This window comes from Pseudomonas sp. GW456-L13, from assembly GCF_017350115.1.
Taxonomy (GTDB): Bacteria; Pseudomonadota; Gammaproteobacteria; order Pseudomonadales; family Pseudomonadaceae; genus Aquipseudomonas; species Aquipseudomonas jessenii.
Genome location: NZ_JACNAS010000002.1, coordinates 288,358 through 346,028, shown reverse-complemented (window position 1 = coordinate 346,028; position 57,671 = coordinate 288,358). Strand labels below are relative to the sequence as shown.

At 60.1% G+C, this 57,671-nt stretch carries 45 protein-coding genes and 1 pseudogene (2 of these 46 only partly in view); 17 read left to right on the top strand and 29 right to left on the bottom strand.

Features of this window, described 5'->3' with window-relative positions; translation table 11 throughout:
• From J4D25_RS15730 to J4D25_RS15715, 4 genes are all read right to left on the bottom strand, one after another.
• Positions 1-1,792: the 5' portion of an acetyl/propionyl/methylcrotonyl-CoA carboxylase subunit alpha gene (locus tag J4D25_RS15730; protein ID WP_057714124.1), read on the bottom strand. 164 nt of this gene lie to the left of the window's left edge; only the first 1,792 of its 1,956 coding nucleotides appear in the window; it begins with the start codon at positions 1,790-1,792; its stop codon lies off the left edge, out of view.
• Positions 1,792-2,604, bottom strand: coding sequence for a gamma-carboxygeranoyl-CoA hydratase (locus tag J4D25_RS15725; RefSeq protein ID WP_057714125.1), 813 nt, complete (start codon positions 2,602-2,604; stop codon positions 1,792-1,794). Before J4D25_RS15725 ends, J4D25_RS15730 begins: the two co-directional genes overlap by 1 nt.
• Positions 2,605-2,734: 130 nt before the next feature.
• Entirely contained in the window at positions 2,735-4,342 is a 1,608-nt protein-coding gene (locus J4D25_RS15720) for a carboxyl transferase domain-containing protein (protein ID WP_057714126.1), read from the bottom strand.
• Between the two features lie 12 nt (positions 4,343-4,354).
• Positions 4,355-5,518, bottom strand: a complete 1,164-nt coding sequence (locus tag J4D25_RS15715) for an isovaleryl-CoA dehydrogenase (RefSeq protein WP_007946948.1) — start codon at positions 5,516-5,518, stop codon at positions 4,355-4,357.
• A gap of 248 nt (positions 5,519-5,766) precedes the next feature.
• Between J4D25_RS15715 and J4D25_RS15710 the strand changes: the two genes are divergently transcribed.
• A complete protein-coding gene (locus tag J4D25_RS15710) occupies positions 5,767-7,464 on the top strand; it encodes an AMP-binding protein (protein ID WP_057714127.1) in 1,698 nt (565 codons plus the stop codon).
• A 682-nt stretch (positions 7,465-8,146) separates the two neighbouring features.
• Here J4D25_RS15710 and J4D25_RS15705 read toward each other — a convergent pair.
• The 3 genes from J4D25_RS15705 to J4D25_RS15695 form a co-directional block, all read right to left on the bottom strand.
• A complete protein-coding gene (locus J4D25_RS15705) occupies positions 8,147-9,046 on the bottom strand; it encodes a hydroxymethylglutaryl-CoA lyase (RefSeq protein ID WP_057714128.1) in 900 nt (299 codons plus the stop codon).
• Positions 9,047-9,192: 146 nt separating this feature from the next.
• Positions 9,193-9,594: a MerR family DNA-binding transcriptional regulator gene (locus J4D25_RS15700; protein ID WP_057714129.1), complete on the bottom strand. Its 402-nt coding sequence runs from the start codon at positions 9,592-9,594 to the stop codon at positions 9,193-9,195.
• A gap of 205 nt (positions 9,595-9,799) precedes the next feature.
• Positions 9,800-10,729 (bottom strand): LysR family transcriptional regulator, encoded by a 930-nt coding sequence (locus J4D25_RS15695; RefSeq protein ID WP_057714130.1) that lies wholly within the window; start codon positions 10,727-10,729, stop codon positions 9,800-9,802.
• Positions 10,730-10,894: 165 nt separating this feature from the next.
• Here J4D25_RS15695 and J4D25_RS15690 point away from each other — a divergent pair, with 165 nt between their 5' ends.
• On the top strand, positions 10,895-12,124 hold the full coding sequence (locus tag J4D25_RS15690) for an acyl-CoA dehydrogenase (protein ID WP_057714131.1): 1,230 nt from the start codon (positions 10,895-10,897) through the stop codon (positions 12,122-12,124).
• Positions 12,125-12,319: 195 nt separating this feature from the next.
• Here the strand turns inward: J4D25_RS15690 and J4D25_RS15685 are convergent, their stop codons facing one another.
• Both J4D25_RS15685 and xthA read right to left on the bottom strand, forming a co-directional pair.
• A complete protein-coding gene (locus tag J4D25_RS15685) occupies positions 12,320-13,660 on the bottom strand; it encodes a phosphate ABC transporter substrate-binding/OmpA family protein (protein ID WP_057714132.1) in 1,341 nt (446 codons plus the stop codon).
• 198 nt (positions 13,661-13,858) lie between these two features.
• Positions 13,859-14,671: an exodeoxyribonuclease III gene (gene xthA / locus J4D25_RS15680; RefSeq protein ID WP_057714133.1), complete on the bottom strand. Its 813-nt coding sequence runs from the start codon at positions 14,669-14,671 to the stop codon at positions 13,859-13,861.
• A 257-nt stretch (positions 14,672-14,928) separates the two neighbouring features.
• On the opposite strand from xthA, the gene J4D25_RS15675 reads away from it, so the two are divergent.
• The 7 genes from J4D25_RS15675 (at position 14,929) to J4D25_RS15645 (ending at position 26,183) form a co-directional block, all read left to right on the top strand.
• Positions 14,929-15,579, top strand: coding sequence for an N-acetyltransferase (locus J4D25_RS15675; protein ID WP_057714135.1), 651 nt, complete (start codon positions 14,929-14,931; stop codon positions 15,577-15,579).
• A gap of 78 nt (positions 15,580-15,657) precedes the next feature.
• Entirely contained in the window at positions 15,658-17,385 is a 1,728-nt protein-coding gene (locus J4D25_RS15670; protein ID WP_057714136.1) for an autotransporter assembly complex family protein, read from the top strand.
• On the top strand, positions 17,382-21,053 hold the full coding sequence (locus J4D25_RS15665) for a translocation/assembly module TamB domain-containing protein (RefSeq protein WP_057714137.1): 3,672 nt from the start codon (positions 17,382-17,384) through the stop codon (positions 21,051-21,053). The genes J4D25_RS15670 and J4D25_RS15665 overlap by 4 nt, the downstream gene beginning before the upstream one ends.
• Before the next feature lie 237 nt (positions 21,054-21,290).
• A complete protein-coding gene (locus J4D25_RS15660; RefSeq protein ID WP_057714138.1) occupies positions 21,291-21,764 on the top strand; it encodes a MarR family winged helix-turn-helix transcriptional regulator in 474 nt (157 codons plus the stop codon).
• Positions 21,761-23,230 (top strand): efflux transporter outer membrane subunit, encoded by a 1,470-nt coding sequence (locus J4D25_RS15655; RefSeq protein WP_057714139.1) that lies wholly within the window; start codon positions 21,761-21,763, stop codon positions 23,228-23,230. The genes J4D25_RS15660 and J4D25_RS15655 overlap by 4 nt, the downstream gene beginning before the upstream one ends.
• Before the next feature lie 15 nt (positions 23,231-23,245).
• On the top strand, positions 23,246-24,448 hold the full coding sequence (locus J4D25_RS15650; RefSeq protein ID WP_057714140.1) for an efflux RND transporter periplasmic adaptor subunit: 1,203 nt from the start codon (positions 23,246-23,248) through the stop codon (positions 24,446-24,448).
• Between the two features lie 202 nt (positions 24,449-24,650).
• Positions 24,651-26,183, top strand: coding sequence for a DHA2 family efflux MFS transporter permease subunit (locus tag J4D25_RS15645; RefSeq protein WP_057714141.1), 1,533 nt, complete (start codon positions 24,651-24,653; stop codon positions 26,181-26,183).
• A 125-nt stretch (positions 26,184-26,308) separates the two neighbouring features.
• Here J4D25_RS15645 and lpxH read toward each other — a convergent pair whose 3' ends face one another.
• Together lpxH and J4D25_RS15635 are read right to left on the bottom strand one after the other, a co-directional pair.
• Positions 26,309-27,061: a UDP-2,3-diacylglucosamine diphosphatase gene (gene lpxH / locus J4D25_RS15640; RefSeq protein ID WP_057714142.1), complete on the bottom strand. Its 753-nt coding sequence runs from the start codon at positions 27,059-27,061 to the stop codon at positions 26,309-26,311.
• Positions 27,058-27,561: a peptidylprolyl isomerase gene (locus J4D25_RS15635; RefSeq protein ID WP_008053603.1), complete on the bottom strand. Its 504-nt coding sequence runs from the start codon at positions 27,559-27,561 to the stop codon at positions 27,058-27,060. Before J4D25_RS15635 ends, lpxH begins: the two co-directional genes overlap by 4 nt.
• Positions 27,562-27,811: 250 nt before the next feature.
• Here J4D25_RS15635 and J4D25_RS15630 point away from each other — a divergent pair, with 250 nt between their 5' ends.
• The gene (locus tag J4D25_RS15630; protein ID WP_057714143.1) at positions 27,812-29,509 is read left to right on the top strand and encodes a glutamine--tRNA ligase/YqeY domain fusion protein; all 1,698 of its coding nucleotides are present in this window, start codon (positions 27,812-27,814) and stop codon (positions 29,507-29,509) included.
• A gap of 20 nt (positions 29,510-29,529) precedes the next feature.
• Positions 29,530-30,912, top strand: a complete 1,383-nt coding sequence (gene cysS / locus J4D25_RS15625; protein WP_007970481.1) for a cysteine--tRNA ligase — start codon at positions 29,530-29,532, stop codon at positions 30,910-30,912.
• Positions 30,913-31,126: 214 nt separating this feature from the next.
• Here the strand turns inward: cysS and J4D25_RS15620 are convergent, their stop codons facing one another.
• Entirely contained in the window at positions 31,127-32,965 is a 1,839-nt protein-coding gene (locus tag J4D25_RS15620) for a sigma-54-dependent Fis family transcriptional regulator (RefSeq protein ID WP_057714144.1), read from the bottom strand.
• 376 nt (positions 32,966-33,341) lie between these two features.
• Between J4D25_RS15620 and J4D25_RS15615 the strand changes: the two genes are divergently transcribed.
• Genes J4D25_RS15615 through J4D25_RS15590 form a run of 6 tightly spaced genes read left to right on the top strand, consistent with a single transcriptional unit; the run spans position 33,342 to position 39,295 of the window.
• Entirely contained in the window at positions 33,342-34,436 is a 1,095-nt protein-coding gene (locus J4D25_RS15615) for an ABC transporter ATP-binding protein (protein ID WP_057714145.1), read from the top strand.
• A complete protein-coding gene (locus tag J4D25_RS15610) occupies positions 34,436-35,551 on the top strand; it encodes an ABC transporter ATP-binding protein (protein WP_057714146.1) in 1,116 nt (371 codons plus the stop codon). Before J4D25_RS15615 ends, J4D25_RS15610 begins: the two co-directional genes overlap by 1 nt.
• Complete coding sequence (locus tag J4D25_RS15605; protein WP_008046507.1) at positions 35,548-36,414, top strand: carbohydrate ABC transporter permease; 867 nt, start codon at positions 35,548-35,550, stop codon at positions 36,412-36,414. Before J4D25_RS15610 ends, J4D25_RS15605 begins: the two co-directional genes overlap by 4 nt.
• Before the next feature lie 7 nt (positions 36,415-36,421).
• On the top strand, positions 36,422-37,222 hold the full coding sequence (locus tag J4D25_RS15600; protein WP_008046506.1) for a carbohydrate ABC transporter permease: 801 nt from the start codon (positions 36,422-36,424) through the stop codon (positions 37,220-37,222).
• Positions 37,223-37,232: 10 nt separating this feature from the next.
• On the top strand, positions 37,233-37,505 hold the full coding sequence (locus J4D25_RS15595; protein WP_057716585.1) for a DUF2160 domain-containing protein: 273 nt from the start codon (positions 37,233-37,235) through the stop codon (positions 37,503-37,505).
• A 47-nt stretch (positions 37,506-37,552) separates the two neighbouring features.
• Positions 37,553-39,295 (top strand): ABC transporter substrate-binding protein, encoded by a 1,743-nt coding sequence (locus J4D25_RS15590; RefSeq protein ID WP_057714147.1) that lies wholly within the window; start codon positions 37,553-37,555, stop codon positions 39,293-39,295.
• Between the two features lie 80 nt (positions 39,296-39,375).
• Here J4D25_RS15590 and J4D25_RS15585 read toward each other — a convergent pair whose 3' ends face one another.
• The 17 genes and pseudogenes from J4D25_RS15585 to J4D25_RS15510 all read right to left on the bottom strand — a co-directional run.
• Positions 39,376-40,410 (bottom strand): 2Fe-2S iron-sulfur cluster-binding protein, encoded by a 1,035-nt coding sequence (locus J4D25_RS15585; RefSeq protein ID WP_198530236.1) that lies wholly within the window; start codon positions 40,408-40,410, stop codon positions 39,376-39,378.
• Positions 40,411-40,478: 68 nt separating this feature from the next.
• Complete coding sequence (locus J4D25_RS15580) at positions 40,479-41,390, bottom strand: diiron oxygenase (RefSeq protein ID WP_057714149.1); 912 nt, start codon at positions 41,388-41,390, stop codon at positions 40,479-40,481.
• A gap of 43 nt (positions 41,391-41,433) precedes the next feature.
• Positions 41,434-42,132, bottom strand: coding sequence for a glutamine amidotransferase (locus J4D25_RS15575; protein ID WP_057714150.1), 699 nt, complete (start codon positions 42,130-42,132; stop codon positions 41,434-41,436).
• A gap of 446 nt (positions 42,133-42,578) precedes the next feature.
• Positions 42,579-42,695: pseudogene (locus tag J4D25_RS27045) on the bottom strand (PIN domain nuclease); the annotation flags it as partial.
• A 378-nt stretch (positions 42,696-43,073) separates the two neighbouring features.
• Positions 43,074-44,537, bottom strand: coding sequence for an NADH-quinone oxidoreductase subunit NuoN (gene nuoN, locus J4D25_RS15570; RefSeq protein ID WP_057714152.1), 1,464 nt, complete (start codon positions 44,535-44,537; stop codon positions 43,074-43,076).
• Positions 44,538-44,544: 7 nt separating this feature from the next.
• On the bottom strand, positions 44,545-46,077 hold the full coding sequence (nuoM, locus tag J4D25_RS15565; protein WP_057714153.1) for an NADH-quinone oxidoreductase subunit M: 1,533 nt from the start codon (positions 46,075-46,077) through the stop codon (positions 44,545-44,547).
• 39 nt (positions 46,078-46,116) lie between these two features.
• Entirely contained in the window at positions 46,117-47,970 is a 1,854-nt protein-coding gene (nuoL, locus tag J4D25_RS15560) for an NADH-quinone oxidoreductase subunit L (RefSeq protein WP_057714154.1), read from the bottom strand.
• On the bottom strand, positions 47,967-48,275 hold the full coding sequence (gene nuoK, locus J4D25_RS15555; RefSeq protein ID WP_007946416.1) for an NADH-quinone oxidoreductase subunit NuoK: 309 nt from the start codon (positions 48,273-48,275) through the stop codon (positions 47,967-47,969). The genes nuoL and nuoK overlap by 4 nt, the downstream gene beginning before the upstream one ends.
• Positions 48,276-48,277: 2 nt before the next feature.
• A complete protein-coding gene (gene nuoJ, locus J4D25_RS15550; protein ID WP_053161453.1) occupies positions 48,278-48,781 on the bottom strand; it encodes an NADH-quinone oxidoreductase subunit J in 504 nt (167 codons plus the stop codon).
• Between the two features lie 9 nt (positions 48,782-48,790).
• On the bottom strand, positions 48,791-49,336 hold the full coding sequence (gene nuoI, locus J4D25_RS15545) for an NADH-quinone oxidoreductase subunit NuoI (protein ID WP_191622226.1): 546 nt from the start codon (positions 49,334-49,336) through the stop codon (positions 48,791-48,793).
• A gap of 12 nt (positions 49,337-49,348) precedes the next feature.
• Positions 49,349-50,356, bottom strand: coding sequence for an NADH-quinone oxidoreductase subunit NuoH (gene nuoH, locus J4D25_RS15540; RefSeq protein WP_057714156.1), 1,008 nt, complete (start codon positions 50,354-50,356; stop codon positions 49,349-49,351).
• Complete coding sequence (nuoG, locus tag J4D25_RS15535; protein ID WP_057714157.1) at positions 50,353-53,067, bottom strand: NADH-quinone oxidoreductase subunit NuoG; 2,715 nt, start codon at positions 53,065-53,067, stop codon at positions 50,353-50,355. Before nuoG ends, nuoH begins: the two co-directional genes overlap by 4 nt.
• 135 nt (positions 53,068-53,202) lie before the next feature.
• Positions 53,203-54,558, bottom strand: coding sequence for an NADH-quinone oxidoreductase subunit NuoF (gene nuoF, locus J4D25_RS15530; RefSeq protein ID WP_057714158.1), 1,356 nt, complete (start codon positions 54,556-54,558; stop codon positions 53,203-53,205).
• Entirely contained in the window at positions 54,555-55,052 is a 498-nt protein-coding gene (nuoE, locus tag J4D25_RS15525; protein ID WP_008020715.1) for an NADH-quinone oxidoreductase subunit NuoE, read from the bottom strand. The genes nuoF and nuoE overlap by 4 nt, the downstream gene beginning before the upstream one ends.
• Before the next feature lie 2 nt (positions 55,053-55,054).
• Positions 55,055-56,839, bottom strand: a complete 1,785-nt coding sequence (gene nuoC, locus J4D25_RS15520) for an NADH-quinone oxidoreductase subunit C/D (protein ID WP_057714159.1) — start codon at positions 56,837-56,839, stop codon at positions 55,055-55,057.
• 72 nt (positions 56,840-56,911) lie between these two features.
• The gene (locus J4D25_RS15515) at positions 56,912-57,586 is read right to left on the bottom strand and encodes an NADH-quinone oxidoreductase subunit B family protein (protein WP_046037844.1); all 675 of its coding nucleotides are present in this window, start codon (positions 57,584-57,586) and stop codon (positions 56,912-56,914) included.
• 10 nt (positions 57,587-57,596) lie between these two features.
• Positions 57,597-57,671: the 3' end of an NADH-quinone oxidoreductase subunit A gene (locus tag J4D25_RS15510; RefSeq protein ID WP_003223812.1), read on the bottom strand. 339 nt of this gene lie beyond the right edge of the window; only the last 75 of its 414 coding nucleotides appear in the window; its start codon lies beyond the right edge, outside the window; the stop codon is at positions 57,597-57,599.

The following is a 57,671-nucleotide window of genomic DNA, read 5'->3' as shown; positions in this document are numbered from 1 at the left end:
CCTCTACCAGTACCCGGACGATGCTGCCGTTCATGGGAGCGGTCAGCCCGCCCTGATGGCTGTGGCTGGCCTCGACGGCGCTGATCGGGTCGTACGACTCGATGCGGCGCAACTCGCCATCCCACTGCAAATACACATAATCGCCACGGCGTATTGCGCGGTGCTGACGGCGCACGCCTTCGTGTTCGGTCAGCAGTTGCTCGCCCTTGAGCCGAGCGCTGTGGGCATTGATGTCGCCCAGCGTCAGCGCACGGTCCTGACCTTCACAACTCAAGTGAAGAGTGATTTCTCTCGGCAAGCCGGCACGCAGCCCGTTAGGTGCAGCCCACGGCGAACTCGGGTCATCGGCGCGGGTTGCATGGGGCTGGCTCTGGGCGAACGCCTGGGCGGCGGCTTGCCAGAAATCATCGCTGAGTTCCGCTGGGGTCGGCAGCAACTGTTCCTGATAACGCGGAATGAAACCGGTATCCAGTTCGGCAGTGGCAAATGCCGGGTGGCCTATGATGCGCCGCAGGAAATTGATATTGGTCTTCAGCCCGCCGATGGCGAATTCGTCGAGCATGCTCAGCAGGCGCAAGCGCGCCTGTTCACGGTCTTCACCCCAGGCAATCAACTTGCCGAGCATCGGGTCGTAGAAAGGCGAAATTTCATCGCCTTCTTCAACGCCGCTGTCCACTCGACGCCCCGGCCCTTGGGCGGATTCGCGATACAGCTCCAGGCGACCGGTCGCCGGCAGGAAATCATTGCCCGGGTCTTCGGCATACAGCCGCACTTCGATCGCGTGCCCCACCAGCGGCACCTGGTCCTGAGTCATCGGCAACGCTTCGCCGCGTGCCACGCGAATCTGCCAAGCCACCAGGTCGAGGCCCGTGATGGCTTCGGTGACCGGGTGTTCGACCTGCAGGCGGGTGTTCATCTCCATGAAGAAGAACTCGCCGCGCGCATCCAGCAAAAACTCCACGGTGCCGGCACCGACGTAGCCGATGGCCTGCGCCGAGCGTACGGCGGCTTCACCCATGGCGCGCCGCAGCTCCGGACTCAGGCCTGGCGCCGGGGCTTCTTCGACGACTTTCTGATGACGACGTTGAATCGAGCAGTCGCGTTCGTTGAGGTACAGGCAGTTGCCGTGCTGGTCGGCGAAGACCTGGATTTCCACGTGACGTGGCTTGAGCAGGTATTTCTCCACCAGCATCCGCGAGTCGCCGAACGACGATTGCGCCTCACGCTGGGCCGAGGCCAGGGCTTCGGCCAATTGGCTGACGTCCTCGACCACTTTCATGCCTTTGCCGCCGCCCCCGGCCGTGGCCTTGAGCAACACCGGGTAGCCGATACGTTCGCAGGCGGCGCGGAAGGTTTCCAGGTCCTGGGCTTCGCCGTGATAACCGGGCACCAGTGGCACGCCAGCGGTTTCCATCAGGGCTTTGGCGGCGGACTTGCTGCCCATGGCATCGATGGCCGAGGCGGGCGGGCCAAGGAAAATCAGGCCGGCCGCTTCGATGGCGCGGGCGAACCCGGCGTTCTCCGACAGAAAGCCATAGCCGGGGTGAATCGCCTGGGCGCCGCTGGCCTTGGCGGCGGCGATCAGTTTGTCGATCTGCAGATAGCTGTCGACGGCCTTGCTGCCGCCGAGGTCAACCCGAATGTCAGCTTCGCGGCTGTGCCGGGCGTCACGGTCGGTGGCGCTGTGCACGGCCACGGTGGTCAGGCCCAGGGCCTTGGCGGTACGCATTACCCGGCAAGCGATTTCGCCACGGTTGGCCACCAGCAGGGTGGTGAGGACAGGTGCGCTCATCAACGGGGCTCCTTGGTGGTTTCGGCTTGCCAGCTCGGCGGACGTTTTTGCAGGAAGGCGCGCAGGCCTTCCTGGCCTTCGGGGCTGACGCGGATGCGGGCGATGGCGTTTTCGGTGTAGCGGCGCAATGCCGGTGTCAGTGAGCCGTCGCCGACTTCGCGCAACAGGTCCTTGCTGGCGCGCATCGCGGCCGGACTGTTGAGCAGCAGGTTGTCGATCCATTGATCGACTTTCTGTTCCAGCTCGGCACCTGCATAGCTCTCCGACAACAATCCGATTTCCCGTGCCCGTTGCCCGCCGAAGCGCTCAGCGGTCAAGGCGTAGCGACGTGTAGCGCGCTCGCCAATGGCTTGCACCACGAACGGGCTGATTACCGCGGGTGCCAGGCCGATGCGCACTTCCGACAGGCAGAATTGCGCGTCATCGGCACCGATGGCCATGTCGCAGCAACTGATCAAGCCCAACGCGCCGCCAAAGGCTGCGCCTTGCACGACGGCCAGGCTCGGAATCTTCAGTTTGGCCAGGTTGTACATCAATTCCGCCAGTTCCCGGGCGTCATCGAGGTTGGTGGCGTAATCGAGCTCGGCCGATTGCTGCATCCAGGCCAGGTCGGCGCCGGCGCTGAAATGCTTGCCACGACCGCGCACGATCAGAAACCGCAGGCTGGCATCGCTGGCGACTTTGTCGAGGGCGAGTATCAGTTCGCGGATCATTTCGGCATTGAAGGCGTTGTTCTTTTCTTCACGGCTGAGCCACAGCGTGGCAAATCCACGGGGGTCGGTCAGCAGTTCGAGGGTGTTGAAGTCGCTCATATTGTCCGTCTCCACAACTCTATTCTGTAGGAGCGAGCTTGCTCGCGATGGTCTTGAGGGCGCCGCTGGGTGTCAGGCTTTCAGCGTTATCGTTGACGATCATCGCGAGCAAGCTCGCTCCTACAAAAAATCACATCCGGAACACGCCGAAGCGGCTCGGTTCGATTGGCGCGTTCAACGACGCGGACAAGGCCAGGGCCAGTACGTCGCGGGTCTGGGCCGGGTCGATGACACCGTCGTCCCACAGACGCGCGCTGGAATAGTAGGGGTGACCCTGTTCTTCGTACTGGTCGAGGATCGGTTGCTTGATCTCGGCCTCCTGTTCGGCGCTGAAACCATGGCCACCGCGCTCGGCCTGTTCGCGCTTGACCTGCACCAGCACGCCGGCCGCCTGTTCGGCGCCCATCACGCCGATGCGTGCATTCGGCCACATCCACAAGAAGCGCGGATCGTAGGCGCGACCGCACATGCCGTAGTTACCAGCACCGAAACTGCCGCCGATGATCACGGTGAACTTCGGCACCTTGGCGCAGGCCACGGCGGTCACCAGTTTCGCGCCGTGCTTGGCGATGCCGCCAGCTTCGTACTTCTGCCCGACCATGAAACCGGTGATGTTCTGCAGGAACAGCAGCGGGATGCCGCGCTGGCACGCCAGTTCGATGAAGTGCGCGCCTTTCTGCGCCGCTTCAGCGAAGAGGATGCCGTTGTTGGCGAGGATCGCGATCGGGTAACCGTGCAGGTAAGCAAAACCGCAGACCAGCGTCGTCCCGAACAGCGCCTTGAACTCGTCGAACACCGATCCGTCCACCAGCCGCGCAATCACTTCGCGCACGTCAAACGGTTGCTTGGCGTCGGCCGGGACCACGCCGTACAACTCGTCACTGCTGTAGAGCGGGGCGATCGGCGTGCGTTGCTGAACCTCGCCTTGCTTGCGCCAGTTGAGGTTGGCGATGCTGCGGCGTGCCAGTGCCAGGGCGTGTTCATCGCTCTCGGCATAATGGTCGGCCACACCGGAAATCTTGCAGTGCACATCGGCCCCGCCGAGGTCCTCGGCACTGACCACTTCACCCGTCGCGGCTTTCACCAGCGGCGGGCCGGCGAGGAAGATGGTCGCTTGTTCGCGGACCATGATCGCTTCATCGGCCATGGCCGGCACATACGCGCCGCCAGCGGTGCAGGAACCCATGACCACGGCAATCTGCGGGATGCCCATGGCGCTCATGTTGGCCTGGTTGAAGAAGATTCGTCCGAAGTGCTCGCGGTCCGGGAACACTTCATCCTGACGCGGCAGGTTGGCGCCGCCCGAGTCCACCAGATAGATGCAAGGCAGGCGGTTCTGCTGGGCGATGGTCTGGGCGCGCAGGTGCTTTTTCACCGTCAGCGGGTAATACGAACCACCTTTGACCGTGGCGTCGTTGGCGACAATCATGCACTCGACGCCTTCCACACGGCCGATTCCGGCAATCACGCCAGCGGCGGGGACGTCTTCGCCATACACCTCGTAAGCCGCCAGTTGGCTGATTTCCAGAAACGGCGAACCCGGATCCAGCAAGCGGTTGATGCGCTCGCGAGGCAGCAATTTGCCCCGCGAGGTATGGCGTTCCTGAGCCTTCGGGCCGCCACCTTGCGCCACTTGGGCGAGCAGGGTGTGCAACGCGTCGACCTGCTTGAGCATCGCTGCGCTGTTGGCGGCGAACTCCGCTGAACGGGGGTTGAGCTGGGTATGCAGGGTAGCCATGTGCAGCTCCGTTTAGCGGGTTTCGTTGAACAGTTCGCGACCGATCAGCATGCGACGGATCTCACTGGTGCCCGCGCCGATTTCGTACAGCTTGGCGTCACGCAACAGACGGCCGGCCGGGAATTCATTGATGTAGCCGTTGCCACCGAGAATCTGGATCGCGTCGAGGGCCATTTGCGTGGCGCGTTCGGCGCTGTAGAGGATCACGCCGGCGGCGTCCTTGCGCGTGGTCTCGCCGCGCTCGCAAGCCTGGGCCACGGCATACAGGTAGGCGCGGCTGGCGTTGAGTTGGGTGTACATGTCGGCGACCTTGCCCTGGATCAGCTGGAATTCGCCGATGCTTTGGCCGAACTGCTTGCGGTCGTGGATGTACGGCACGATCAGGTCCATGCACGCCTGCATGATCCCGGTCGGGCCGCCGGAGAGCACGACGCGCTCGTAGTCGAGGCCGCTCATCAGCACTTTCACGCCGCCATTGAGCACGCCGAGGATATTTTCTTCCGGCACCTCGACGTCATCGAAAAACAGCTCGCAGGTGTTTGAACCGCGCATGCCGAGCTTGTCGAACTTGTTGCTGCGGCTGAAGCCTTTCCAGTCGCGCTCGACGATGAAGGCGGTGATGCCGTGAGGGCCTTTTTCCAGGTCGGTCTTGGCGTAGATCACGTAGGTGTTGGCGTCCGGACCGTTGGTGATCCAGGTCTTGCTGCCGTTGAGCACGTACTTGTCGCCGCGTTTATCGGCACGCAGTTTCATCGACACCACGTCGGAACCGGCATTCGGTTCGCTCATGGCCAAAGCGCCGATGTGCTCGCCGCTGATCAGCTTCGGCAGGTATTTGGATTTCTGCTCGTGGTTGCCGTTACGGTTGATCTGGTTGACGCACAGGTTGGAGTGCGCGCCGTAGGACAACGCCACCGAAGCCGAGCCACGGCTGATTTCTTCCATGGCCACCACGTGGGCCAGGTAACCCAGGCCGGCGCCGCCGTACTCTTCCGGCACGGTAATGCCCAGCAGGCCCATGTCACCGAACTTGCGCCACAGGTCGGCGGGGAACAGGTTGTCGATGTCGATCTGAGCGGCGCGCGGGGCGATCTCCTTGGCGACGAAGGACTGAACCTGATCGCGCAGCATGTCGATGGTTTCACCGAGGGCAAAGTTCAGGGATGGATAGCTCATGGGTCACCTTTAGGCTTTTTTGTAGGGTGGGGAGGCCGTGATTGGGTTCTCACCTTTACGTTAACGTAAGCCTGTGACGAATGGCTGTCAATCACCCTTTACGTAAACGTCAACTTGGGTGATTCTGTAGGAACGAGCTTGCTCGCGAAGGACGTCAACGATACCCCGTGTTGTCTGGATAAACGCGGTGCCTTGACGTTCTTCGCGAGCGAGCTCGCTCCTACAAAATAAAGACAATAGGGGTCGTCATGGATCAACCCAGTGCAAGCCCGCAACGCAGTTACACCCGTGGTTCCCAGGACAAAGCCTTGCTGGCGATGACCATCGGCCAGGCGTTCGACAACACGGTTGCGCAGTACCCGGACGGGGAGGCGCTGGTGGTGCGCCATCAACAGCTGCGTTACACCTGGCAGCAATTGGCCGAGGCCGCGGACCTGCACGCCAGGGCACTGCTGGCGCTGGGGCTGCAAGCCGGGGACCGCCTCGGTATCTGGGCGCCGAACTGTGCGCAGTGGTGCATCAGTCAAATTGCCACCGCGAAAATCGGCGTGATCCTGGTCAACATCAATCCGGCGTATCGCAGTTCCGAACTCGAATACGTGTTGAAGCAATCCGGCTGCCAATGGCTGGTGTGTGCCGGGGCCTTCAAGACCTCGAACTATCACGCCATGGTGCAGGGCCTGGTGCCGGAACTGGCGGAGCAGTCCATCGGCAAATTGCTCAGCGAGCGGTTGCCGGAGTTGCGCGGCGTGATCAGCCTGGATGTGCAGCCGCCCAGCGGTTTCCTGCCATGGTCGCAACTGACGGATCTGGCTGGCGGCGTGTCTACTGAACAATTGCGCGAGCGTCAGGAAAGCCTGCATTTCGACCAGGCGGTGAATATCCAGTACACCTCTGGCACCACCGGTTTTCCCAAGGGCGCGACCCTCAGTCACTACAACATTCTCAACAACGGTTACATGGTTGGCGAAAGCCTGGGCTTGACGGCGGCCGATCGCCTGGTGATCCCGGTGCCGCTGTATCACTGCTTCGGCATGGTCATGGGCAATCTTGGGTGCATCACCCATGGCAGTACGATGATTTACCCGAACGACGCGTTCGATCCGTTGCTGACCCTGGGCACTGTGGCTGAAGAAAAGGCCACCGCGCTGTACGGCGTACCGACCATGTTCATCGCCATGCTCGATCAACCTCAGCGTGCCGGGTTCGACCTGTCGAGCCTGCGCACCGGGATCATGGCGGGCGCAACCTGCCCTATCGAGGTGATGCGCCGGGTCATCAGCGAAATGCACATGAGCGAAGTGCAGATTGCCTACGGCATGACGGAAACCAGTCCGGTGTCGTTGCAGACCGGTCCTTCGGACGACCTGGAACTGCGCGTGACCACCGTCGGCCGCACCCAGCCGCAACTGGAAAGCAAGATCATCGACGAAGCGGGCAACCTGGTGCCGCGTGGCACCATCGGTGAGCTATGCACCCGCGGTTACAGCGTGATGCTCGGCTATTGGAACAACCCTGAAGGCACGGCGGACGCCATCGATCAGGCTGGGTGGATGCATACCGGTGACCTGGCGAGCATGAACGACGAGGGTTACGTGTGCATCGCCGGGCGCAACAAGGACATGATCATCCGTGGTGGTGAGAATATTTACCCGCGGGAGCTGGAAGAATTTTTCTTCACTCATCCGGCCGTTGCGGATGTGCAGGTGATCGGCATTCCCTGCTCGCGCTACGGCGAAGAGATCGTCGCCTGGATCAAGTTCCACCCCGGTCACGGCGCCACCGAGCAAGAGCTGCAAGCCTGGTGCAAGGAGCGCATCGCGCACTTCAAGACGCCGCGTTACTTCAAGTTCGTCGAGGAGTTTCCGATGACGGTGACTGGCAAGATCCAGAAATTCCGGATGCGCGAGATCAGTATCGAGGAGTTGCGCGAAAAGCAGGAATGAAGAGGAAACCTGTGGGAGCGAGCTTGCTCGCGATGAGGGTGTGACATTCAACATTTGTGCTGACTGATCCACCGCCATCGCGAGCAAGCTCGCTCCCACAGTGTCTTGCAGAGTTTTCAGAATCGCAGACAGCACAAAGGGGAGCCGAAGCTCCCCTTTAATTTTCGTTGCGCGTGCTCTTTTTTTATTATTGAGGGTCGGTCTGTTTTTGTTTTTGGCAACCGTTGCCCTTTACCGCTGTTTTTGGCGATCCCCATTCGGGATCAAGAGCAAACGTATTTTTTTGAGCGCTGATCTACTTTCTCGCTGAGCGATCCAACCAGTTCGGGAGCTACCTGAAGGTAGTTTTATTATTCTCTGCCCGGTTGCGGGTAACTCCGAAAAGCACCCTGAAAAGCACATCTTCTCCAAAAAAATCTGTTAGCTGCGTCTCTGCCGTGTTGTTTTTGTTATGTCAGAGTCGTTACGTCTTGTTTTTATTAGGTTTGCTGCAATTTTTTTATTCTTGTTATGCGATAGATATAGCATGAGGCGTGCCAACTTTATAAAAGCCTTTAAAATCAATGGTTTGAAAATTTGTAGGGTTTTGCGCCTCAGGCAAAACCCTACATTTTGTTTCCGTGTTACTCGCTTGTGCCCACGTTTGAGTCCGTGCGGTAACACCCGGACACACTCAGCGCACTCACTGTGCGCTGCGGGCCTTGGCCACGCGGGAGCCGGTAGGGCGACCCAACACCGTGCAAATCTGCTGGCCGGCGAGCATCAAGGCGTCGAGGTCGATTCCGGTGTCGATGCCCAGGCCGTTGAGCAGGTAAACCACGTCTTCGGTGGCGACGTTACCGCTGGCGCCCTTGGCGTAGGGGCAGCCGCCGAGACCTGCGATGGAGCTGTCGAACACCGAGATGCCTTCCAGCAGGCTGGCGTAGATATTGGCCACAGCCTGGCCGTAGGTGTCGTGGAAGTGCCCGGCGAGTTTCTCCCGGGGCACCTCCTTCGATACCACTTCAAACATCTTGCGGGTTGCGCCAGCGGTGCCGGTGCCGATGGTGTCCCCCAGCGAGACCTCATAGCAGCCCATGGCATACAGCTCGCGGGCGACCATGGCGACCTGCTCCGGGGCGACATGACCTTCATAGGGGCAGCCCAGCACGCAGGACACATACCCGCGCACAGTCACCCCATGTTGTCTGGCGGCGTCCATGATCGGTCCGAAACGCTCCAGGCTTTCGCTGATCGAGCAATTGATGTTGCGCCGGGAAAACGCTTCGGACGCCGCCGCGAATACGGCCACTTCCTTGACCCCGGCGGCGAGGGCATCTTCGAAACCGCGCAAGTTGGGGGCGAGCGCGCCATAGACCACGCCCGGTTTGCGCTGGATCTGCGCGAAGACCTCGGCGGAGCCGGCCATCTGCGGCACCCACTTGGGCGAAACGAAACTGCCGACTTCGATATAGCCGAGCCCGGCTGCGGTCAGTGCGTCGACCAGTTGCACCTTATCGGTAACACTGATGGGTTGGGCTTCATTTTGCAGGCCGTCGCGTGGGCCGACTTCGACAATGCGTACGTGGGTGGGGAGGGGCATGGGGTTCGACCTGTGCTGATTGTTCGGAGAACCCTGTAGGAGCGAGCCTGCTCGCGATGGGCTCCCAGGCACCGTGTTTATCCAGCAAACACGCGTTATCGTTAACGACCATCGCGAGCAGGCTCGCTCCTACAAGGGGTCGGGTTTTACTGAATGACTTCCTGGCTTTTGAGCGTCTGCTCCAGCGCCTGCACGCAGCGCTCTTCGGCGGTATCGAGTTCCAGTTTCATCTGTTCGATGTCCAGCATTTGCTGTTCAAGCTGCTCCCGGCGCTCGCTGATTTTCGCCAGCATGCTGTGCAACTGTTTGGTGTTACCGCTGGACGGATCGTAGAGCTCGATCAGCTCGCGGCATTCAGCCAGGGAGAAACCGATGCGCTTGCCCCGCAGGATCAGCTTCAGGCTGACCTTGTCGCGGGGCGAGTAAATGCGCTCCTGGCCACGGCGCTCGGGGCTGAGCAGGCCTTGCTCTTCATAAAAGCGAATGGCACGGGTGGTGATGTCGAGCTCGCGGGCGAGATCGGAAATGCTGTAGGTCTGGCTGCTCATGGACGCGCTCGCAAAAGGTCATGGCGCTAAGCTAATGGCAGGTTGACGTTTACGTCAAGGGGCAGGTTTTTCCGGTGTGGAGAAGGGCCTCATCGCGAGCAAGCTCGCTCCCACAGGGATCTGTGTCGGACACAAGTATTGTGTTCGCTGGATACCTACTGTGGGAGCGAGCTTGCTCGCGATGGGGGCACCTCGGTATCAAGCCCTACACCTTCTCGAGCTTTTTCTCCTGCGCCGTCACCTGCTGGCACAACTCGATCATCTGCTCGCGCATCCAGCGGTTCGCCGGGTCCTGGTCAGTGCTTTCGTGCCAGTAAAGGTGGGTTTCCACCGGCGGTACATCGTTGACCGGCAGATAAAAGGCGTGCAAATCGTTACGACGGGCGAAGCGTTCCGGTACGGTCATGACCATGTCGGTCTGCTGCAACACTTGCGAGGCCATCAGGTAATGCTGGGAGCGCAGGGCGATCTTGCGCTGGATGCCCATCTTCCCCAGCGCCAGGTCGACATAGCCGAGGCCGCTGCGACGACTGGAAATATGGATGTGGGTCAGGCTCAGGTAATCGTCCAGTGCGAGTTTTTCCTTGCCCGCCAGTGGATGCCCCTTGCGCATGGCGCACACGTAGCGGTCCTCCATCAACTTGACGTGACGCACCTGCGGGTCGGTGTTGAGCGGCGCATCCACCGCGAAGTCGAGGCGTCCGGCCGCCAGTTCCTTGGTGGTTTCGCGACGTTTGGACAGGAAGCTTTCGATGATCACCGCCGGAGCCAGGCGGCGCAGGCGCTGGAACAGCGGCGGCAGGATCACCGCTTCGGTCAGGTCGGTCATGCTGATGCGATAGGTCTTGACCGCTTGCTGCGGGTTGAAAATGCGGCTTTCCTGCACCGACACGCGCAGCAGCGAGAGCGCGTTGCGTACCGGGCCGATGATGTTCTGCGCCATGGGCGTGGGCACCATGCCCTGGGCGGTGCGCACGAACAACGGGTCGTTGAAGGTCTCGCGCAACCGGGCCAGAGCGTTCGACACCGCTGGCTGGGTAATGCCCACAATCTGCCCGGCGCGGGTCAGGTTGGCTTCGGTGTAGATCGCGTCGAAGACGATGAAAAGGTTGAGATCGACCTTGCTCAGATTCATTACGCGGCTCTCTTATTGTGTGGGCTGGCTGACCGTGACGATCAGTCGATCATATATCGGTGATGAATGTTTATACACGCCGAGAATAGGCTAGGTAAATTATCAACGCTGTTCTAGCATCGATACATGACCTAAAACAACCTCCCCCAAGAAGGTATCTCGCTCATGGATTTCGCTTATTCGCCCAAGGTTCAGGAACTGCGTGAGCGCGTAACAGCGTTCATGGACACCTACGTCTATCCCGCCGAAGCCGTGTTCGAGCGCCAGGTCGCCGAGGGCGATCGCTGGCAGCCGACGGCGATCATGGAAGAACTGAAACTCAAGGCCAAGGCCGAAGGCCTGTGGAATTTGTTTCTGCCTGAGTCCGAACTGGGTGCCGGCCTGACCAACCTCGAATACGCGCCACTGGCGGAAATCATGGGCCGCTCGCTGCTGGGGCCAGAGCCGTTCAACTGCTCGGCACCGGACACCGGCAACATGGAAGTGCTGGTGCGTTACGCCAACGAAGAGCAGAAACAACGCTGGCTCGAACCGCTGCTGCGCGGCGAGATCCGCTCGGCATTCGCCATGACCGAACCGGATGTCGCGTCCTCCGACGCCACCAACATGGCCGCCCGTGCCGTGCGCGATGGCGACGAGTGGGTGATCAACGGCAAGAAATGGTGGACCTCGGGTGCTTGCGACCCGCGCTGCAAAATCCTGATTTTCATGGGCCTGAGCAATCCGGATGCGCCACGTCACGCCCAGCACTCGATGATTCTGGTGCCGGTGGATGCGCCCGGTGTGAAGATCGTGCGTCCACTGCCGGTGTTCGGTTACGACGATGCACCTCATGGGCACGCCGAAGTGCATTTCGAAAACGTGCGGGTGCCCTACGAAAACGTCCTGCTGGGCGAGGGACGCGGCTTCGAAATTGCTCAAGGTCGCCTTGGCCCTGGCCGGATTCACCATTGCATGCGTTCGATCGGCATGGCCGAGCGCGCCCTGGAACTGATGTGCAAGCGCTCGGTGAACCGCACAGCGTTCGGCAAGCCTCTGGCACGCCTGGGCGGCAACATCGACAAGATCGCCGACTCGCGGATGGAAATCGACATGGCACGCCTGCTGACGTTGAAAGCGGCGTACATGATGGACACCGTCGGCAACAAAGTGGCGAAAAGCGAGATCGCGCAGATCAAGGTCGTCGCGCCAAACGTGGCATTGCGGGTGATCGACCGGGCGATCCAGATCCATGGCGGGGCAGGGGTTTCCAACGATTTCCCGCTGGCCTACATGTATGCAATGCAACGCACCCTGCGCCTGGCCGACGGCCCGGACGAAGTGCACCGTGCGGCAATCGGCAAGTTCGAAATCGGCAAATATGTGCCGAAGGAGATGATGCGTAGCGGGCAATAAGACCGCAAAGAATTTGTGGGCCGTGAGTATTTGTGGCGAGGGGGCTTGCCCCCGTGGGGCCGCGAAGCGGGCCTGAATCCATTCACCGTGTTAGCTCTGATGCAACGCGGTGGATGATTCGCGACTGCTTCGCAGCCGAACGGGGCGGTGCGGCGTTCCGACAAGCCCCCTCGCCACATTTGTTCGCATTTCAGTTCAATACACCCAAACCTCAACCCGCCGATTCCTGATCCTTCCCTCATCGGCGCTATTGGCCGCCACCGGCATTTCGGCACCGAATCCGCGAATCTCGCGAAACACCACGCCGCTCTTCACCAACTCCCGCCGTACCGCCATGGCCCGCAGCTTCGACAACAGATCGGCGCGCGCCGGGTCGCTCTTGGCATCGCCAAACCCCACCAGCGTCACTTGCCCAGCCGTTTTGTCGTGCTGCTTTATATAGTCGAGCACCCGCCACAGGTCTTGTCGGGCCTTGTTGTCCAGGGTGGCGCTGCCTTCCTCGAAACGGAAGTTCACCGACAACCGTTGAGCATGTCTGCTTAGCGCCTGATAACCCTCTGGCATCAACGCATTGGGGGTAACGGCCATGGCCTGGACGGTTTGGGCAATAAAACCGTTGGCGGCCACAATGGCCTGACCCTTAGTGCTTTGGGCAAACGCCACCAGGGCATTGGCCCAGGGATTTTTCCCGTTGGGTGGCAGATAGAAGAACAGCCGACGGGACAGCGGATAATCTTCCGTGGCAATCAGGCTGTTGAGCGGCGGCATGGCTTGCGATTGACCGTCGATAATGGCCACGGCTTTAGCCTGGCGCACGTAGGGCAAACCGATGAAACCGATGCCATGCGGGTCAGCGCTGACCGCATCGGACAGTTGTTCGCTGGACTCGAAGCGCTTCGCCGCACTGCCGAGGGTTTTCCCGTGGCCGCTGAGGACCAGTTCCTTGAAGGTGTCGTAGGTCCCGGACTGATCATCCCGTGCATACAGATGAATCGGCCCGCCGCGACCGCCAATGTCTTCCCAGCTCTTCACCTCGCCACTGAAAATGCGCGCCAGTTGCACGGTGTCGAGTTGGTTCAGCGGATTGTCCGGATGAAGGATGATCGCCAGGCCATCGATGGCAATGACCTGTTCGGCGCTCGGGCTTTTCAGGTCGCCGAGTGATTGCAGGCTGGCCAGTTCGCTGTCCTTGATCGGGCGCGACGAGGCGGCCAGATCGGCGCTGGCTGCTTTGAGTGCAGTGAAACCGGTGCTGGAACCATGGGCCGCTACCTCCACCACGACCCGACGGCCCTGAACGGTTTCGCCGACGATGCGCAGTTCGTTGGCGGTGTCCGGGGTTTCACGGCGGATCTTGCGCAGGCCCTGTTCACTCAACAGACCCTCGACCAGTGCCGGCCCCAATGCCGCACCGATGGTGTTGGAACCCTGAATCCGCAGCGCCGGGCCGTGTTCGGGTGTCGGCAAGTCGCCGGCCGAGGCCGCCTGCGGCAAGCCCGTGCACAGCATCAACAGGAACAACACGCGCAGCATCATGCCGGCACCATATAAAGCCAAAGGAGGTGTCGGGAGATTAAGTCAGTAAGGTTTCCGAAAAATGACAAATTGCAGTGGTGGTCCCCTGTGGGAGCGAGCTTGCTCGCGATGGGGCCTTTACATTCAATATCGATGTTGAATGTAAGACTACTATCGCGAGCAAGCTCGCTCCCACAGGGGATTGTGGTTGGTCCTGAATCAGCTCAACTCAAGCCAGATCGGCGCATGGTCCGAAGGTTTTTCCATGCCTCGCAGTTCATAGTCCACACCGGCGGCCTTCACCCGTGGCAACAGGCCGTGGGAGGCGAGGATCAGGTCGATGCGCAGGCCACGTTTGGGCTCGTCTTCGAAGCCACGGCTGCGATAGTCGAACCAGCTGAAGGTGTCGGTCACGTCCGGGTTCAAGTGACGGAAACTGTCGACCAGGCCCCAGTTTTTCAGGCGGGCCATCCACTCGCGCTCTTCCGGCAGGAAGCTGCACTTGCCGGTTTTCAGCCAGCGCTTCATGTTGTCCGGGCCGATGCCGATGTCGCAGTCTTCCGGGGAAATGTTCACATCGCCCATCACCACCAGCGGCTGGTCGTTCTTGAACTGGCTTTCCAGCAATTGCTGCAAATCGCCGTAGAAACGCTGCTTGGCCGGGAACTTGGTCGGGTGGTCGCGGCTTTCGCCCTGTGGGAAATAACCGTTCATGATGGTCACCGGCACGCCGTTGGCGTCGGCGAAGGTGCCCCAAATGAAGCGTCGTTGGGCGTCTTCTTCGTCGGTGGCGAAACCTTTATGCAGGGCCAGCGGCTCCTGGCGCGAGAGCAGGGCGACGCCGTAATGGCCTTTTTGCCCGTGGAAGTACACGTGATAACCCAGGGCCTGCACCTCGGCCAGCGGGAACTGTTCGTCGTGGACCTTGGTTTCCTGCAAGCCGATCACATCGGGCTGGTGCTTTTCGATCAGCGCCGCCAGCTGATGGGGACGGGCGCGCAGCCCGTTGATGTTGAAGGAGACGATCTTCATGGTCGGCAGTCCTGGCAAAAGGGCGATGCTAGCTGACATGTGGGAATCGGGCCAGTGTGGGGTGAGGGGATTCGGTTTTGCCTGTCAGCTTTGCGTCGATAGTGATGGCCTCATCGCGAGCAAGCTCGCTCCCACAAAAGCAAAGGCGGTTTCATTGCCTACACTGATTGCGGATCTGTAAGGAACTGTGTCAGCGCCAACAGGCTCGTAACAACAAGAGCGCAGCCACCCGAGCTGTGCCGGGGAGATCAACCGTCATGCCCGAAACCTCGACCGCCATCGCCGATATTCACATGCTCGACAGCGGCTACGCCCGCGAAGCGCGTTCGTTGCTGTACCAGGCTTATCGACACGAGCCGACCTTCGGCTACCTGTTCGAAGCCGAGCGCCCTGGCTACGAACAGCGGATTCGCGCCACCGTGCGCGAGCTGGTGACCCAGCACTTTTTTCAGGACCTGCCGGCCATCGGCCTGCTGGTCAACGACCGCTTGATTGGCATCGCCCTGATCGCACCGCCACAACGTCGCCTCGGCGTCACCGAAAGTTGGGCCTGGCGCCTGCGCATGGTGCTCAGCACAGGATTTCGCTGCACCCGTCGCTACCTCGAATATCACGATGCCGTGGAAGCCTGTCTACCGAACGACTCGGTGCACGTCTTGCCATTGTTGGGGGTTCATCCGCAGTTCCAGGGCAAACATTTCGGCGAACAACTGTTGCAAGCCGTGCACAATTGGTGCGCCGTGGATGAAAACTCACAGGGCGTGATCCTCGATACCGGGAACCCTCGCTACCTGGAGTTCTATAAGCGCCAGGGCTATCAGGAAATCGGTGAAGTTGCCGTAGGACCGATTCGCGAGCACGTGTTTTTTCACCCCAATCCCCAGGTGTTACATACTGCAACCGCTTGAACGGCGAACTTTCTTTGCATGTCAGGCTCTATCACGCTTCCATGTTCATGATCCATGCTCGTGATAGCATCCGCGCCTATGAAGTTTCCAGGAAGAATTACCAGCGGTGTGCTGATGCTGATGACCAGCTGCGCAGCGCTGGCACAAAGCGAATTGGATGTACGGATCAAACCGTCCAATGACGAGCTGAAAGCCAATATCGAAGGCTATATCGGCAGCCTCGGCGATCGCGATGAAGAAGCGTTGCTGCGCTTCAGCCGTGGCGCCGAAGAACAGGCGCGCAAGGCCGCCCAGGCCTTGGGCTATTATCAGCCGCACATCGATAGTGAAGTGAAGGGCGGCGAAAAGCCGCGCCTGGTGTTGACGGTCGACCCCGGCGAGCCGGTGCACTTGCGCAACGTCACGGTGCGCGTCGACGGTCCGGCAGCCTCCCTCAAGGCCTTTCGAATTCCCAAAAGCGACGCGCTCAAGCCCGGCGCCGTGCTCAACCATGGGCATTACGAGGACGCCAAGCGCCTGATCCAGAATCAGGCTTCGCGTTATGGCTTTTTCAGCGGCCGTTTCACCCGTTCAAAACTGTCGGTCGACCCCCGTGCCGGCGTCGCCGATATCGAACTGATCTATGAAAGCGGTCCGCGCTATACCTTGGGCAAGGTCAGTTTCGAGGGCGATACGCCGTTCGATGACGAGTTGTTGCAACGCATGGTGCCGTTCAAGACCGGCACGCCGTATGACTCGGAACTGATCGCCGAGCTCAACCAGAATCTGCAATCGAGCGGCTACTTCGAAGGCGTGCGCGTGGACGCGGCACCCACGGCGTCCAGGGACGAGGCGATCCCGGTGGACGTCAAGCTCGAAACCCGAAAGCCGCGGACCATGGGCCTGGGCCTGGGTTTCTCCACCGACGTCGGCCCGCGGGCCAAGGCCAACTGGACCCGGCACTGGGTCAACGCGCAAGGGCACAGTTATGGCTGGGAAACCGAAGTCTCGGCACCTCGGCAAAACGTCGGGCTGTTCTACGACATTCCGCTGGACCCGCCACTGACCGACAAACTGCGTTTTGCCGGTGGCTACCAGAATGAAGAAATCGCCGATAAGGACAGCCACAGCAAGCTGCTGACCCTCGGCCCCGAGTGGCACAGCAAACTGCCCAGCGGCTGGCAACGGGTGGTGTCGCTGAAGTGGCAGCGCGAGGATTATCAACTGGGCGATGACTCGGGACTCAGTACCTTGCTGATGCCCGGTGTGAGCTATTCGTACCTCAAAAGCGACAACCGCATCGACCCGCACAACGGTTATCGCCTGCAATTCGAATCCAAAGTGGCCAAGGAAGGTCTGGGTTCCGACAGCAACGTGCTCTACGGCACGGCATTGGTCAAAGGCCTGACCACGGTGTTCGATAAACACCGCCTCCTCGGGCGGGTGCAGGTCGGCGGCAGTGCCACCAACGGCTTCAAATCGGTGCCGCCATCGCTGCGCTTCTTCGCCGGTGGCGATCAGAGCGTGCGTGGCTACGACTATCAGAGCCTGTCCCCGGAAAACTCCGACGGCGACCGCATTGGTGGCCGCTACATGGTCGCCGCCAGCGCGGAGTATCAGTATTCCATCGCCGAAAAATGGCGGATCGCGACCTTTGTCGATCAGGGCAACTCCTTCAACACGCTCGAACTGCCGAACCTCAAGACCGGCGTCGGTATCGGCGTGCGCTGGGTATCGCCGGTGGGGCCGATCCGCCTCGACCTGGCCCACGCGCTGGACGACGATGGCGGAATTCGACTGCACTTTTCCATGGGGCCTGAGCTTTGAAGCGTGGTTTGAAAGCAACACTGCTAACGATGGCGGCGCTGCTGGCAGTGGTTGTCCTGACGCTGGCCACGGTGCTGGGCACGGCGACGGGCAGCCGCTGGGCATTGGGTTTCGTGCCGGGCTTGACCCTGGAAAACTTCCAGGGCCGGCTGGGCGGGCAGTGGAGTGCCGACCGGGTGCTGTGGCAGCAGGAGAGCAACCGGGTTGAACTGAGCAAGGTGATTTTCGCCTGGTCGCCGTTGTGCCTGACCCGCATGACCCTGTGCATCGAGCAATTGCAGGCCGATCAGGTCAGCCTGACGTTCCCGCCGGGTGCCGAAGAGCCAGACAGCGGCCCGATCACGCTCCCGGAGCTGAAGTTACCGTTGGCCCTCGAACTGGGAGAGATCAAGGTCGGCAGCCTGTTGTTCAACGGCAGCGAAGAGCTCAAGGGCCTGCAACTGGCGGCGCACTGGACGACGGCCGGTTTGAAGATCGACGCAGTGTCGTTGCAGCGCGATGATCTGAGCCTGAACCTCTCCGGCCTGTTGCAACCTTCCGGCAACTGGCCCCTCAGCGCCTCCGGCAAGTTGACCCTGTTGTCGACGCCTGAGCCGCTGGCGCTGGCGCTGAAGGTCGACGGCGACCTGCTCAAGACCCTGAACCTGAACGCCGACAGCAGCGGTTACCTCAACGGGCAACTGACCGGCGAACTGCAACCGCTGGTGGAAAACCTGCCGGCCAAGGTGCGGATCACCGCCGATGGCTTCAAGCCCAGTGCCGAGATGCCGGACACCCTGCAACTCAATCAGCTTGAACTCACGGGGGCAGGCGACTTGAAGAACGGCTACGCGCTGCTCGGCAAAGCCACGCTGCCCGCCGAGCAAGGGCCCGTCACCCTGGCGCTGCAAGGCAAGGTCGACGCCAAGGGCGCGCAGATCGCCGCGCTGGACCTGACCGCCAACGACAAGCAAAGCCTCAAGCTCACCGGACAGCTGGATTGGAGCAAGGGCTTGAGCGCCGAGGCGAAGATCGACTGGCTGGATTTCCCGTGGCACAGGCTCTATCCGCTCATCGACGAACCGCAGGTAGCGCTTCGCACGTTCACCGGCGAAGTCTCTTACACCGACGGCAAGTACCTCGGGCATTTCGCCGCGGCGGCGGATGGTCCGGCCGGCGCCTTCACCCTGGCCAGCCCTTTCGCGGGCGATCTGACGAAAATCTACCTGCAACAGATTCAACTCCAGGCTGGGCAGGGCAAGGCTGAAGGGCACCTGAACCTGCAATTTGCCGACGGCATTGCCTGGGACACCGCGCTGGACCTGTCGGCGATCAACCCGGCGTACTGGGTCGCGGAGCTGCCGGGCACACTGGCCGGGCCGTTGCGCAGCACGGGCGAGATGAAGAACGAGGTGCTCAGCCTCAACGCCGACCTGGACCTCAAGGGCAAACTGCGCGGTCAGCCGGCGGTGATCCAGGCCAAGGCCGATGGCCGTGGCGAGCAATGGAACCTCAATACCCTGCAAGTTCGCCTCGGCGACAACAGCATCAGCGGCAAAGGCAGCCTGCAACAGAAACTCGCCGGCCAGATCGATCTCAAGTTGCCGCGCCTGGCCCAGCTCTGGCCGCAACTGCGGGGCCAGCTCAATGGCCGCGTGGATGTCGCCGGCACACTCAAGGCGCCCCAAGGCAAGCTTGACCTGCAAGGTTCGCAGCTGGCTTTCCAGGACCATCGCCTGCAAAGCCTGAACCTGGACGCCACGCTGGACAGTGCGCAACGGGCGAAAGTCGACCTCAAGGGCAGCGGCATCCGGGCGGGCGACACTTTACTGGGAACCCTGACCGCCAGCGGCCATGGCGACATCAAGAACCAGAAACTGAACCTCGATCTGCAAGGGCCGAAGCTGAAACTGGCGCTGGGTCTGGACGGTGCGCTGGACAAAGGCAATTGGCGCGGACGCCTGGCCAGCGGTGATATCCAGGCCGGTGGCCAGGACTGGAAGCTGCAAGGGCCGGCGAAACTCGAACGTCTGGCGGACGGCAAAATCACCTTTGGCGCCCATTGCTGGGCCTCCGGCCAGGCCAGCCTCTGCGGTGAAGACGCGCGCCTGATGCCCGAGCCGAAGCTGCGTTATCACCTCAAGCAATTCCCGATCGACAGCCTCGCGCAGTGGTTGCCGAAGGATTTCGCCTGGCAGGGTCGGCTCAACGCCGACCTGCAACTGGACCTGCCGGCCAGTGGCCCGAACGGCCAGGTCAGCGTCGATGCCGGTGGCGGCACGTTGCGCATCAAGGACAAGGATCAGTGGCTGGACTTCCCGTACCAGACCCTGAAACTCACCAGCAAACTCACGCCCAAGCGCATCGACACCGAGCTCAACTTCGTCGGTGGCAAACTCGGCGAACTGATGGTGCAGGCGCAGCTCAATCCGTTGCCGAAGAACAAACCGTTGAGCGGCTCGTTCCGCTTGAGCGGGCTGGACCTGTCGGTGGCGCGACCGTTCGTGCCGATGGTCGAAAAACTGACCGGGCGCTTGAATGGCAGCGGCACGATTTCCGGTGGGCTGCTGGCACCGCAGGTCAATGGCAGCCTGCAACTCAGCGACGGTCAGATCTCTGGTCCTGAATTACCAATGGAGCTGAAAAATCTGCACCTCCAGGCGCTCATCGCCGGTGAAAGCGTGCAACTGAACGGTGGCTGGGACAGCGGTAAGGCCGGGCATGGCAGCCTGAACGGCAACGTCGCGTGGGGCCAGGCGCTGGTGGTGGATCTGGCGCTCAAGGGTTCGCAGTTGCCAGTCACCGTCGAGCCTTACGCCAAGCTGGAAGTCGCACCTGACCTGAAAATCTCGATGAAGGGCGATGAGTTGGCCATCGCCGGCAAAGTGCTGGTGCCCAGGGGCGACATCACCATTCGCGAGTTGCCGCCATCGACGGTCAAGGTCTCCGATGACACAGTGATCGTCGGTCAGCAGACCGAGGAGGGCAAGCCGCCGCTGGCAATGAAAATGGACATCGAAGTGCTGGTCGGTGAGGACAAGCTGAGCTTTGCAGGATTTGGCCTGACCGCGAATGTGCAGGGGCATGTGCACATCGGCGACAACATGGACACCCGTGGCGAGCTGTGGCTCAACGATGGGCGATATCGCGCCTACGGCCAGCGGCTATCGGTGCGCCGGGCACGCTTGCTGTTTGCAGGTCCTATCGATCAGCCGTACCTGGACATCGAGGCCATTCGCAAGACCGACGACATCATCGCCGGCATTCGTTTGAGTGGCAGCGCCGAGCAGCCGACCACGCAGATCTTCTCCGAACCGGCCATGAGCCAGGAGCAGGCCCTGTCCTATCTGGTGCTCGGGCGTCCGCTGAGCAGCAATGGCGAAGACAACAACATGCTCGCCCAGGCGGCCCTCGGGTTGGGCTTGATGGGTAGCTCCGGGGTGACCAGCGGCATCGCCAAGAACCTGGGCATCCAGGACTTCCAGCTGGACACCCAGGGCAGTGGCGATGCCACCAGTGTGGTGGCCAGCGGCAATATTTCCGAGAAGCTCAGCCTGCGCTATGGTGTCGGCGTGTTCGAACCGGCCAATACCATTGCTCTGCGCTACAAGCTGAGCAAGAGGGTCTACCTCGAAGCCGCCGGCGGCGTGGCCAGTTCGCTGGACATCTTCTACAAGCGGGATTTCTAGGCCTGCGTTTTCGTTAAAACCGAGTCGCCCCCATCGTGTGCAAGCTCGCTCCCACAAGGTCCAGTGCGATCCCTGTGGGAGCGAGCTTGCTCGCGATGGCGTCAGTGTGGCCGCAACAAATTCCGACTCCATTGATCAGCTATTTACCAAGCATGCTAACTATTGCGTTGACATTCGCTGCCTAGGCAGTAACATCTTGACATGCATTCACTGCCTAGGCAGCTAATTGGTGGTCAGATGAAACATTTCTCCCCGGAAGATTTCCAGAATTGCCATCTCGGCCTGTTGCTCGGGCGTGCCGCGCTGCTCAAGGACCGGATCATCGACACCCACATGGAACCCCACGGCATCACCGCTGCGCAGTTCAAGGTGTTGATCATCATCGCCCAGTACGGCGTCGATTCGCCGGGCGAGTTATGCCGTCACCTGTCCCTGGACAGCGGCTCGATGACGCGCATGCTCGATCGTCTGGAACAGAAAGGTTTCCTTGCCCGCCAACGCTCCGAGGCAGATCGCCGCCAGGTGCAGCTTGTGCTGACGGATGAAGGGCAGAAGCTCGCCGGGCGGTTGCCGCATATCGGCGCCGAAGCCATGAATGAACTGGCCGGTGCCATCACTCCGGAAGAACTGAAAACCCTGGAGTTGATCCTGAAGAAAATTTTGGTGGCAGCCGGTGACGCGATCACCCTGCTGCGGGTAGGTGGAAAATGAGCAGTAACCCCTTGCGTACCGGCTTGAGCCTGGTGCTGTTGGCCATGAGCGTCGCCGGTTGCGCCAGTTACAGCGGCCTGAAAACCGAAGGCGTCAGCCTCGACGCGAAGGCCCTCAAGGCCGGGCAATCCCTCAGCGGTGTGACGTTGTCCCCCGCGGCCTGGCCAAAAAGCGACTGGTGGAAAAGCCTCGGCGACCCACAACTCGATGGCCTGATCCGCGAGGCCCTGCGCGACAGCCCGGACATGCAGATCGCCGATGCCCGTGCCCATCAGGCCAGCGCAGCGGCCTACGCCGCCGACGCTGCGCGGATGCCGACCCTGGATGCCAGCGCCGGTGTCAGCCGCTCGCGCCTGGCCCGGGACCAGGACCCGCTCGGGCAGGGTGACGCTTACGCCACCGTTCGCAACATCAGCACCGGTTTCAACTACGACTTCGACCTGTGGGGCGGTCAACGCGATGCCTGGGAAGCGGCCCTCGGCCAGGCTCGCGCCGCCGAAGTCGACCAGCAGGCTGCGCAACTGACGCTGGCCGCCGATGTCGCCCGGGCCTATAGCGATCTCGGTCAGGCGCACATCGTCTACGACCTGTCCAACGAAGACCTCAAACGCACCCGGCAAATGCTCGACCTCAGCCAGCGGCGCCTGACTGCCGGGATCGACAGCCAGTACCAGTTCCAGCAGACCGAAAGCCTGGAAGCCACTTCCCGGGCCAACCTGATCGACGCCGAAAAACGCTTGAACAGCGCGAAAATTGCCCTGGCCGTTCTGCTCGGCAAAGGCCCGGACCGCGGCAATGAAATTGCCCGACCCAACATTCTTCAGTCGAGTGCGGTAGCGCTACCTTCGGTGCTGCCGGCCGAACTGCTGGGGCGTCGCCCGGATCTGGTGGCCGCGCGCTGGCGGGTCGAAGCAGCGAGCAAAAGCATCGACGCCGGCAAGACCCGGTTCTATCCCAACCTGAACCTCAGTGCCGCTGCCGGCGCCGAATCCTTGCTGGGCGATGCGATGTTTGGTTCGGCCAGCCGTTTCTTCAACATTGCACCGACGATCTCTGTGCCGATCTTCGACGGTGGCCGCTTGCGCGCCGACCTCGATTCCCGCGACGCCGATTACGACCTCGCCGTGGCGCAGTACAACAAAAGCCTGGTCAAGGCGCTGGGGGATGTCAGCGACAGCGTCAACCAGCTGCGTGACATCGGCCGGCAGATCGCCGCCCAGCAGTACGCCACCGACATCGCCCAGGATTCCTACAACACCGTGGTCCAGCGTTACGGTTCCGGCATCGGCAACTACCTGGACGTGCTCAGCATCGAGCAGCAATTGCTCCAGGCCCAGCGCCAGCTGGCCAACCTGAATGCCGAGCAGATTGACCTGTCGATCCAACTGATGCAGGCGCTGGGCGGCGGTTTCCAGCCTGAGGCCATCGCCTCGGCCAACGCCACGCCAGCCACGCTGACCCACTAATTCAAGGTACTTGTCATGGCCACTGCCGATACAACTCAACCTCCTGAAAACACCCAGGGCAACCCCAATTCGGGCAAGCGCAAGTTCATGCTGCTGGTCCTGGCTGCCGTCGTCGTGCTCGGTTGCGCGGGTGTCTGGGCCTACCACGAATTCTACGGGCGCTGGAGCGAAAGCACCGACGACGCCTATGTGAACGGCAACGTGGTAGAAATCACGCCGCTGGTCACCGGCACCGTGGTCAGCATCGGCGCCGATGATGGCGATCTAGTGCACGAAGGCCAGGTGCTGGTGAACTTCGACCCGAACGACGCCGAAATCGGTCTGCAAAATGCCCAGGCCAATCTGGCGCGTACCGTGCGTCAGGTGCGTGGCTTGTATAGCGATGTGGACGGCATGAAGGCCCAGGTCAACGCCCAGAAAGCCGAAGTGCAAAAGGCCCAGGACAACTTCAGCCGCCGCAAGAACCTAGCCGCCGGCGGGGCGATTTCCCAGGAAGAGCTGTCCCACGCCCGTGACGACCTGACCTCGGCGCAAAACGCCCTGGCCAATGCCGAACAAAAGCTCAAGACCACCAGCGCGCTGGTCGATGACACCGTGGTTTCATCGCACCCGGACGTGATGGCCGCCGCCGCGCAACTGCGTCAGGCCTACCTGAACAACGCCCGCAGCACCTTGATTGCGCCGGTGACCGGTTACGTGGCCAAGCGTTCTGTACAACTTGGCCAGCGCGTGCAACCGGGTACCGCGCTGATGGCGGTGATTCCCCTGGATCAGCTGTGGATCGACGCCAACTTCAAGGAAACCCAGTTGCGTGACATGCGCATCGGCCAACCGGTGGAGATCGAGACGGACCTGTACGGCAGCAGCGTTAAATACAGCGGCACCATCGACAGCCTCGGCGCCGGGACCGGCAGTGCGTTTGCCTTGCTGCCAGCGCAAAACGCCACCGGTAACTGGATCAAGATCGTGCAGCGCGTGCCGGTGCGGGTCCACGTCAACGCCGAGGAGCTGGCCAAACATCCGCTGCGGGTCGGCCTGTCGACCATGGTCGATGTGGACCTGCACGACCAGAGCGGGCCGGTGCTGGCGCAACAGCCGCCGCAGAAGGCTTCGTTCAGCACCAGCGTCTATGACCGTCAGCTGACCGAGGCCGACGCGATGATCACCCAGTTGATCCACGACAACAGCGCCGCGGTCAGCAAGACCGCGCAACGCTGATTCGCCAGTCCGTCATCAACCGGATCTTGTGGGAGCGAGCTGTGGCGAGGGGGCTTGCCCCCGTTGGGCTGCGAAGCAGCCCCAAAATTTCCGATGTATCGAAGATCTTGTGAGTGCTGCGCACTCAAACGGGGGCAAGCCCCCTCGCCACAGCTCGCTCCCACAGGGTTAGCGGCGCTAGCCGAGTTTCAAAGGATTTGCGATGAGCAATAACGCGTCTTTCACACCGCCCAGCCTGTTGCTCAGCACCATCGGCCTGTCGCTGGCGACCTTCATGCAAGTGCTCGACACCACCATCGCCAACGTGGCGCTGCCGACGATCTCCGGCAACCTGGGCGTGAGTTCGGAGCAGGGCACCTGGGTCATCACCTCGTTCGCCGTGAGCAACGCCATCGCCTTGCCGCTGACCGGTTGGCTCAGTCGGCGTTTCGGCGAGGTGAAGCTGTTTGTCTGGGCGACGCTGCTGTTCGTGCTGGCTTCGTTCCTGTGCGGGATTTCCACCTCGATGCCGGAGCTGGTGGGCTTCCGGGTGCTGCAAGGGGTAGTGGCCGGGCCACTGTACCCGATGACCCAGACCCTGCTGATTGCGGTTTACCCCCCGGCGAAACGGGGGCTGGCGCTAGCGCTGCTGGCGATGGTCACGGTGGTCGCGCCGATTGCCGGGCCGATCCTCGGCGGCTGGATCACCGACAGCTACAGCTGGCCGTGGATTTTCTTCATCAACGTGCCGATCGGCCTGTTCGCGGCATGGGTGGTCACCCAGCAGATGAAAAAGCGCCCGGTGGTCACCAGCCGCCAACCGATGGATTACGTCGGATTGATCGCGCTGATCATCGGCGTCGGGGCTCTGCAGATTGTGCTCGACAAGGGCAACGACGCCGACTGGTTTGAATCGAGTTTCATCGTGATCGGCTCGGTGATTTCGGTGGTGGCCCTGGCGTTCTTCGTGATCTGGGAAATGACCGACGAACACCCGGTGGTCAACCTGCGCCTGTTCACCCATCGTAACTTCCGTTACGGCACCATCGTGCTGATTCTGGGGTACGCCGGGTTCTTCGGGATCAACCTGATCTTGCCGCAGTGGCTGCAAACGCGACTGGGCTATACCGCGACCTGGGCCGGTTTCGCCGTGGCCCCGCTGGGGATCCTGCCGGTGCTGCTGGCGCCGTTTGTCGGTAAGTACGCACCGAAATTCGACATGCGCCTGCTGGCGGGCGGGGCGTTCCTGGCCATCGGCCTGAGCTGTTTCATGCGCGCAGGCTTCACCAATGAAGTGGACTTCCAGCACATCGCCATGGTGCAGCTGTTCATGGGGATCGGCGTAGCGCTGTTCTTCATGCCGACCCTGACCATCCTGCTCTCGGACCTGCCCCCGAACCAGATTGCCGACGGTTCGGGGCTGGCGACATTCTTGCGGACCTTGGGCGGCAGTTTCGCGGCGTCGTTGACCACCTGGATCTGGATTCGTCGGGCGGACCAGCACCACGCCTACCTGACCGAAAGCATCACCCCCTTCGATCCGGCGACCCGCGAAGCGCTGACCCACCTGGGCGGGGCAGGGGCCAAGGCCTATACGCAGCTGGACCAGATGGTGATCAGCCAGGCGTACATCATGTCCACGGTGGACTACTTCACCTTGCTGGGTTGGATGTTCGTGGGGTTGATACTGATTGTCTGGCTGGCCAAGCCGCCGTTTACGGCGAAGGCCGGGCCAGAGGCTTCCGCGGGGCACTGACAAACGCAGTGGAACCCATGTGGGAGCGAGCTTGCTCGCGATAGCGGTGGATCAGTCAACAAAGATGTTGGATGTTAATCCGCTATCGCGAGCGAGCTCGCTCCCACAGGGATCTCCTGCAGCCTTCAGTTCGCGGGTGCTGCCAGTGGCGGTGGCGGAGTGAAATCAAACGGCGCCAGCGCAAACCCTTGCTCATCCACCTGCAATGCCCACCCTTGACGATCCCAATCCCCCAGCACAATGCGCCGGGCCGCTTGCTCGCCAAGCTGCAACTTGTGAATCGCGGGGCGGTGGGTGTGCCCGTGGATCAAGGTCTTCACCCCGAATTGCTGCATGATCCGCGGAATCTCTTCGGGCGTGACATCGACGATGTCATTGGCCTTCATCCGCGTTTGCGCACGGCTTTCACTGCGCAGTTTGCGCGCCAGCTTGTGCCGGGTGCGCAGCGGCAGATGCCGCAGGATGAACAGGGTGATCGGGTTGCGCAGGTAGCGACGCAGCTTCATATAGGCTTCGTCGCGGGTACAGAGGCTGTCGCCGTGCATCAGCAGCACCGGCTCGCCGTTGAACTGCACGACACTCGGATCCTTCAACAAGGTGCAGCCGGCTGCTTTGCAGAAGGCCTTGCCCAACATGAAGTCGCGATTGCCGTGCATCAGGAAAATGGCCGTGCCGCTGTCGCTCAATTCGCGCAGGGCCTGGCAGATGGAACGCTGGAAGGGTGTCATGGCGTCGTCGCCAATCCACACCTCGAAGAAGTCGCCCAGAATGTACAACGCACTCGCCGAGCGGGCGCGTCCGGCGAGCAAATCCAGAAACGCCCGGGTAATGTCCGGGCGCTCCTCTTCCAGATGTAAATCTGAAATCAGCAATATCACTCAATGATCTCGGCTTTCTCGATGATCACGTCGTCTGCCGGTACGTCCTGGTGGCCGGACTTGGAAGTGGTGGCCACGCCTTTGATCTTGTCGACAACGTCGGTGCCGGCGGTCACTTTACCGAATACCGCGTAGCCCCAGCCCTGAACGTTCTTGCCGCTGTGGTTCAGGAAGCTGTTGTCCGCCACGTTGATGAAGAACTGTGCGGAAGCCGAATGCGGCTCCATGGTGCGGGCCATGGCGACGGTGTATTTGTCGTTGGAAAGACCGTTGTCGGCTTCGTTCTGGATGCTTGGGCGCTTGTCTTTCTTTTCTTTCATGCCTGGCTCGAAACCGCCGCCCTGGATCATGAAGTTACCGATGACACGGTGGAAAACGGTGTTTTCGTAGTGACCGGCTTTAACGTACTCAACGAAGTTGGCCACGGTGATCGGGGCTTTGTCGGCGTTCAGTTCGAGGACGATGTCACCGAAGTTGGTAGTCAGTTTGACTTGGGTCATGATCGTTACTCACTAGAGGAATTCGTGGTGTTGGAACATCTCGTCCCGCCACCGGTTCAGCCTTTTTGGCCAAGGTGCGCAGTTTAGCGTGCCAGACGCGAATTTCGAGGCTGTTTTTTCATTTACGGCCTATTAAATGCGACGGTTTACAGAGTGCGCTCTGTCAGGTACTTGACGGCATCGGCTATGATAGCGGCTTTGTTTTGTCCGGCCTTCATTACGGCCACGCACTTGTACGTTCAAGGATCCTATGAGCAAGCCCACTGTCGACCCTACCTCGAATGCCAAGACCGGCCCTGCCGTGCCGGTCAACTTCCTGCGGCCGATCATCCAGGCAGACCTGGACTCGGGCAAGCACACGCAGATCGTCACCCGTTTTCCGCCTGAACCCAACGGCTACCTGCACATCGGCCACGCCAAGTCGATCTGTGTGAACTTCGGCCTGGCCCAGGAGTTCGGCGGCGTCACGCACCTGCGTTTCGACGACACCAACCCGGCCAAGGAAGACCAGGAATACATCGACGCGATCGAAAGCGACGTCAAATGGCTGGGCTTCGAATGGTCCGGCGAAGTGCGCTACGCCTCGCAGTATTTCGACCAGTTGCATGACTGGGCGGTGGAGTTGATCAAGTCCGGCAATGCCTACGTCGACGACCTGACCCCGGAACAAGCCAAGGAATACCGTGGCAGCCTGACCGAGCCGGGCAAGAACAGCCCGTTCCGCGACCGCAGCGTCGAAGAGAACCTGGACCTGTTCGCCCGCATGAAAGCCGGCGAGTTCAAGGACGGCGCACGGGTGCTGCGGGCCAAGATCGACATGGCCTCGCCGAACATGAACCTGCGTGACCCGATCATGTATCGCATCCGTCACGCTCACCACCACCAGACCGGTGACAAGTGGTGCATCTACCCCAACTACGACTTCACCCACGGTCAGTCGGACGCCATCGAAGGCATCACCCATTCGATCTGCACCCTGGAGTTCGAAAGCCACCGTCCGCTGTACGAGTGGTTCCTCGAGCACTTGCCGGTACCGGCCAACCCGCGCCAGTATGAGTTCAGCCGCCTGAACCTGAACTACACCATCACCAGCAAGCGCAAGCTCAAGCAGCTGGTCGATGAAAAGCACGTCAATGGCTGGGACGACCCGCGCATGTCCACGCTGTCGGGTTTCCGCCGCCGTGGCTACACGCCTAAATCGATCCGCAACTTTTGCGAAATGATCGGCACCAACCGTTCCGACGGCGTGGTCGACTTCGGCATGCTCGAATTCAGCATCCGCGACGACCTCGACCACAGCGCCCCGCGCGCCATGTGCGTGTTGCGTCCGCTGAAAGTCGTGATCACCAACTACCCGGAAGGCCAGGTCGAGAATCTCGAACTGCCGTGCCACCCGAAAGAAGACATGGGCGTGCGCGCGTTGCCGTTCGCCCGTGAAATCTACATCGACCGTGACGACTTCATGGAAGAGCCGCCGAAGGGCTACAAGCGCCTGGAACCTGCCGGTGAAGTGCGTCTGCGTGGCAGCTACGTGATCCGCGCCGACGAAGCGATCAAGGACGCCGATGGCAACATCGTCGAACTGCGCTGCTCCTACGATCCGGACACCCTGGGCAAGAACCCGGAAGGTCGCAAGGTCAAAGGCGTGATCCACTGGGTGCCGGCCGCTGCCAGCGTCGAGTGCGAAGTGCGTCTGTACGATCGTCTGTTCCGTTCTCCAAACCCGGAGAAGGCCGAAGACAGCGCCAGTTTCCTGGACAACATCAACCCTGATTCGCTGCAGGTACTCACCGGTTGTCGTGCCGAGCCTTCGCTGGGCAATGCACAGCCGGAAGACCGTTTCCAGTTCGAGCGCGAAGGTTACTTCGTCGCCGATCTCCAGGACTCGAAACCAGGTCAGCCGGTATTCAACCGTACCGTGACCCTGCGTGATTCGTGGGGCCAGTGATTTAGCGTCAAGGAATAAACGTGCTTACGATCTACAACACGCTCACCAAGAGCAAAGAAGTCTTCAAGCCGCTCGATGGCAACAAGGTGCGCATGTACGTGTGCGGCATGACCGTGTACGACTATTGCCACCTGGGCCACGGCCGCAGCATGGTCGCGTTCGACCTGGTGACGCGCTGGTTGCGCTTCAGCGGCTATGACCTGACCTACGTGCGCAACATCACCGACATCGACGACAAGATCATCAATCGGGCCAACGAGAACGGCGAGTCGTTCGAAGCGCTGACCGAGCGCATGATCGCGGCGATGCACGAAGATGAAGCGCGCCTGAACATCAAGAAGCCGGACATGGAGCCGCGTGCCACGGATCACATCCCTGGCATGCACGCGATGATCCAGACCCTGATCGACAAGGGCTACGCCTACGCCCCGGGCAATGGCGACGTGTACTACCGCGTCGGCAAGTTCATGGGCTACGGCAAGCTGTCGCGCAAGAAGATCGAAGACCTGCGCATCGGCGCACGCATCGAAGTCGACGAGTCCAAGCAGGACCCGCTGGACTTCGTATTGTGGAAAGCCGCCAAACCGGGCGAACCGAGCTGGGAATCGCCGTGGGGCGCCGGGCGTCCGGGCTGGCACATCGAGTGCTCGGTGATGTCCACCTGCTGCCTGGGCGAGACCTTCGACATTCATGGCGGCGGCAGCGACCTTGAGTTCCCGCACCACGAAAACGAAATTGCCCAAAGCGAAGCGGCCACCGGCAAGACCTACGCCAACGCCTGGATGCATTGCGGCATGATCCGTATCAATGGCGAGAAGATGTCCAAGTCCTTGAACAACTTCTTCACCATTCGCGACGTGCTCGACAAGTACCACCCGGAAGTCGTGCGTTACCTGCTGGTGTCGAGCCACTACCGTAGCGCCATCAACTACTCGGAAGACAACCTCAAGGACGCCAAAGGCGCCCTGGAGCGTTTCTACCACGCGTTGAAAGGCCTGCCGAACGTGGCGCCAGCGGGCGGCGAAGCCTTCGTCGAGCGCTTCACCCAGGTGATGAACGACGACTTCGGCACACCGGAAGCCTGCGCGGTGCTGTTTGAGATGGTCCGCGAGATCAACCGCCTGCGTGAGAGTGATCTGAACGCTGCGGCCGGTCTGGCCGCTCGTTTGAAAGAACTGGCCAGCGTGTTGGGTGTGTTGCAACTCGAAGCCGATGACTTCCTGCAGGCTGGCGCCGAAGGGCGCGTGGATGCAGCCGAGGTCGAAGCGCTGATCGCTGCGCGTCTGGCGGCACGCGCCGGCAAGGACTGGGCCGAATCCGACCGTATCCGCGACCAGCTCACCGCCATGGGCGTGGTGCTGGAAGACGGCAAGGGCGGCACGACCTGGCGTCTGGCTGACTGACAGCTGTAGTGCTTGAAAACAAAACCCGCCTTGTGCGGGTTTTTGTTTATGGGGTTGGACTCCAGGCTTGTGTTGACAGGGCTGACGCCACCGCGAGCAAGCTCGCTCCCACAGGTTCTGTGGTATGCGCAGATTTTGTGTTCGACACGGACATTGTGGGAGCGAGCTTGCTCGCGATGGACTCAAGCCGAATATTACCGCTGCGATTCACTCGTCATTCAGTCTGGCGCAACCGCTTGTAAAGGGTATTGCGACTAACTCCCAACCGCCGGGCCAGATACGAAATATTCCCCCCCGCCGCCTGCAACTGCCGATTCAAATCCTCGACATCATTCAGATCCACGGTCAAAGGCTCCGGCGTCTCCACCGGTTCCATCTCCAGATCAACAAAAAAATCATCCGGCAAATGCTCCGGCCTTATCGGTTGTTCCTCGGCCATGGCCAACGCCACCTGCATCACGCTGCTGACCTGACGCAGGTTTCCCGGCCACGGATGGCGCTCGAACAGCTCCAATACCTCGCGGCTCAGTCCGGCCCATTGGCTTGGTTCGCGATGCTGTTCCCACAGGCGTTTGAACAACGCCTCTTTATCACTGCGCTCTCTTAACGGTGGCAGTTCCAGGGTCAGGCCGCCGATGCGGTAATACAGGTCTTCACGAAACCGCCCCAGTTGTACCTGTTCGCGTAACGAGCGATTGGTCGCTGAAATGATGCGCAAGTCCACAGGAAACAACTCGCTGCTGCCCACGGGCTGCACGCAACGCTCCTGCAACACCCGCAACAGTCGCGCCTGGGTTGGCAGTGGCATATCGCCGATTTCATCGAGGAACAGCGTGCCTTTGTCAGCCTTGCGGATCAGGCCGATGCTGCCTTTCTGGTTAGCGCCGGTGAACGCGCCTTTCTCGTAGCCGAACAGCTCTGACTCGACCAGTTCGGCGGGGATCGCTGCACAGTTCACCGCAATAAACGCCTGTTTGCTGCGAGAGCTGGCCTGATGCAGGGCTTTGACGAAAACTTCCTTACCGACGCCAGTCTCGCCGTGGATTAACAGCGGAATGTCTTTTTCCAGCAAACGCTCGGCCTGGCGCACAGCTTTTTCCACGCGGATGTCGCCGAAGTGCAGGGTGTTGAGGCTGATCGCGGCCGGTGTTGGCGCAGTCACGGCAGGTTCGGCGAACACTCGCGGCTGAATCGGAACCTGCTTGGGTCTTTTCAGCAGACACTGGAAGCGGTTGCGCCCGGAAGCCTGCAGCGAGAAGGGCAAGCCTTCGGGTTGGTTCAGCAACTCCAGCAGCGAGACCTTGAACAGGCTTTCGACACTGACCCGCGACAGGCTGATGCCCAGCAGGTTGTCGGCCCGGCGGTTGGCCGACAGCACCTGGCCGGTTTCATCAAATATCAGCAATCCGGCCCACTGACTGTCGAGGTTATTCAGCCCGGTGTTGAACGTCAGTTGGAAATGCTGGCCATGGAACAGGTTGAGGATCAACCGGTTTTCCACGGTCTGGCTCATCATCTTGACCATGCCCAGGGTGTGGGAGGGCGGCAGGTAGCTGTCGCTGGACACGTCCAGCACCGCGATCACCTTGCGCTCGGTATCGAATATCGGCGCGGCGGAACCGGTCATGAAGCGGTTGGCCTTGAGGAAATGTTCGTCGTGCTCGATGTGCACCGCTTGCTCGCAGGCCAGGGCGGTGCCAATGGCGTTGGTGCCGGTGCAGCGTTCCATCCAGCTGGCGCCGGCGCTGAAACCCCGGGCCAGTTTCGGTTCGATAAAGCGCTGGGTGCCCCACGACGTGAGCACCTGGCCCTGATGGTCGGCGAGCATGATCAGGCAATTGGAGTTGCTCAGGATGTTCTCGTAGTAGGGCAGCACTTCCTGATGGGTGGTTTGCACCAGTGAATGCTGGCTCTCCAGCAGTTGCGCGATGCCTGCAGCCGGCAATGGGTCGAATGCCGGCGTGCTCTGATGACTGAGGCCGAACGCGCGGCAACGGGACCAGGAGTCCTGGATGATGGCGTCGTGGGACAGCGGCGAGGCGGGTGCGGCCATGGCAGTCGATCTCTGAGCAAGCTTTTATTGTTGTTATTCAATTACACATGGCGCCCTGTAGGAGCGAGCTTGCTCGCGATGGACGTGAGGTCGCCTCGTTCCTTCAGGCAGCCCTCGTCACGTTGACCTCCATCGCGAGCAAGCTCACTCCTACAAGGGCCGGAATACGGTCTGTAGAGTGTTGTTCACTAATGTTCATTGTCAACCGTTGAAGTGTTCAGTTGTTCAGTCGCGGTTGTTCATTTGTGTTCAGCAATGAACGTGACTCTGTAGTCATTTTCAGGAATTTCAAACTGAATCAATCGTTTGCAATTTCTGGCACAAATGTCGCTATACAGCTCCGGTCGCTTGACTCCAATAAGAAAAAGGCCGAGCCATGTCACTCACCCTGGAACACGTCAGCCGCACCGTCGAGGGCCAGACCTGGATCGACGATGCCAACCTGAGTTTTGAACCCGGTTCCTTCAACGTTTTGCTGGGTCGCACCTTGTCCGGCAAGACCAGCCTGATGCGCCTGATGGCCGGTCTGGACAAGCCCGACAGCGGCCGCATCCTGATGAATGGCGTCGATGTCACCCAGCGCCCCGTGCGCTTGCGCAATGTGTCGATGGTCTATCAGCAGTTCATCAACTACCCGACCATGACGGTGTTCGACAACATCGCCTCGCCGCTGCGTCAGGCTGGTGTTTCCAGCGAGCAAATTCAGAGCAAGGTGCTGGAAACCGCGAAGATGCTGCGCATCGAGAAGTTTCTCAAACGCTATCCGCTGGAGCTTTCCGGTGGTCAGCAACAACGCACGGCCATGGCCCGGGCGCTGGTCAAGGATGCCGAGCTGATCCTGTTCGACGAGCCGCTGGTCAACCTCGACTACAAGTTGCGCGAAGAACTGCGCCAGGAAATGCGCGAGCTGTTCAAGGCGCGCCACACCATCGCGATCTACGCCACCACCGAGCCCAACGAGGCCCTGGCCCTGGGCGGCACCACCACCATTCTTCACGAAGGCCGGGTGATCCAGAGCGGCCAGTCTTCGTCGGTCTATCATCAGCCGCAAACGGTGCTGGCGGCGGAGCTGTTCTCCGAGCCGCCGATCAACCTGATGCCGGGGCGCATTGCCGGCAACGAAGTGAGTTTCGCCAATTTCGTGCACTTCCCGCTGAACGTCGATCTGCGCCCGGTGGGCGAGGGCGAGTTCCGTTTCGGCGTGCGACCCAGCCATATCTCGCTGGTGCCGAGCAACGACGATGACCTCGAATTGGCGGTGACTGTCGAAGTCGCGGAAATCAGTGGCTCGGAAACCTTTCTGCACGTGCGCAACGAGCATTTCCTGCTGGTGCTGCACTTGCCCGGCGTTCACGAATACGACGTCGATGCGCCGATCCGCATCTACATCCCGACCCATAAACTGTTTGTGTTCGATACGCAGGGGCGGCTGGTCCAGGCGCCGGGCCGGCGTGTCACGAGGGTTGCCTGATGGCCGAAATCCGTTTGCAGAACCTCGCCCACAGCTACACCAAGACTCCGGCGGGACCGGAGGACTACGCGATCCGCGAGATGGACCACATCTGGGAGCAGGGTGGCGCCTACGCCTTGCTCGGTCCGTCGGGCTGCGGTAAATCAACCTTGCTCAACATCATTTCCGGGCTGCTCAGCCCGTCCCAGGGCCATGTGCTGTTCGACGGCAAAGCGGTCAACAACCTGACCCCGGAGAAGCGCAACATCGCCCAGGTTTTCCAGTTCCCGGTGGTCTACGACACCATGACGGTGTTCGACAACCTGGCCTTCCCGCTGCGCAATCAGGGCATGGCCGAGGCCCGGGTGCATAGCAAGGTGCAGGAAATCGCCGAAGTTCTCGACCTGCAGAACCTGTTGAGCAAAAAGGCCCGCAACCTCACCGCCGACGAAAAACAGAAAGTCTCCATGGGGCGTGGGCTGGTGCGCGACGACGTGTCGGCGATCCTGTTCGATGAACCGCTGACGGTGATCGACCCGCACCTCAAGTGGAAACTGCGGCGCAAGCTCAAGCAGATCCACGAACAGTTCAATATCACCATGGTCTACGTCACCCACGATCAGCTGGAGGCCTCGACCTTCGCCGACAAGATTGCGGTGATGTACGGCGGGCAGATCGTGCAATTCGGCACGCCAAGGGAGTTGTTCGAGCGCCCGAGCCACACCTTTGTCGGCTACTTCATTGGCAGCCCCGGGATGAACCTGATCGAGGTGCAGCCGCAACCGGGTGGCGTCGGTTTCGCCTCGACTCACCTGCCGCTGTCCGAGGCGATGCAGCAGCGTATTGCTGAATCGGAGTGGAAAACCCTGAAGGTCGGCATTCGTCCGGAGTTCGTCCATGTGTGGGACGAAGCCTTTGATGACGCGCTGCGGGCACAGGTCGTACACGTCGAAGACCTGGGCACCTACAAGATCATGACCCTCAACCTCGATGGCGTCCCCCTGAAAGTGCGCCTGGCCGAAGACAAGCCGGTGCCGCAAGGCACGGCGTACATCAGTTTTCCGGCACAGTGGCTGATGGTCTACGCCGATGAATTCCTGCTCGAAGCCAATGCCAACCAAGAGGCGCAGCCATGAACAAGGTGCAGAACAACAAGGCCTGGTGGCTGGTGCTGCCGGTGTTCCTGCTGGTGGCGTTCAGTGCGGTGATCCCGATGATGACCGTGGTCAACTATTCGGTGCAGGACATCTTCGACCAGTCCAGCCGCTACTTTGTCGGCGCCGATTGGTACAAGCAGGTGCTGCTCGATCCGCGCCTGCACGACTCGTTGCTGCGCCAGTTCATCTACTCGGCTTGCGTGCTGTTGATCGAGATCCCGCTGGGGATTGCGATTGCCCTGACCATGCCGACCAAAGGGCGCTGGTCGTCGGTGGTGCTGATCATCCTGGCGATTCCATTGCTGATCCCGTGGAACGTGGTCGGCACCATCTGGCAGATCTTCGGCCGGGCCGACATCGGTCTGCTGGGGGCGAGCCTCAAGGCCATGGGCATCAGCTACAACTATGCGGCGAACACCATGGACGCCTGGGTCACCGTACTGGTGATGGACGTCTGGCACTGGACCTCGCTGGTGGCGCTGTTGTGCTTCTCCGGCCTGCGGGCGATTCCGGATGTGTATTACCAGGCGGCGCGGATCGACCGTGCCTCGGCCTGGGCGGTGTTCCGGCATATCCAGTTGCCCAAGCTCAAGAGTGTGCTGCTGATCGCGGTGATGCTGCGCTTCATGGACAGTTTCATGATCTACACCGAGCCCTTCGTGCTTACGGGTGGCGGTCCGGGCAATTCCACGACCTTCTTGAGCCAGACCCTGACGCAAATGGCGATCGGGCAGTTCGACCTGGGGCCGGCCGCCGCATTCTCGCTGGTGTACTTCCTGATCATCCTGTTGGTGTCCTGGCTGTTCTACACCGCCATGACTCACTCCGACGCCAACCGCTGAGGCCATCATGAGCAAGAGAAAGCTGATTCCACTGCTGATCTACATCCTGTTCCTGCTGGTGCCGATCTACTGGCTGCTGAACATGTCCTTCAAGAGCAACAGCGAAATCCTCGGTGGCCTGACGTTGTTTCCGCAGGATTTCACCCTGGCGAACTACAAGGTGATCTTCACCGATCCGAGCTGGTACACCGGTTACATCAACTCGGCGTACTACGTGAGCCTGAACACGATCATTTCCCTGACCGTGGCCTTGCCGGCGGCCTATGCGTTCTCGCGCTACCGCTTCCTCGGTGACAAGCACCTGTTCTTCTGGCTGCTGACCAACCGCATGGCGCCACCGGCGGTGTTCCTGTTGCCGTTCTTCCAGCTGTATTCCTCGATCGGGCTGTTCGATACCCACATCGCCGTGGCCCTGGCCCATTGCCTGTTCAACGTGCCGCTGGCGGTGTGGATTCTCGAAGGCTTCATGTCCGGCGTGCCCAAGGAGATCGACGAAACCGCCTACATCGATGGTTACAGCTTTCCCAAGTTCTTCGTGAAGATTTTCATCCCGCTGATCGGCTCCGGCATCGGCGTCACGGCGTTCTTCTGCTTCATGTTTTCCTGGGTCGAACTGCTGCTGGCGCGAACCCTCACGTCGGTGAACGCCAAACCGATCGCAGCGGTGATGACCCGCACGGTCTCGGCATCCGGTATCGACTGGGGCGTGCTGGCGGCGGCGGGGGTGTTGACCATCCTGCCGGGCATGTTGGTGATCTGGTTTGTTCGCAACCACGTGGCCAAGGGCTTTGCCCTGGGCCGGGTATGAGGAACTGATGATGGAATGGATGAGTTGGACCGTCCCCACGGCGGCGTTCTTCGGCGTCATTGCCTTGATCCTGGTGGGCATGACCACCTGGGAACTGCGTTCGCCGAGCGTGCTCAGGCGAGGTTTTCTGCCGATTGCCACCACCCGTGGCGATCGGTTGTTCATCGGTCTTCTCGGCAGCGCCTACCTGCATCTGCTGGTAATCGGCGTCACCGACTGGAGCATCTGGGTCGCCTTCGCGATGTCCCTGGTGTGGCTGTTGGCTGTGATGCGTTGGGGCTAGTCGAATCGCTCGGCAATGTTGCTCCGAAACTCAATAAGGAGGTCTCTATGTTCGACAAAAACAATAAGCTGCGACATAGCATTTCATTGGCAGCCATGCTGGCACTCAGCGGTTTGAGCGCATCTGCCTGGGCCGATGCCTATGAAGACGCGGCGAAGAAATGGATCGGCAGTGAATTCAAGCCGTCCACCCTGACGGCCGATCAACAACTCGAAGAGCTGAAGTGGTTCATCAAGGCGGCGGAGCCGTTTCGCGGGATGAGCATCAAAGTGGTGTCGGAAACCATCGCCACCCACGAGTATGAGTCCAAGGTGCTGGCCAAGGCCTTCACCGAGATCACCGGGATCAAGCTGACCCACGACCTGCTGCAGGAAGGCGACGTGGTGGAAAAGCTGCAGACCCAGATGCAGTCGGACAAGAACATCTATGACGGCTGGGTCAACGACTCGGACCTGATTGGTACACACTTCCGTTACGGCAAGACCGAATCGATCACCGACCTGATGGCCAACGAGGGCAAGAACTTCACCTCGCCGACCCTGGACATCAAGGACTTCATCGGCATCTCCTTCACCACCGCGCCGGACGGCAAGATCTATCAATTGCCCGACCAGCAGTTCGCCAACCTGTACTGGTTCCGCGCCGACTGGTTCGAGCGTGCGGACCTGAAGGCCAAGTTCAAGGAAAAGTACGGCTACGAGTTGGGCGTACCAGTGAACTGGTCGGCCTATGAAGACATCGCCAAATTCTTCAGCGAAGACGTCAAGGAAATCGACGGCAAGCGCGTTTACGGGCACATGGATTACGGCAAGAAAGACCCGTCGCTGGGTTGGCGTTTCACCGATGCCTGGTTCTCCATGGCAGGCGCTGGCGATAAAGGCATACCTAACGGCTTGCCGGTGGACGAGTGGGGGATCCGCGTCGAGGATTGTCATCCGGTCGGCTCCAGCGTGACCCGCGGTGGCGACACCAACGGCCCGGCAGCAGTGTATGCGACCACCAAGTATGTTGACTGGATGAAGAAGTACGCGCCACCGGAAGCGGCGGGCATGACTTTCTCCGAATCAGGTCCCGTGCCATCCCAGGGCAACATTGCCCAGCAGATCTTCTGGTACACCGCATTTACCGCCGACATGACCAAGCCTGGCCTTCCGGTGATGAACGCCGACGGCACGCCGAAATGGCGCATGGCGCCTTCGCCGAAAGGTCCATATTGGGAAGAGGGCATGAAGCTCGGTTATCAGGACGCCGGTTCCTGGACATTCATGAAGTCCACGCCTGAGAAACAAAAACTGGCGGCCTGGCTGTACGCGCAGTTCGTGACCTCGAAAACCGTATCGCTGAAGAAAACCATCGTCGGCCTGACCCCGATCCGCGAATCGGACATCAACTCCCAGGCCATGACCGACCTGGCGCCGAAACTCGGTGGCCTGGTGGAGTTCTACCGCAGCCCGGCCCGCGTGCAATGGACCCCGACCGGGACCAACGTGCCTGATTATCCTCGCCTCGCGCAGTTGTGGTGGAGCCACATCGCAGAAGCCGCCAGCGGCGAGAAAACCCCGCAAGAGGCGCTGGATGGCCTGGCCAAGGATCAGGACGCAATCATGACCCGTCTGGAACGCTCGAAGGCACAAGCCACCTGCGCCCCGAAAATGAATCCAGAGCGCGATGCGCAATACTGGTTCGACCAACCGGGCGCACCGAAGCCGAAACTGGCGAACGAAAAGCCTAAGGGTGAAACCGTGAGCTACACCGAACTGCTGAAATCGTGGGAGGCGGCGCGTAAGTAAAGCCTTGGAGTGTGAAAGGCGAACGGCACCGGGAGGTGCCGTTTTTTCGCCGTGAATGTTCGCCTTGGCTGCATGCACGGTCAGACTTCAATTGAGAGCTCGCCACCCTCGGCATATGTGCAACAAGCTAATGCGAAACCCGCCTCCAGTTCCGTAGTGCTGAGCGAGAAGTCAGGCGCTCTTTTGCATGCCCCGGAAATAACCTTGATCCTGCAACTGCCACAGATGCCTGAGCGACACTGACTGCGGATGGGTACCTGGTTGGCTTCCAACGCATCAAGCAGCGTTTGTCCACTACTGACCTGGAAATGGTGGTCCTGCTGATTTGATCGAGCACAGACAGTGGTCAGCGGGCTGTGTTCGGCTGCTGGTTCTGACTGTTCCACGCTGCTGAACGCTTCAATGAAACAGGGGATGTTGTGATTCAGCTCCTTGACCAATACCTGCTGGGCGACGGAAAAGCCATGGCTGCCGCAAATGACTGCCGCGTCGACGGGAACTAAATCCGGTAAGGAAAGTTTAACCAGCCGTCCTCCGGTAAAGTGGTGAGAGTGTGTATCGATTGATTCTCGAGTAATAAAAAAACGAACGTTGAACCAGTTCGATCGAAACGCTAAGGCGAGGAGTTCCGCGAGGAAAGGTATGCTCGCAATCGTAGGTGAACTAACCAGCAGCGTTACTCTGGGAATGGGTTTATCTTTGCTTTCAAGCTCGACAAGGCTACGGATCAGCGCGATCGGCAATGTGATGCCGATACCGCCTGCCAGCATCAAGACATGCCGGTAGGCGATAATACTGTCCGAAGTGATGTTGCCACCAACGTTGGAAAAACAAAGGAGTGATCCGCAGCCGACGTTCGAATACAAAGTGTCCGATACTCCATTGTTGCCGGTGCGCTTGACCGTGATTTCAATTTGATTGATATCTCGCACCGCCGTGATCGAGTAATTACGTTGTTGTGCCGTGCCAGAGCGGTCTGGATGATTGATCGCAATATATCGTCCCGGCTTTAATTCATTGGGTTCAATGCATTGGGGCAATCGCAGCAGGTAAGTCTTCGTGTTGGTTGCTGCATCTGAGATTTTCTCGCAACTCAAGAACGTAAGCCGCTCCATGGTCGTCCCCTTCATGGTAAAGAGATAAGTACGTTTTTAATGAGTTGTTCAAGAAGTGCCAGCTGATATCAGTGGGTTTCTTCGAGACCTATTCTGCTCAGTAATTTGTCGACCGATTCGGTGTAAACGTTGACTTCGCCAAGTGTCGCCGTGTCGTGGATGATGTCCGCATAGCGAGGCAGGCGAGCATGAGAAAATGCCATTTCCCAAGCCCCCATTTCATTGTTTGCAAACATTGATACGGTTTTTTTAATAATGGCCTTTAAATGCGTTTTTTCATGTTGAGATAGCGTCGATATCAGATCTGCCGCTACATAACTGAATACACTGGAATGACTCCATTCATCCATCGCATGGGTCTTGGTGACTTGATGGCAAATGCTTTGAACGGAACTGTCTTCGGCCAGCGTTTTAAGATAGTCCGTAATCAGCGTTTCACTGGCGCAGGCGATACCGAAGCGAGTGAGTCTGCGCTCCCATTCGGCAGAACAGGACGATAGCACCCAATTCTTCCATTTGATCAGGTTGAAGTCGGTGAAATTCAGGTGTGCAAGATCTCTGTGGTGATAAATGTAGTTGCATGCGGTGACCGACATCTTGGTGTGCAGTGCTTCGTCAAGCAGTGCTTCGGAGATGGACTCCTGAAGCAATGCTCGATTCCTTGTTGCGCTGGGTGGCGTTTTGATGATGTCCTCGCAAGCTGGCGTGACGATGTCGCATTCGATGTAAATGGTTTTCAGGTTATAGATGATCCATGCATAGGAAAGGCATGTTGATTTCATTTCGGGAGAGGCTTCGATCCAGGCAGGGTGATTTCTGAAGGGAAGCAAGCTCTCGCAAAAGTCGTTTTTGCCGGGATCGAAGGCTAGCTCGGAATAAGTAGGTTGTTTGTTATTGACTGCGGCTCGGGTGCTCCAAAGCACCGAAAGTTTTTCGAGCATCTGTGCAACCGAGTAAGTTTGAATGTCGTGAGTGTTCATGATAGTTACCTTTTGTTCTAAATAGTCGGCCAGATGAGCTTTGTTAGAGTGGCAGGTCGAGCCAGTTTGAAATGATTTTCGGGGCAACGGTTTTCAATGACTTACCGTGTAAAGCTATCTGTCGACGCAAGTCGCGAGGGTCAATTGAGGCCATGTTCAATTCGGCTGCGTGACCGATCAGCCATTGTTCAAAGCGGTCAGGATCAATTTCCAGGTGGAACTGTAGACCCAGTATGTTTTTGCCGACACTAAACGCCTGATTGGCACAGAGTTTACTGCTCGCCAAGTGATGAGCCCCTTTGGGGATGTCGAATTGATCTCCGTGCCAATGCAATACGGCGACATCGTCGTTCAATAGATCAAGGCAGGAAGGGGGTGCGTCATTACTCAACTGTAAAGGGCTGAAGCCAATCTCCAAGTGCCCCATTGGATAAACGGAGGCTCCCAACACCCTCGCTATCAGCTGGGCACCAAGACAGATTCCCAACGTTTTCTTGTTGCTTTGCAAACGTGCGTTGATAAGTGCAATTTCATTTTCTATGAATGGGTATTTTTTTTCATCATAAGCACCGATCGGCCCTCCCAATATCACCATCAGATCAGGCGTTATGGGATCAACTGCCTGCAGCTCTTCCGAAGTGGCATCAATAATATGAATATTATAATTGCGTTGAATCAGCGGCTGTTCAAGTGTGCCAAGATCTTCAAAGTTTAAGTGTCGAATCACGAGTGCGTTTTTCATTGTGGCCCGTTTCTTGTAGTTGATCTGGGCGATAAGTTAAACTCGGTACTCAGGTGTTGTCGAACGGCAAAATGTAAGAATTATGCAATAACATTTTTATTTGTTTGGTTTTTTATCCGTCGCCGGCCTCAATTCACTATGAATGCGAGGACTTTCTGACTCAGTCTTTAGGGGGGTGTGATGCAAACGCCGAATAAAGATTGAATATATGTGACAAGAACTGACGTTCACATGGGAAGCATCCCTTCGGAAACCTGAATCAATAGCTGCTTGCAATGCTTGGTTCTTGCTGTCGGCGATTTCTGATGGGACATACAGATATTCTCCGGCAATAGGGTGGGCATCGATCTTAAAAAAACCAAACGAAAGAACGCCACTCGGAGGTGCCGATTTGTTTGGCCAGTGCCCCCGGATCGCCCCCGGAGCAGGCTCGCGAACAGGCCATCCGCTGCGCTGACATAAATGTCGGCAGCGTTCTCAATGAGCTTTCTGGCTTTACCCGAAAGCTGCGGATCATCACTGAGTGTCCAGAGTAAATTACGCGTGTCGAGTAGAAGCCTCATTCGTGAGTGCCTTCAAAAACATCAAGCATTTCAACTGGTAGTGGCGCGTCAAAATCTTCTGGGAGCACCAATTTGCCTTTCATCGTTCCGATTCGCTGCCCGACATTACCTTTGCGTTCGGCAGCAAAGGCATCGAAACCCTCTACGATTTCGGAAAAATCTCACGTTTTATTGTTAGTTCTCGCATTGGTTTATCAATCTAGAAGTCATTCAAGATAGAACCAAGTGCTCAATGCTGAATGTAGGACGAGGCGGGTAATCCCGCATGAGCTTTCGGGGATTGTCGGAGGAGGGGAGCGCGCCGGTAACATATCCTACAAACGCAAAAACGGCACCCGAAGGTGCCGTTTTTGTTTGTTACCGAGAACGCTTAAGCGATCAACCCGCCAGGCCCGACTGTTGAACCAGGTTCAGCAGCGGTTGTGGGTACAGGCCAAGGAAGAAGGCCAGTACCGCGATGGCCAGCAGCATCACGCCGCCTGCACGTTGTTCCCAGTGCAACTGGGCGTCGACGCGACGCAGGTTCGGTTCGATCAGGTACAGGGTGACCATGACGCGCAGGTAGTAGAACACGCCGATGGCACTGCCCAATACGAGCGAACCGACCAGCCACCACTGATGGGACTCGACGCCGGTGGCGATGATGTAGAACTTGCCGATGAAGCCCGCGGTCAGCGGGATACCGGCCAGGGACAGCATCATCACGGTCAGCACGGCGGTCAGGTACGGACGGCGCCAGAACAGGCCGCGGTATTCGTACAGGGCGTCTGCGTCACGGCCTTTGTACGGCGAGGACATCAGGGTGATCACACCGAAAGCGCCGAGGCTGGTGATCACGTAGGTGACCAGGTACACGCCGATGGCTTCCACGGCCAGGCCCTTGCTCGCCACCAAGGCGATCAGCAGGTAGCCGAAGTGGGCGATGGACGAGTAACCCAGCAGACGCTTGAGGTTGCTCTGGGTCAGGGCCAGCAGGTTACCGAACAGGATCGACGCGATGGCGATGATGGTCAGCACGTTGCTCAGGACGCCGCTGCTTGCAGCAGGGGAGATCTGGAACAGGCGCACCATGACCGCGAACACCGCCACTTTGGCAGCGGTCGCCAGGAACGCGGCAACCGGCGCCGGGGCCCCTTCGTAAACGTCCGGTGTCCAGAGGTGGAAGGGTACCAGCGACAGCTTGAACGCCAGGCCGATCAGCATCATGCCCAGGCCCAGTTGTGCCAACGAGCTTGGCAGACCGGTAGCCGCCAGCGCCTGACCGATGCCGACGAAGCTCAGGGAACCCGAGTCTGCGTACAGCAGGGCCATACCGAACAACAGGAACGCGGAACCGGCCGCCGACAGCACCATGTACTTGATACCGGCTTCCAGCGAGCGCTTGTTGAAGAAGGCATAGGCCACCAGACCGTAGACCGGCACCGACAGCAGTTCCAGACCGACGAACAACCCGGCCAGGTGCTGTGCGCTGACCAGCACCAGGCCACCGGCGGCGGACATCAGGATCAGCAAGTACAGTTCTTCACGGTTGCCCGGGTAACCCGTGCCGCCATCGCCGAGGTAGGCGTGGGCGAGGGTGACACAAGCGAGGGTGGCGACCAGGATCAGCGCCATGTACAAGCAAGCGAAGCTATCGATTTGCAGCAGTGGGGTCACAGCCAGTGGCGCGACCTTCAAGGCTGGCAGGATCGACAGCAACGCCAGGTTCAGACCCGCCACCGACAGCAGGAAGGTCTGGGAGTGGTTGCGGCGCCAGGCAATTGCCAGCATCACCACGATGATCGTGGCGCTGGTAATCAACAGCGGCGCTAGCGCGATAAAGTGTTGAGTCGTGAATTCCATAGCGCTCTTACCGGGCCGAAGCGAGTTGAGTGAAGGCGGTGCCGAGCCATTGCTGCACGCCATGCATCGTAGCGGCAGAGGTATCGAGGAACGGTTGTGGATAGACGCCGATGTAAATCAGCAGCGCTGCCAGACCGGCCACCATGATCAGTTCGCGACCATCCATGCCATGCAGTACCGCGTCCGATTTGGCCGGGCCGAAGTAGGCACGATGGATCATGATCAGCGAGTAGACCGAACCGAACACCAGGCCGGACGTCGCGATGATGGTGACCCATGGAGCGATCGGGAAGGTGCCGATCAGGATCAGGAACTCACCGACGAAGTTACCGGTACCCGGCAAGCCCAGGGACGCCGCGGCGAAGAACAGGCTGAGAGCCGGCAGGTAGGCGATCTTCGACCACAGGCCACCCATCTCGCGCATGTCGCGGGTGTGGGTGCGTTCGTACAACTGGCCACTCAGGATAAAGAGTGCCGCCGCCGACAGACCGTGGGCCAGCATCTGCATCACCGCGCCCTGCAGCGCCAGTTGGCTGCCGGAGTAGATGCCGATCAGAACGAAGCCCATGTGGGAAACGGACGAGAAGGCAATCAGACGCTTGATGTCGGTTTGCGCGAACGCCAGGAACGCACCGTAGAAAATCCCGATCAGACCCAGGGTCATGGCGAACGGCGCGAACTCGGCCGACGCATTCGGGAACAGCGGCAGGGCGAAACGCAGCAGGCCGTAGGCAGCGGTTTTCAGCAAGATACCGGCGAGGTCGACGGAACCTGCAGTCGGCGCCTGGGCGTGAGCGTCAGGCAACCAGGAGTGGAACGGCACGACTGGCAGCTTCACCGCGAAGGCGATGAAGAAGCCGAGCATCAGGATGTACTCGGTGGTCGTCGACATCTTGGTTTTCAACAGGTCGGCGTAGTTGAAGGTAATCACGCCGGTGTCGTTGAAGTTGACCAGTACCAGACCCAGGATCGCCACCAGCATGATCAGGCCGGAAGCCTGAGTGAAGATGAAGAACTTGGTCGCCGCGTAGATCCGGGTTTTCTTGCCGTCCGAAGAACTGTGACCCCAGAGCGCGATGAGGAAGTACATCGGCACCAGCATCATTTCCCAGAAGAAGAAGAACATGAACAGGTCGAGGGCGAGGAACACACCGACGACACCGCCCAGGATCCACATCAGGTTCAGGTGGAAGAAGCCCACGTGACGCTGGATCTCTTTCCACGAGCAGAGTACCGAGAGGACACCCAGCAGACCGGTCAGCATGATCATCAACAGCGACAGGCCGTCGAGGGCCAGGTGCACGTTGATGCCGAAGCGCTGGATCCAGACGTGCTTGAACTCAAGCGCCCAGGTCGGGTCGGCGCCAGGCGCCGGGGCAAATGAATAATCACCGTTGGCCCACAGCCAGAGGCCGAGGGAGAGCAACAGGGACATGGTGATCAGCGCAATCCAGCGGGGGAGGGTGGCGCCGAAACGCTCACCCATCCAGCACAGCAGGCCGCCGATGAAGGGGATCAGGATTAGCCAAGGCAGAATCATGACGGGCTCAATTCCTTTCGCAAGTTCGCAAGGTTCATATCAGACCGCTACCAGCACGACGGCGCCGATAACCAGCACGGCACCAGCAGCCATCGAGGCGGCATACCAACGCAGTTGACCGGTCTCGGTACGGCTCAGGGCGGTGTGACCGCCTTTGGCCATGCGCGGGATCAGACCGATGGTCTGGTCCAGCGGGTCTTTGCGCAGGATGTGGATGATCGCCAGGTACGGCTTGACGAACAGTTTGTCGTAGATCCAGTCGAAGCCCCAGGCAGCGAACCACCAGGCCGAGAGGAAACGGCCGATGCCGCTGTTGGCGATGGCGGTGACGAAGCGACGCTTGCCGAGGAACAGCAATGCGGCCAGCAGGATACCGGCCAAGGCGATGGCGCCCGAGGCGATTTCCAGGCTGTGCTTGGCTTCGCCGCCGGCATGGCCGACGCTTTGCGGCAGTACGCCGTGCAGCGGTGGAACGATCATCGCGCCGACGAAGGTTGACAGTACGATCAGCACCGACAGTGGCAACCAGTGAGCGATGCCGTGACCGGCGTGGGCTTCGGTCTTCGCTTCACCGTGGAACGCGATGAAGATCAGGCGGAAGGTGTACAACGAAGTCATGAATGCGCCGACCAGACCTGCGTAGAGCAGACCGTTGTTGCCGCTGGCGAACGCTTCCCAGAGGATTTCGTCCTTGGAGTAGAAGCCTGCGGTTACCAGTGGCAGGGCCGCCAGGGCCGCGCCGCCGACGATGAAGCTGGCGTAGGCCAGTGGCAGCTTCTTCCACAGACCACCCATCTTGAAGATGTTCTGCTCGTGGTGGCAGGCAACGATCACCGCACCGGAGGCAAGGAACAGCAGGGCCTTGAAGAAGGCGTGGGTCATCAGGTGGAAGATCGCGCCGTCCCAGGCGCCGACGCCCAGGGCCAGGAACATGTAGCCGATCTGGCTCATGGTCGAGTAGGCGAGGATACGCTTGATGTCGGTCTGAACCAGGGCTGCGAAGCCGGCCAGAACCAGGGTCACGCCACCGACGATGCCGACCAGGTGCAGGATTTCCGGCGCCAGGGTGAACAGGCCATGGGTACGGGCGATCAGGTAGACACCGGCGGTCACCATGGTTGCGGCGTGGATCAGTGCCGAAACCGGGGTAGGACCGGCCATCGCATCCGCCAGCCAGGTTTGCAGCGGCAGTTGCGCGGATTTACCGACAGCACCACCGAGCAGCATCAGGGTGGCCATGACCATCCAGAAGTCGCCGGACTGGAATTTCTGCGGAGCCAGTACCAGCAGTTCCTGAACGTTCAGCGTGCCCAGTTGGGCAAACAGAATGAACAGGCCGATGGCCATGAACACGTCACCGATACGGGTCACGATAAAGGCTTTGAGTGCCGCGTTACCGTTGTTGCGGTTGCTGTAGTAGAAACCGATCAACAGGTAGGAGCACAGGCCCACGCCTTCCCAGCCGAAGTACAGGAACAACAGGTTATCGCCCAGCACCAGGAACAGCATGCTGGCGATAAACAGGTTGGTGTAGGCGAAGAAGCGCGAGTAACCGGCTTCACCGCGCATGTACCAGGACGCGAACAGGTGGATCAGGAAGCCGACGCCAACCACCACACCGAGCATGGTCAGGGACAGACCATCCAGGTACAGCGCGAAGTTCGGCGTGAAGCCTTCCACCGCCATCCACTGCCACAACACCTGGGTGTAGTGGCCGCCTTCAGGTGGTGCGACATTGAATTGCCAGATCACGTAAGCCGCGACGATGGCGGACAAGCCGACGGAACCGACGCCGATCAGCGCCGAAAGGTTTTCCGAGAGACGGCCGCGAGAAAACGCCAGCAGCAGGAAACCGATGAGAGGGAACAGGAAAGTCAGATAGAGAAGATTCATCCGCGCATCTCACTGGCAGCGTCGATATCGAGCGTGTGGAAGCGGCGATACAGTTGCAGCAGGATCGCCAGGCCGATACTGGCCTCGGCGGCTGCCAGGCTGATCACCAGGATGAACATGATCTGTCCATCCGGCTGTGCCCAGCGGCTACCGGCAACGATGAACGCCAACGCGGAGGCATTCATCATGACCTCCAGGCTCATCAGCACGAAAAGGATGTTGCGGCGGACCATCAGGCCGACCAGACCGAGGCAGAACAGGATGCCGGCGACCGCCAGACCATGCTCCATGGGGATAGCAGGCATCGTCATTGCTCCTTGGCTTCGTTGCGGCCCAAGTGGAACGCCGTGACGGCTGCGGCGAGCAGCAGCATCGAGGCGAGTTCGACCACCAGCAGGTACGGACCGAACAGGCTGATGCCCACGGCCTTGGCGTCTACGGTGGTATGGCCGATGGCTTCACCGGTCTGGTGGGAGAACAGCACGTACAGCAGTTCCACCAGCAGCAGCGCGGCGAGGAGCACCGGGCCGCCCCAGATACCGGGCTTGAGCCAGACGCGCTCTTGCTGAACCGAGGCCGGGCCAAGGTTCAGCATCATCACCACGAACACGAACAGCACCATGATGGCGCCAGCGTAGGCGATCACTTCCAGGACGCCGGCGAACGGCGCGCCGAGGGCGAAGAAGGTCATCGCCACGGCAATCAGCGAAATGATCAGGTAGAGCAGGGCGTGCACAGGGTTGGTGTTGGTGATCACGCGAAGCGTGGACACCACAGCGATACCCGATGCGAAATAGAAAGCGAATTCCATCTTTCTTCCTTAAGGCAGCAAGCTCTTCACGTTGATCGGCTGGGCTTCGTTCTGCGCGGAGCCTTTCGGCTTCCCGGCAATCGCCATACCTGCAACACGATAGAAGTTGTAATCAGGGTTTTTGCCGGGGCCGGAGATCAGCAGATCTTCTTTCTCGTAAACCAGGTCCTGACGTTTGAACTCGGCCATTTCGAAATCCGGTGTCAGCTGGATCGCGGTGGTCGGGCAGGCTTCCTCGCAGAGGCCGCAAAAAATGCAGCGCGAGAAGTTGATGCGGAAGAAGTCCGGGTACCAGCGACCGTCTTCGGTTTCAGCTTTCTGCAGCGAGATGCAACCGACCGGGCACGCCACGGCGCACAGGTTACAGGCTACACAACGCTCTTCGCCGTCGGGGTCGCGGGTCAGGACGATACGACCACGGTAGCGCGGCGGCAGGTAGACCGGTTCTTCCGGGTACTGCAGCGTGTCGCGCTTGCGGAAGGCGTGGCCGAAAATCATCACCAGGCTGCGAAGCTGGGTGAAGAAGCCATGCACGATGTCAAATATGTACTTCATGATTCTCTATCCTCACTGAGCCGCGACGGCGGGCGTGTTGAGCAACACGATCGCAGCGGTCACCAGCATGTTGACGAGGGTCAGCGGCAGGCAGAACTTCCAGCTGAAATCCATCACCTGGTCATACCGTGGGCGCGGAATCGAAGCGCGCAACAGGATGAACATCATGATGAAGAACGCGGTTTTCAGTGCGAACCAGATGAACGGGATCTGCGGCAGGATGCCGAACGGACCGTGCCAGCCACCGAAGAACAAGGTCACCAGCAGCGCCGAGATCAGCACGATGCCGATGTACTCGCCGACGAAGAACATGCCCCATTTCATGCCGGCGTATTCAATGTGGTAACCGTCTGCCAGTTCCTGTTCCGCTTCCGGCTGGTCGAACGGGTGACGGTGAGTCACGGCCACGCCAGCGATGAAGAAGGTCAGGAAGCCGAAGATCTGCGGAATGATGAACCACAGGTTCTGCGCTTGATATTCAACGATGTCGCGCATGTTGAACGAGCCGACCTGGATCACGATGCCCATCAGCGACAGGCCCATGAACACTTCGTACGACACGGTCTGCGCCGAGGCGCGCAAGCTGCCCAGCAGGGCGAACTTGTTGTTGCTCGACCAGCCGGCGAACAGCACCGCGTAGACCGACAGGCCAGCCATGGCGAAGAAGAACAGGATACCGATGTTGATGTCCGCCACGCCCCAGGTCGGGGTGATCGGGATGATCGCGAAGGCAATCAGCAGGGCGCTCATGGCGACTACCGGTGCCAGGGTGAAGATCATCTTGTCGGCGAATGGAGGCGTCCAGTCTTCCTTGAAGAACATCTTGATCATGTCGGCGGCGATCTGGAACGCGCCGAACGGACCGACGCGGTTCGGACCGTAACGGTCCTGCCAGAGGGCGAGCAGACGACGCTCGACCCAACTCAGCAGGGCACCGCAAACCACCACGGCGAGCAGAATCACCACGGCCTTGAGGATCGTGATGATGATGTCGATCACTTCAGGAGTGAACCAGGTCATTGAGCTGCCTCCTGCAGACCGTCAACGGATTTGCCAAAGATCGCTGGCGGAATGCCGGCGATGCCCGCAGGCAGTGCCACCAGACCGGCGCCCAGCTCTTCGTTGATGCGCAGCGGCAGACGCAGGGTCTGGCCAGCGATATTCAAGCTCAGCATCGCGCCGTCATTGACACCCAGGCGGTCGGCTTCGGACTTGGCCAGCGACACGTAGGCGGCCGGGATGCGTTCCTGAACCGGCGCGGCTTTCGAAGAGTTCTCTTCGCTGCCGAACAGGTGGAAGAACGGCACGACTTGCCAGGTACCTTGTGCCGGGTTGAACGCGCGCGGAACACTGGCGAACCAGTTCAGCGAGTCACCGCTGCTTTCGATCAGGCGGGTGCCCGGGTCGCCAGCGCGGATGTGACCACCGACTTCGTCCTGGAACTTGTTCCAGGCCTGCGGCGAGTTCCAGCCCGGAGACCAGGCGAATGGCACTTGCTGACGCGGTTCGACCGAGCCCGAGTAACCTTCCATCGAGAAGTTGAACGCGGTGTCGTTGTCTTGCGGGGCACGCGGTTCGTGCACGTTGATGTCGGCGCGCATGGCGGTACGACCGGAGTAACGCAGCGGTTCGCGGGCCAGTTTCATGCCCTTGATGCGGAACGCGGCGGACGGAGCGGCATCGACGATGCGATTCAGGATCGAAGTGCTGGAAGCGACGGCGGCGGTGGCGTGGTCCAGTTGGGTCCAGTCGATCGGCTGGTTCAGCAGGGTCGCGCGCAGGGCATGCAGCCAGCGCCAGCCTTCGTGAACCAGGATGCTCGCGTCCATGTACTTCGGATCGAAGACCTGGAAGAAGCGCTGGGCGCGGCCTTCCTGGCTGACCAGGGTGCCGTCGCCTTCAGCGAAGCTGGCGGCTGGCAGAACCAGGTGCGCGCGATCGCTGGTGGCAGTCTTCTGATGGTCGGCGACGATCAGCACTTTGGCGGCGGTCAGGGCGGCATCGACCTTGGCCTTGTCGGTACGGGTATACAGATCGTTTTCCAGCACGACGATGGCGTCGGCACGGCCATCAATCACGGCTTGCAGCGCGGCGTCGACCGATTCGCCACCGAGCATGGCCAGGCCGAGGCTGTTGGCCTCTGGCACGATCAGGCTGATGGAACCGTTCTTCTCGCGCAGCTTCAACGCTTTGGCAATGTTCGCAGCAGCTTCGATCAACGCCTTGGAACCCAACGAGGTACCGGCAATGATCAATGGACGTTTGGCAGCGAGCAGGGCGTCGGCAATGCGCTTGGCCAGTTCGAGTGCTTCAGCATCCAGGCCTTCAACGGCCGGAGCGCTGGCGTCGAGGGCGTGAGCCACGGCGAAACCGATGCGGGCCAGGTCGTCTGGAGCGGCGTGAACGCATTCTTCAGCGATGTCGTCGAGCTTGGTTTCAGCCAGGCTGGCGATGAACAGCGGGTTCAGCGCGTGCTGGCCGATGTTTTTCACCGCGGCGTCGAGCCAAGGCTGGACGCGCATGGCGTCGGCCATGTCTTCGGCCTTGCCCTTGACCGATTGACGCAGGGACAGGGCCATGCGCGCAGCAGTCTGGGTCAGGTCTTCACCGAGGACGAACACGGCGTCGTGGTCTTCAATGTCGCGCATGTTCGGTACTGGCAGCGGGCTGTCTTTGAGCACTTGCAGGACCAGGCGGATGCGCTCCAGCTCGGCAGCTTCGATACCGGAGTAGAAGTGCTCGGCACCGACCAGTTCGCGCAACGCGTAGTTGCTTTCGAGGCTGGCGCGGGGCGAACCGATACCGACGATGTTGCGACCGCGCAGCAGGTCCGCGGCTTTATCCAGCGCTTCGTCGAGGCTCAGCTTGGTGCCGCCCGCCAGCTGCGGCTGGCGTGGGCGGTCTTCGCGGTTGACGTAGCCATAGCCGAAACGGCCACGGTCGCACAGGAAGTACTGGTTCACCGAACCGTTGAAACGGTTTTCGATACGACGCAGTTCGCCGTAACGCTCGCCCGGGGAGATGTTGCAACCACTGGAGCAGCCATGGCAGATGCTCGGCGAGAACTGCATGTCCCACTTGCGGTTGTAGCGCTCGGAGTGAGTCTTGTCGGTGAACACACCGGTCGGGCAGACCTCGGTGAGGTTGCCGGAGAACTCGCTTTCCAGGGTGCCGTCTTCAACGCGACCGAAGTACACGTTGTCGTGGGCGCCAAACACACCGAGATCGGTGCCGCCGGCGTAGTCCTTATAGAAGCGCACGCAGCGGTAGCAGGCGATGCAGCGGTTCATTTCGTGGGAAATGAACGGGCCCAGTTGCTGGTTCTGGTGGGTACGCTTGGTGAAGCGGTAACGGCGCTCGTTGTGGCCGGTCATTACCGTCATGTCTTGCAGGTGGCAGTGACCGCCTTCTTCACAGACCGGGCAGTCGTGAGGGTGGTTGGTCATCAGCCATTCGACAACACTGGCGCGGAAGGCCTTGGATTCTTCATCTTCGATGGAGATCCAGGTGTTGTCGGTGGCAGGGGTCATGCAGGACATCACGATACGACCACGGGTGTCGTTCTCGTCGGTGTACTGCTTGACCGCGCACTGGCGGCAAGCGCCAACGCTGCCGAGGGCAGGGTGCCAGCAGAAATACGGAATATCGAGGCCCAGAGACAGACATGCCTGTAACAGGTTGTCTGCCCCATCGACTTCGAGCGCTTTGCCGTCTACGTGGATAGTGGCCATGGTTCAAAGTTCTTCGTTGGCCCGGTGTCAGCGGGCGTGGCTAATGGAATCTTGTTATCCGCGTGAATCAACACAGCCGTTAAAGGCGTCATCACACGAAAAGCGAAGGGCGCGGACCCTTCGCTTTTTAAGCGTTTACGCGCCGACTACGATCGGCCTTGCCAGAGGCGGGACGGCGGCGCTGACTGGCGCGATACCGGCTTCGAACTCATGGCGGAAGTATTTGATTGCGCTGCCCAACGGCTCCACGGCGCCCGGTGCGTGAGCACAGAAGGTCTTGCCTGGGCCGAGGAAACCGACCAGACCCAGCAGGGTCTCGATGTCGCCTGGCTGGCCTTCACCGTTCTCGATGGCCATCAGGAGCTTGACGCTCCATGGCAAGCCATCGCGGCAAGGGGTGCAGAAGCCGCAGGATTCGCGGGCGAAGAACTGCTCCATGTTGCGCAGCAGGGACACCATGTTGACGCTGTCGTCCACCGCCATGGCCAGGCCGGTACCCATGCGGGTGCCCACTTTGGCGATGCCGCCGGCGTACATTTGCGCGTCCAGGTGTTCCGGCAACAGGAAACCGGTACCGGCGCCGCCAGGCTGCCAGGCCTTGAGCTTGTAACCGTCGCGCATGCCGCCGGCGTAGTCTTCGAACAGCTCGCGACCGGTGACGCCGAACGGCAGTTCCCACAGACCCGGGTTCTTGACCTTGCCGGAGAAGCCCATGAGCTTGGTGCCCATGTCTTCGCTGCCTTCGCGAGCCAACGATTTGTACCAGTCCACGCCGTCGGCAATGATCGCCGGCACGTTGCACAGGGTTTCGACGTTATTCACGCAAGTCGGCTTGCCCCACACGCCAACGGCGGCAGGGAAGGGCGGCTTGGAGCGCGGGTTGGCGCGACGGCCTTCGAGGGAGTTGATCAGTGCGGTTTCTTCACCGCAGATATAACGCCCGGCGCCGGTGTGAACGAACAGCTCGAAATCAAAACCCGAACCCAGGATGTTCTTGCCCAGCAGGCCGGCTGCCTTGGCTTCTTCCACGGCACGGTTCAAGTGCTTGGCGGCGGTGGTGTATTCGCCACGCAGGAAGATGTAGCCACGGTAGGTTTTCAGTGCGCGGGCACTGATCAGCATGCCTTCGATCAGCAGATGGGGCAGTTGCTCCATCAGCATGCGGTCTTTCCAGGTGTTGGGCTCCATTTCATCCGCGTTGCACAGCAGGTAGCGGATGTTGATGGATTCGTCCTTTGGCATCAGGCCCCACTTCACGCCAGTGGGGAAGCCTGCACCGCCGCGGCCTTTGAGGCCGGAGTCTTTCACGGTCTGGACGATGTCGTCCTGGGCCATGTCGGCGAAGGCCTTGCGCGCAGCGGCGTAACCGTTCTTGGCCTGGTACTCGTCGAGCCATACGGCTTCGCCGTCGTCACGCAGACGCCAGGTCAGCGGGTGAGTCTCGGCCGAACGCTTGATGCGGTTGGCCGGACCGAAGGAAGTCAGGGTCATACGTAGCCCTCGAGCAATTTGGCAACGCCTGCAGGCTGCACATCACCGAAAGTGTCGTCGTCGATCATCAACGCCGGCGCCTTGTCGCAGTTGCCGAGGCAGCAGACCGGCAGCAGGGTGAAACGACCGTCGGCGGTGGTCTGACCCAGGCCGATGCCGAGCTTGCTCTGGATTTCGCTGACCACGGACTCGTGGCCGCCGATGTAGCAGACCATGCTGTCGCAGACGCGGATGATGTGACGGCCCACTGGCTGACGGAAGATCTGGCTGTAGAACGTCGCCACGCCTTCAACGTCGCTGGCCGGGATGCCGAGGATCTCGCCGATGGCGTACAGGGCGCCGTCCGGCACCCAGCCACGTTCCTTCTGGACGATCTTCAAGGCTTCGATCGACGCCGCGCGCGGGTCTTCGTAGTGATGCAGCTCGTGCTCGATGGCCGAGCGCTCGGTTTCACTCAAGGTGAAACGGTCTGTCTGGATAAGCGTGCTGTTCATGCTTAGCGGTCCACGTCGGCCATAACGAAATCGATACTACCCAGGTACGCAATCAAGTCCGCGACCATGCTGCCTTTGATCACCGAAGGGATCTGCTGCAAGTGCGGGAAGCTTGGGGTACGAATCCGGGTGCGGTAGCTCATGGTGCCGCCATCGCTCGTCAGGTAATAACTGTTGATGCCCTTGGTCGCTTCGATCATCTGGAAGGATTCGTTGGCCGGCATGACCGGGCCCCACGAAACCTGCAGGAAGTGCGTGATCAAGGTTTCGATGTGCTGCAGGGTGCGCTCTTTCGGCGGCGGCGTGGTCAGCGGGTGATCCGCCTTGTACGGGCCTTCCGGCATGTTGCGCAGGCACTGGTCGATGATCCTGATGCTCTGGCGCATCTCCTCGACACGCACGATGCAGCGGTCGTAGGCATCGCCGTTGGCGGCCAGCGGCACTTCGAATTCGAAGTTCTCGTAGCCAGAGTACGGACGCGCTTTACGCAGGTCGAAATCGCAACCGGTCGAACGCAGGCCGGCACCGGTGACGCCCCATTCCAGGGCCTCTTTGGTGTTGTAGTCGGCGACGCCGATGGTCCGGCCACGCAGGATGCTGTTGTCCAGGGCGGCTTTCTGGTATTCGTCCAGACGCTTTGGCATCCACTCGACGAAATCCTTGACCAGTTTTTCCCAACCACGCGGCAGGTCGTGGGCGACGCCACCGATGCGGTACCAGGCCGGGTGCAGACGGAAACCGGTAATGGCTTCGATCACCGTGTACGCGCGCTGGCGGTCGGTGAAGGTGAAGAACACCGGGGTCATGGCGCCGACGTCCTGGATGTAGGTACCCAGGAACAGCAGGTGGCTGGTGATCCGGAAGAACTCGGCCATCATGATGCGGATGACGTCGACCTTTTCCGGCACCTTGATGCCGGCCAGCTTCTCGACCGAAAGCACGTACGGCAGGTTGTTCATCACGCCGCCGAGGTAGTCGATACGGTCGGTGTACGGGATGAAGCTGTGCCAGGACTGACGCTCGGCCATCTTCTCGGCACCACGGTGGTGGTAACCGACGTCCGGTACGCAGTCTACGATCTCTTCACCGTCCAGCTGCAGGATGATGCGGAACGCACCGTGCGCGGACGGGTGGTTCGGGCCGAGGTTGAGGAACATGTAGTCCTCGTTCGGACCGGAACGCTTCATGCCCCAGTCTTCCGGCTTGAAGCGCGCGGACTCTTCCTCGAGCTGTTGCTTGGCCAGGTTCAGGGTGAACGGGTCGAACTCGGTGGCACGGGCCGGGAAGTCCTTGCGCAGCGGGTGACCTTCCCAGGTCGGCGGCATCATGATGCGCGACAGGTGAGGGTGACCTTTGAAGTCGATGCCGAACATGTCCCAGACTTCACGCTCGTACCAGTTGGCGTTCGGCCAGATGCTGGTGACGGTCGGCAAGCTGAGGTCGCCCTCGGACAAGGCAACCTTGATCATTACGTCACTATTACGTTCGATCGACATCAAGTGATAGAACACGGAGAAGTCGACGCCGTTCGGCAGCCCTTGACGCTTGGTGCGCAGACGCTCGTCCACGCCGTGCAGGTCATAGAGCATGACGTACGGCTTGGGCAGGTTACGCAGGAAGGTCAGGACTTCGACGAGTTTGGCGCGGGCAACCCAAAGCACCGGCATGCCGGTGCGGGTCGGCTGGGCGGTGAACGCCTCCGGGCCAAAACGGTTGTTCAGTTCGACGACCACATCCTGGTCGTCTGCCTTGTAAGGCGGGATGTACAGAGCACTGCCTGTAGTCATGGTTATTTATCGCTTTCGGTCAACGTAAAGAATGAAGCCAGGTTCTCGTTCTATTTAAGAAGCAGATCTGGATCAGACTTCGTCGGGGCTGCGCAGGTTGGTGACTGCGATTCGCTGTTCGCGGCGCTTTTCCTTCTCGGAAGGCATCTCGGCGCGATAGACGCCTTGATCACCAACGACCCAGGAAAGCGGGCGACGCTCCTGTCCAATCGACTCCTGCAACAGCATCAAGCCTTGCAGGAAAGCCTCAGGGCGGGGCGGGCAGCCAGGCACGTAGACGTCCACGGGCAGGAACTTGTCCACCCCTTGAACGACGGAGTAGATGTCGTACATGCCACCGGAGTTGGCGCACGAACCCATGGAGATGACCCATTTAGGCTCGAGCATTTGCTCGTAGAGACGCTGAATGATCGGCGCCATCTTGATGAAGCAGGTACCGGCGATAACCATGAAATCCGCCTGACGCGGTGATGCCCGGATAACCTCGGCGCCAAAGCGCGCGATGTCGTGGGGCGCCGTGAAGGCGGTGGTCATTTCCACGTAGCAGCACGAAAGACCGAAGTTATACGGCCACAGGGAGTTCTTGCGCCCCCAGTTGATCGTGCCGTTAAGCACGTCTTCGAGCTTGCCCATGAAAATGTTTTTGTGGACTTGATCTTCTAACGGATCGGAAACGGTTTCCCGCTGGCCAATCGGATACTGCTCGTTAGGAGCATCGGGGTCGATCCTGGTGAGATTGTATTGCATTGCCAAAGCCTCATTGTTTCAGCTTCGCTTGCCGCTTGCGCCGAGCTTCCGGAGCCCAGTCAAGGGCGCCCACTCGGAATAGGTA

Bases quoted from the DNA above. Each gene is read 5' to 3' on its own strand.
- J4D25_RS15725 (WP_057714125.1), bottom strand. From the start codon at position 2,604: ATGAGCGACTTCAACACCCTCGAACTGCTGACCGACCCCCGTGGATTT.
- J4D25_RS15720 (WP_057714126.1), bottom strand. From the start codon at position 4,342: ATGGCTACCCTGCATACCCAGCTCAACCCCCGTTCAGCGGAGTTCGCC.
- J4D25_RS15715 (WP_007946948.1), bottom strand. From the start codon at position 5,518: ATGAGCTATCCATCCCTGAACTTTGCCCTCGGTGAAACCATCGACATG.
- J4D25_RS15710 (WP_057714127.1), top strand. From the start codon at position 5,767: ATGGATCAACCCAGTGCAAGCCCGCAACGCAGTTACACCCGTGGTTCC.
- J4D25_RS15705 (WP_057714128.1), bottom strand. From the start codon at position 9,046: ATGCCCCTCCCCACCCACGTACGCATTGTCGAAGTCGGCCCACGCGAC.
- J4D25_RS15700 (WP_057714129.1), bottom strand. From the start codon at position 9,594: ATGAGCAGCCAGACCTACAGCATTTCCGATCTCGCCCGCGAGCTCGAC.
- J4D25_RS15695 (WP_057714130.1), bottom strand. From the start codon at position 10,729: ATGAATCTGAGCAAGGTCGATCTCAACCTTTTCATCGTCTTCGACGCG.
- J4D25_RS15690 (WP_057714131.1), top strand. From the start codon at position 10,895: ATGGATTTCGCTTATTCGCCCAAGGTTCAGGAACTGCGTGAGCGCGTA.
- J4D25_RS15685 (WP_057714132.1), bottom strand. From the start codon at position 13,660: ATGATGCTGCGCGTGTTGTTCCTGTTGATGCTGTGCACGGGCTTGCCG.
- xthA (WP_057714133.1), bottom strand. From the start codon at position 14,671: ATGAAGATCGTCTCCTTCAACATCAACGGGCTGCGCGCCCGTCCCCAT.
- J4D25_RS15675 (WP_057714135.1), top strand. From the start codon at position 14,929: ATGCCCGAAACCTCGACCGCCATCGCCGATATTCACATGCTCGACAGC.
- J4D25_RS15670 (WP_057714136.1), top strand. From the start codon at position 15,658: ATGAAGTTTCCAGGAAGAATTACCAGCGGTGTGCTGATGCTGATGACC.
- J4D25_RS15660 (WP_057714138.1), top strand. From the start codon at position 21,291: ATGAAACATTTCTCCCCGGAAGATTTCCAGAATTGCCATCTCGGCCTG.
- J4D25_RS15655 (WP_057714139.1), top strand. From the start codon at position 21,761: ATGAGCAGTAACCCCTTGCGTACCGGCTTGAGCCTGGTGCTGTTGGCC.
- J4D25_RS15650 (WP_057714140.1), top strand. From the start codon at position 23,246: ATGGCCACTGCCGATACAACTCAACCTCCTGAAAACACCCAGGGCAAC.
- J4D25_RS15645 (WP_057714141.1), top strand. From the start codon at position 24,651: ATGAGCAATAACGCGTCTTTCACACCGCCCAGCCTGTTGCTCAGCACC.
- J4D25_RS15635 (WP_008053603.1), bottom strand. From the start codon at position 27,561: ATGACCCAAGTCAAACTGACTACCAACTTCGGTGACATCGTCCTCGAA.
- J4D25_RS15630 (WP_057714143.1), top strand. From the start codon at position 27,812: ATGAGCAAGCCCACTGTCGACCCTACCTCGAATGCCAAGACCGGCCCT.
- J4D25_RS15620 (WP_057714144.1), bottom strand. From the start codon at position 32,965: ATGGCCGCACCCGCCTCGCCGCTGTCCCACGACGCCATCATCCAGGAC.
- J4D25_RS15615 (WP_057714145.1), top strand. From the start codon at position 33,342: ATGTCACTCACCCTGGAACACGTCAGCCGCACCGTCGAGGGCCAGACC.
- J4D25_RS15610 (WP_057714146.1), top strand. From the start codon at position 34,436: ATGGCCGAAATCCGTTTGCAGAACCTCGCCCACAGCTACACCAAGACT.
- J4D25_RS15605 (WP_008046507.1), top strand. From the start codon at position 35,548: ATGAACAAGGTGCAGAACAACAAGGCCTGGTGGCTGGTGCTGCCGGTG.
- J4D25_RS15600 (WP_008046506.1), top strand. From the start codon at position 36,422: ATGAGCAAGAGAAAGCTGATTCCACTGCTGATCTACATCCTGTTCCTG.
- J4D25_RS15595 (WP_057716585.1), top strand. From the start codon at position 37,233: ATGGAATGGATGAGTTGGACCGTCCCCACGGCGGCGTTCTTCGGCGTC.
- J4D25_RS15590 (WP_057714147.1), top strand. From the start codon at position 37,553: ATGTTCGACAAAAACAATAAGCTGCGACATAGCATTTCATTGGCAGCC.
- J4D25_RS15585 (WP_198530236.1), bottom strand. From the start codon at position 40,410: ATGGAGCGGCTTACGTTCTTGAGTTGCGAGAAAATCTCAGATGCAGCA.
- J4D25_RS15580 (WP_057714149.1), bottom strand. From the start codon at position 41,390: ATGAACACTCACGACATTCAAACTTACTCGGTTGCACAGATGCTCGAA.
- J4D25_RS15575 (WP_057714150.1), bottom strand. From the start codon at position 42,132: ATGAAAAACGCACTCGTGATTCGACACTTAAACTTTGAAGATCTTGGC.
- nuoN (WP_057714152.1), bottom strand. From the start codon at position 44,537: ATGGAATTCACGACTCAACACTTTATCGCGCTAGCGCCGCTGTTGATT.
- nuoM (WP_057714153.1), bottom strand. From the start codon at position 46,077: ATGATTCTGCCTTGGCTAATCCTGATCCCCTTCATCGGCGGCCTGCTG.
- nuoL (WP_057714154.1), bottom strand. From the start codon at position 47,970: ATGAATCTTCTCTATCTGACTTTCCTGTTCCCTCTCATCGGTTTCCTG.
- nuoK (WP_007946416.1), bottom strand. From the start codon at position 48,275: ATGCCTGCTATCCCCATGGAGCATGGTCTGGCGGTCGCCGGCATCCTG.
- nuoJ (WP_053161453.1), bottom strand. From the start codon at position 48,781: ATGGAATTCGCTTTCTATTTCGCATCGGGTATCGCTGTGGTGTCCACG.
- nuoI (WP_191622226.1), bottom strand. From the start codon at position 49,336: ATGAAGTACATATTTGACATCGTGCATGGCTTCTTCACCCAGCTTCGC.
- nuoH (WP_057714156.1), bottom strand. From the start codon at position 50,356: ATGACCTGGTTCACTCCTGAAGTGATCGACATCATCATCACGATCCTC.
- nuoG (WP_057714157.1), bottom strand. From the start codon at position 53,067: ATGGCCACTATCCACGTAGACGGCAAAGCGCTCGAAGTCGATGGGGCA.
- nuoF (WP_057714158.1), bottom strand. From the start codon at position 54,558: ATGACCCTGACTTCCTTCGGTCCGGCCAACCGCATCAAGCGTTCGGCC.
- nuoE (WP_008020715.1), bottom strand. From the start codon at position 55,052: ATGAACAGCACGCTTATCCAGACAGACCGTTTCACCTTGAGTGAAACC.
- nuoC (WP_057714159.1), bottom strand. From the start codon at position 56,839: ATGACTACAGGCAGTGCTCTGTACATCCCGCCTTACAAGGCAGACGAC.
- J4D25_RS15515 (WP_046037844.1), bottom strand. From the start codon at position 57,586: ATGCAATACAATCTCACCAGGATCGACCCCGATGCTCCTAACGAGCAG.